Raw genomic sequence first — 55,186 nt, 5'->3', positions numbered from 1 at the left:
TCGCGGAACCGTTCCAGAGAGGTGCCGACCGCACGCGCGGCGAGGATCACGGCGGTGTCGGCCTGGGCCTCGCCATCGTGCAGCGCATCGCCCAGGCGCATGACGGATCCCTCGTGCTCACCGCCCGGCACGGCGGGGGTCTGAACGTGACGGTGTGGCTGCGGCATCCGTTCCCCCGGCCCCTCGCCTGAGGCGGCGGTCGGTCGTCTGGAGGGCCGGGTCCTGCCCGGAGGTCCGGTTCCTGTGCCGTCTGCAGGACCGAGGCACGGATGCAGGACCAGAAACCGTGTTCTGACCCCGCATCCGTGCCCTGATCCTGCAGACGGGATGCCTGGAGGGGCGGGACCAGACGGGATGCCTGGAGGGGCGGGACCGCTCAGGATGCCGGGTCAGGCGACCTGGTCGCCCCGCAGTGCGGCGAGCTCGCGTCCGTACGTGCGCGCCGACTCCTCGGCGTTCTCCTTGAGCTCGCGGGCCGTGTCTGCGAAGGCGTCGAGAGCGGGGTTCACGCCGACCAAGGTGAACGGACGCTCGACGATGCGCAGGTCGAGGCCCCAGACGTCCTCGAGCACGCGGCGCAGCCATCCGGTGGAGTGGTCCCAGCCCTCCTTGGGCGTTCCGGGGGCGTAGTTGCCGCCGAGCACGGTGACGAGGGTCGCCGGCTTGCCGCGCAATGCGGTGCCCTGCGGGTCGATGCGGGCGTCGGTGTAGGCCAGGTCGAACCAGGTCTTGAAGTGCTGCGAGACGCCGTAGTTGTAGAGCGGCACGGCGAAGAGCAGCGCGTCGGCGCCGATCAGCTCGTCGGCGAACGTGGTGGCGAGGGCGCGCGCTGCGCGCTGAGCGTCGGTGCGCTCGGCGTCGTCGACGAATCCGCCGGTCACGGCATCCGCCCATGCCGTCGCGGGCACGGGGTCGGCGGCGAGGTCGCGGCGGGTGACCGTGGAGTCCGGGTGCGAGGCGGTCCACTCGGCTTCGACGAGGTCGGCGAGCGAACGGCTGGCGGACGACGCGGGCAGGATGCTGGCATCCAGGCGGAACAGGGACATGAGAAGTGCCTTTCGTTTTTCGTAGTCACTCTGTTTTTCTTAGCGACTGGCGTTAACGTAGCACAGGTATGATGGGCGCATGGCCGAGATCGACGAAGAGCGTCACGTCTGCGACGCCGCCGTCACACTGGCCTTCAGTGTGCTCGGCAAACGCTGGAACGGCATGATCGTCTCGTCGCTCGGCGGCGGTCCGTCGACGTTCGTCGCGCTGCGCCGCGGGGTGTCAGGCATCAGCGACACCGTGCTCTCCGACCGGCTGGCAGAGCTCGCCGAGGCCGGGCTCGTGGCCCGCGCGGTCGACGCCGGTCCGCCTGTCACGGTCTCGTACTCACTGACCGACAGCGGACGTGGGCTGCTGCCCATCCTCGATCAGCTCGGCACCTGGGCGTCCGAGAACCTCGAGATCCGCGCGCACTGACCGTCGCGCGCGGCCCAGGGTGGCGACCAGCACACCGTTCGCAGGACCGAAGCACGGACGCAGGACCAGATTCCCCGTCCCCTCCTGCAGACGGGATCTCACCCTGCAGACGGCACAGGTCCGGCGGTGCAGTCACGGCAGCCCGCAGCTCAGAGGCCGCCGACTCACCAGGGGCTGGGCTCGTAGTCCTTCAGGAACACGCCGTGAATGTCTTCGCCGGCCTCGCCGCGCACGATCGGGTCGTACACGCGGGCCGCTCCGTCGACGAGGTCGAGTGGGGCGTGGAAGCCCTCCTCGGCCAGGCGCACCTTGGTGAAGTGGGGGCGCTCGTCGGTGATCCAACCGGTGTCGACGGCGGTCATGAGGATGCCGTCGGTCTCGAGCATCTCGCCGGCGCTCGTGCGCGTCAGCATGTTCAGCGCCGCCTTGGCCATGTTCGTGTGCGGGTGACCGGGGCCCTTGTACCGGCGCGAGAACTGCCCCTCCATCGCCGAGACGTTGACCACGTACTTGCGGTTCGCCGACGAGGCCGCCATCGAGGCGCGCAGGCGACTGATCAACAGGAACGGCGCCGTCGTGTTGGCCAGCTGCACCTCGAGCATCTCGAGCGGATCGACCTGATCGATGGACTGCACCCAGCTGTTCGTGCGGTTGACGTCGGGCACGAGTCCGCCGGCGTCGATGGCGGTGCCGTCGGCGTGCTTCTCGAGCGACGACGATCCGGGGGCCATCGCGAGGCGTGCGAGGTCTTCGGCCGTCAGCGCCTGGCCGCCCTGCTCGGCGACGGTGCCGCCGAGCGCCGCGACGGACAGCAGCGGATGCGCATCGACCGAAGCCTGCAGCGCCTGCGGATGCGGATCGGCGGTGTGTCCGAACGTCTCCATCTCGGGCAGCGGTCCGTCGGGAAGCGGCTGCAGCTCGGCATCCGCCAGGAGAGAGTATGACCCCGGTGAGCGGCGCACGGTCTGCGCGGCGTTGTTGATCAGGATGTCGAGCGGCCCCTGAGCCGCGACCGAGTCGGCGAGCCCGATGACCTGAGCGGGGTCGCGGAGGTCGATGCCGACCACGCGCAGGCGGTGCAGCCAGTCGGCCGAGTCCGGCAGCGCCGAGAACCGACGAACCGCATCGCGGGGGAATCGTGTGGTGATCGTCGTGTGCGCGCCGTCGCGCAGCAGTCGCAGGGCGATGTGCATGCCGATCTTCGCGCGGCCGCCGGTGAGAAGCGCGCGCTTGCCGGTCAGATCGGTGCGGGCGTTTCGCTTGCCGTGACTGAAGCGGGCGCAGTCCGGGCAGAGCTGGTGATAGAACGCATCGACCACCGTGTAGGGCTGCTTGCAGATGTAGCAGTTGCGCGGCTTGAGCAGCTCGCCGGCGATCGGGGCGTCGACGACGCTGGTCGCGAGGTCGTGCCCGCGGGTCTCGTCGTCGATGCGGTCGGGAGCGCCGGTCGCCGTGCGGGCGACGACCGCCTTGTCGGCGTCGGCGATCGCGTCGCGGATCTCCTTGCGACGCACGCGCTTGACCGCCTTGAACATCGCCGCCGTCGCATGACGCACGGCCACGAAGTCGGGGTGCTCGTTGTCGATCTGGTGCAGCTCCGACAGGACTCGCAGGGTGGTGGCGAGATCCTCGGGGTCGATACCGGCACCCAGGTCGGAGGCGGCGTCGGGTGCATCGGTCATTGTGCCGATTTTACGCGACTTCTCGGGGTGTCTTCCTGGGAGCGCGGGCGGGGCGCCGGGGCTCGACCTCCACAACTCCGGAGACGCGCGCACCACCGGGTTCGCGCTCCCCGGAACGGCGCACAACGGGGAACGAGAGCCACGTGGATCTCCGGAGTTGTGGAGCGGTACCTCGCGCCGGTCAGTGGCCGGCGGCGCCGACCACGACGAACTCGCCGGGCACGACGTCGAGCGTCGCCTCGGCCGCGACCTCGCCGGTGTGCAGATCGACGGCGACGATGCGGTTCTCTGCCGGCTCGGTCACGTAGGCGACGTCGCCGACCACGCGGAGTCCCGGGTGCGGCTGCTGCCATTCGTCGGGGCTCTCCCACGGCTCGATGACATCCCACGAGTCGACCACCGCGCCGGTCTCGTCGAGCACGTTCAGGGTGCCGTCGGATGCGAGCACGATGATGTTGTCGTGCCCGTCGCGGCCGACTCCGCGCCACGTGTACTCGACGCCCTCCGGGAGGTCGACCACCGACAGGCTCTGCGCGTCGGTGTCGACGAGCGCGAGCTGCGACAGCAGGTAGCCCTCCTGGTCGGGGTCGGACTTGTAGTCCAGGGCGGCGATCGCACTCGTCTCGGTCACGTACGCGTTGCCCGAGCGACCGAAGTCGTCAGGCGCCTCGAGCTTGGTGAACGCTCCGTCGGCGAACACCAGCACGCCGTCTTCGCAGCCGAACACGATGGTCTCGCCCTTGAGCGCGCCTTCGCCGTGCACCCCGGGGCACTGCTCGTTGCGTGCGAGCTCGCCGCCGTCCTCCGCGAGCAGGCGGGCGCCGCTGCGCGACTCCGACGTGCCGATGGTCGACAGCAGCGTGCCGTCGGACAGCTCGATCGCGACTCCGTGATGAGCGGCCTCCGATGCGACCGTCCGCGAGTCCGGCAGCGTGCCGGTGCCGACGGCATCCGTGTCGAAGAGCGTCACGTCTCCGGTGCCGTCGTCGAACAGAGCGGTGCGCCCGGCATGCGGGGTGGCGTGGCCCGGGGTGACGGCGTCGAAGATCTCGCCGGTGAACTCCACCGTGTCCGAGGCGAGGCCGGTGTCGAGCACGTGGAATCCGTCGGCCGCGGTGACGAAGACGTGTCCGTCATGGTCGCCGGCCGGGTTGACGCGCAGGAAGCCGTTCAGCTCGGCGGAGTCGACGGTCTCGAGGGTCTCGCCGTCGAGCACGGTGATGCCGCCGTCATAGGCGATGGCGACTCTGGTGTCGCCTTCGTGGTCCGACGACGACTCGGGCTTTCCGGATGCCGAGGGCGCGGCGGTCGCGCATCCGGCGAGTGCGACCACGGCGAGCGTGGCGATCGCGCCGGCCGCGAGGCGGCTGCGGGCGGGTCGATGCATGGGTGTCTCCTTCTTCTGGGGGGTGCGCGGGTGCGCGTGACGACGGATGCCGTCGATGAGTCCGGTGTCAGCCGACGAGCTGGAGGTACTGCGGATCGAGGCCGTCGAAAGTGCGGGTGACGGTGCCGTCGCCGTGGTCGATCTCGTGCACCGCGCCTGTGGCCGGGTCGGAGACGTACGCGTGATCGGCGTCGATGACGAGGTGCACGAGGTCGCGCAGGGCAGGGTCCGCGACGGATGCGGCGAGCAGGGCGCTCGTGCGCACGAGTTCCGAGCCGTCGGCGGCCAGCACCCGCACGGTGCCGTCCGCCGCGATCACGACGGTGCGGCTGTCGTCGTCGCCGATGGCCGCGGCGCGCAGCAGCGGGGTGTCCGTGGCGAACAGCATCCATTCGCGGGCCCGGGAGTCGAGCAGCCAGGCACCTCTGTCGCCGGCGACGCCTGCGAGATCCGGTCGGTCCGCGCGTCCGGCGAGAACCGGTGCCGCGACGGCGCCCGCGGGGTAGGGGATCGACTCGGCGACGAGCGCACCGCCGACTTCGCGGGTCACGAGCACGGCACCGGCGTCGCACGCGAAGACGGCGCCGACACGGGTGAGGTCGACGTCGGTCGCGTTCGTGCAGGGCACGGTGATGCCGGTCGCGGTGCCTTCCGCGTCGAGGATCTCGATCGTCTCGTCGGTGGCGGCGAGGAGGTGCCCGGAGAACGGGATGACGGGTCCGGCCGGGTCGACGGGGAGTGTGAGGTGAGGCGCGTCGTCGAGATCGGCGAGCTTCTCGTGGTCGATGAGGGTGACGTCGCTGCCGAAGCGGATGGCGGTCGCACTGTCACCGACTCGGATGTCTGCCTCGCCGCTTCCCTCGACCGTGCCGAGCAGCCCGGGTTCTCCGAGGAAGGAGTGCGAATGGTCGCCGTGCGGCACCGTCCAGCGGCCGGAGTCGATCACGTCGACGACCGTGCGGTCTCCCTCGACATGGATCACGTGGGCGAAGCGGCCGACGCCGAGCACGGCATCCGCATCCGCGTCCCCCTCTGCGAGCGTCGAGCGTTCTTCGGTCTCGAGGTCGAGCAGGGTCAGCTCGCCGTCCGCGTCGGCGACGACGAGCGCGAGAGCCGGCGATGCGACCTCGGCCGCTCCCCCGCCGTCGACCCCGTCGTTCGGCGGAATGCTCGCGCTCGATGCAGGAGCCGGGGCATCGGATGCTGCGCACGAGGTCACCGTCAGGGTGGCCGCGAGCAATGACACGAACAGGAGAGTGCGGCCGGCGCGGGGAGAGGAGGTCACAGGAGCCCACTTTATTGATAACGATTCTCAGTATCAAGTCGGGGCCATTTCCCGTCATGTCGTGTCGTTCCGACACCGTTCGTGTGCGCCGGCTCGGCGGCACATGCTTCCCTCGGCCAGAGGCCCGGAATCCGGCCGATGCAGGCGCATCCGGCCGACCGAGGCGCACGTGGGGCGACTCCGCACGGCCCCGCCTGCCCTCGCCCGAACGTCGGACCCCCGGCGTAGGGTCTGAACATGAGCAGCCACACCGAGATCCCCGGAGTCGTCCCGTCCTACCTGCTCGCGCGCCTGGCCGAGTCGGGCCGCTACCCCCGTGCGGCCGCCGCCGCACGGCAGACGCTGACGGCGGGCAGACCGCCGTTCCGTGCGCGCATCGATCTGTCGATCGACGAGAACGGAGACCTGGTCGCCGAGCTGTCGGACGCGCCGAACCGCACGATCAGCGACGCCGGCAACACCCAGAACCTCCCCGGGGCGATCGTCCGCGCCGAAGACGACGAGCCGGTGGCCGACACGTCGGTCAACGAGGCGTTCGACGGACTCGGGGCGACGTTCGAGATGCTGCTCTCCGCCTTCGGGCGCAACTCGCTCAACGACGCCGGCGCCCCTCTCGACGCCACCGTGCACTACGGCATCGACTACGACAACGCCTTCTGGGACGGCGAGCGCATGGTGTTCGGCGATGGCGACGGCGAGGTGTTCGTCGGCTTCACCTCATCGACCACCGTGATCGGCCACGAACTCGCGCACGGTGTGGTGCAGTACACCGCGAACCTCGAGTACCAGGGTCAGCCCGGCGCGCTGAACGAGTCGATCGCCGATGTCTTCGGCGCGCTCACCGAGCAGTACCTCCTCGGGCAGACCGCCGCAGATGCCACCTGGCTCATCGGGGCGGAGATCTTCACGGATGCCGTGCAGGGCAGTGCACTGCGGTCGATGATCGCCCCGGGCACGGCCTACGACGACGACGAGCTCGGCAAAGACCCGCAGCCCGATCACATGAGCGGATTCGTGCGCACGACAGAAGACAACGGCGGCGTGCACATCAACTCGGGCATCCCCAACCGGGCCTTCGCCCTCTTCGCGATCGACCTCGGCGGCAACGCCTGGGAGACCGCCGGAACGGTCTGGTACCGCGCGCTCACCGGCGGCCTGTCGAGCACTGCGAGTTTCACGGAGTTCGCCGACGCGACCCTCGCCGCGGCATCCGCCATCGACGACGCGACTGCCGCAGCCGCTCGACGTGCGTGGGCGACCGTGGGAGTCTATGAGGATGAGCGAGTCCCCAGAGTCGAGTGACGCGCCGGTCGTCATCGCGGTGGTGCGGACGGGCGGCATCGCCGGCATCCGTCGCAAGTGGCGGGTGGAACCAGACCCGACCGAGACGCACCACTGGATCGCGATGATCGACAGCTGCCCGTGGGATGCCGACAGCGATGCCGATTCTGGCGCAGACCGCTTCGTGTGGCTGATCCGCGTGCGCACACCGTCGGAGGAACGCGAACGCGAGCTCCCCGACTCCGCACTCGACGGGCCGTGGCGAGAACTCGTCGATGCGGTGCGCGAGGCCGCGGCCTGACCGAACGATCCACAGACGACGAGAGGCACAACCCCGTGACGACCGAAGAGGCCGCCCGACTGCTGCAGCTGGCCCGAGACGCCTACGACCGCGGTGACGCGCTGCTGCACCTCAACGTCGAGGTCAGCCGACTCACCGGCGAGGCCTCGACCTGGGGATCTGCGCAGAACGGATTCATGAGCGATGACAGCATCGGCTATTTCCTGAGCGAGGTCGAACGCGTGGGCTGGCGGCTCGATCACACGGGGTACACGTTCGTCGAGTCCGGGGCGACCACCTCGGCGCGCATGCTCAGCACCGGCACCGGCGTCGTCAATCACGGCGCTGTCGAGGGGTACTTCACTTTCCGCCGCCGCCAGCCGGCTGAGGCCTGACCCGATCAATCCGGTGTGAATCCGACCGCCCCTTCGCGAGGCGGGTCGAGAATGGGACCCATGGGACTTTTCCAGCAGCGCGCCGATGACGAAGAGAATCAGTGGACTCTGCCCTCCGAGCCGCTCGAGCGGTCGGAGACCGAGGTGCTCGACGCCGCGCCGGCGGTCGACCCGCTGGCCATCGGACTCGGCCTCGGTGCCGGCGCATCGATCAGCTCCGTCGCCTTCCCCGTCGCCCCGCCCGCTCCCGCGGCGTTCTCGATCGAAGATCGCGAGCCCGAAGACCGCGAGCCCGAAGACCGCGAGCCCGAAGGCTGACCCGCCTTCTCAGTCCGCGAGCTGCGGGGCACCCAGGTCGACTCGCGTCCGGGGAAGTGCCTCGGGATGCTCACGCTGCAGCCAGCCGATCATCTTCTCCCGTACCTCGCAGCGCAGTGTCCACTGATCGCCCGAGTCCTTGGCCGACATCACCAGGCGCACCGTGACGTAACCGCCCTGTGCCTCCGTCACCGCGGAGTCGTAGGAACGGCCGTCCCAGGCGGGTGACGCCTCGACGATGCGCTGGAACTCCTGCCGCAGCTCATCCATCGGCACTCGCCAGTCGAGATCGAGGTAGACCGTGCCGAGGATCTTGTCGGAACGTCGCGTCCAGGTCTCGATCGGTGTCGTCGTGAAGTAGCTGCACGGAATGACCAGGCGGCGCTCGTCCCAGATGTAGACGACCACGTAAGACAGGTTGATCTCGCCGACCCGCCCCCATTCGCCTTCGACGACGACCACGTCGCCGACTCGGATCGCATCGGTGAAAGCGACCTGCACCCCTGCGATGAGGTTGCCGAGGATCGACTGCGCAGCGAGTCCGGCGATGATGCTGACGATGCCGGCCGAGGCCAGCAGGCTCGTGCCGACGGCCCTCATCTCGGGGAAGCTGAAGAGCACGGCGCCCAGAGACAGCACGGCGATCGTGACCAGAACGAGCCGGTGGATGACGAGCAGCTGCGTGCGACGGCGGCGGGCTTCCGGACCGACGAGCAGCGTCTCCTCTCTGGCCATCAATCGCTCGAAGCCGAATGAGATCGATGCGCCGAGCAACCACGAGCCGGTGAGGATCGTGGCGATCAGGAACAGCCGGGACACCACCGGCCACCATTCCTGTGTCGCCGGCTCTGAGATCGCACCCGCGATCCAGATCGCGACCACAGCGGTCGTCGCGATCATCGCGTTGCGCACGCGTCTGGCGAGATCGCGCACCCATGGCACACGACGGCTGATCAGCGAGGCGGCGAGCGCCAGCACCGCGAGTGCGGCGGCAGAGATCACCGTGAGGATGGCGATCGACGCGGCGGTGCCGACCCAGGAATCCCAGGAGAAGTCGGTAGGCATCGATCCACACTATGTCCCGCGGCGGGCGGAGGCGAACGCACGTAGCCGCGCAAGGAGTGTCGCCGCGCGCGGCTACGGTTGAGGAATGACGATCACCGCCGCCGCAGACGGCTCCGCCCTGGGCAACCCCGGCCCGAACGGCTGGGCCTGGTACATCGACGACGCCAACTGGGCCGCGGGCGGCTCCCCGCACGGCACGAACAACCAGGGTGAGCTGCGGGCCGTGCTCGAACTGCTGCAGGCGACGGCCGGCATCTCCGAGAAGCTGATGATCGAGTGCGACAGCCGCTACGTGATCGATTCGGTGACCAAGTGGATGCCGGGATGGAAGCGCAAGGGCTGGCGCAAGTCGGACGGCGGGCCCGTGCTCAACCGCGACCTGCTCGAGGGCATCGACGAGGCGATCCGCGGGCGCGACGTCGAGTTCTCGTGGGTCAAGGGCCACGCCGGCCACCCCCTGAACGAGGCGGCCGACGAGCGCGCGAACGCCGCGGCGAAGGCCTACCAGGCACAGCAGGAGCCGCGCCGCGGGCCCGGGTTCACCATGGCGACGGATGCCGGGGCCGCTGCCGCAGCATCCGCCCCGATCGCCGCCGCAGCGACACGCGGCGAGCAGGATGCTGCGGCATCCCCCGCCGTCGCGACGTCTCTCGCCGAACCCCTGTGGGCCGAGCCATCCGACCTGCTCGACAGCCTCTATGCCCCCGTCGACGATCCGATCGAGGTGCGACTCGCGCTGTCGAGCGACGAGCACGCCCGCCTGCGCGATCGCGCCGAGGCACAGGGCGTCACGCTCGAAGAGGCGCTCCGCCGCCTGATCTGACGGCCCTCACCCCTGAGGCCCCCGCGTACACTCGCACCATGGCGAAGAATGTCGCACGCACCATCGGCCGGGTCTTCCTGGGTTCCTCGCTCGTCTTCGCGGGCGTCTCGCATCTGACGTTCGCGCGCGAGGAGTTCCAGGCGCAGGTGCCGGAGTGGGTGCCCATCGACCCGGACGTGACCGTGCTCGCCTCCGGTGTCGTCGAGATCGGACTCGGCACCGCGCTGCTCGTCGCGCGCAAGCATCGCGGACTGGTCGGCGTGATCACCGCACTGTTCTTCGTCGCGGTCTTCCCCGGCAACATCGCGCAGTGGACGCATCACCGCGACGGCTTCGGCCTCGACACCGACATGAAGCGATTCGTGCGCCTGTTCTTCCAGCCCGTGCTGATCGCCCTGGCCATCTGGTCGACGCGCCGCCCGCGCCGCGACGCGGCCGGCTCCGCTCCCGCCGCTCCATAACTCCGAAGCTCTGCACCGGAACGGCGGAAGACCGGCCGTTCCCCGAGGGATGCGACCGGCCTTCCGGAGTCGTGGAGCTCAGACCGCGAGCAGCTCCCGCTCGAGGCGGGCGTACGAGGTCTCCATGCCGTCGGCCATGCCGGTGGCGAGGATCATGTCGCGCGTCTCCTTGTCGGGGTACTCGATGTAGAGCGTGATGAGCGTCGCCCCGTCCTCTTCGTAGAGGTTCAGGTCGTTCAGCGTCTCGACCGGCATCCCGATCATCCGCTCGGTCTGCACCGACCGCCGCGGTGCGTCGATCAGCAGCGCCTCGCCCTCGAATCCGAACGGCTGCCCGTCGGTGTCGCCCACGGGCGCCCACGAGTTGCGGTACGTCTGACCGACCTCGGTGGCGACGACGCACTCGGTCATCTCCCACCCGTCGGGTCCGAGCAGCCACTGCTTCATGAGCTCGGGGTCGTTGTGCGCACGCCAGACCAGTTCGCGCGGTCCCTCGACGAGACGCGTGATGCGCACGTGGGTGTCGTCGAGCAGCTCGACCTGCGTGCCCTTGCCCTGCGCGTAGTCGCGCAGATCCTGCAGCACGGCGTCGAGCTGGCTCATCGCCAGCTTCAGACCCTCGATCTGGCCCATCTCGACGACCTGCTCGATCGCCTCGACCGAGTCGAAGTGACTGGTCGTGACCATGCGGGTGCCGTCGGCGGTGGACTCGAACGCGAACGACATCCGCTGCGCGGGGAAGCCGTCGAGAGGATTGCCCTCATCGTCGACGAACGAGTCGAGCACCTCGAAGCTGTGCGGGGCATCGATCGAGAGGAACTCCCACGACCCCGACGACTTCTCGCCGCGCGGCCCGCTCATCGAATACTGCGCACGTCCGCCGACCGTGTGGTCCCAGGCGGTGAAGGTGGCCGGCCATCCGGGAGGGCCCCAGAAGCGCTCGAGCTGGCGCGGGTCGCTGTATGCGGCCCAGACCCGCTCGATCGGCGCCGCGAAATCGGCGACGACGGTCATGGTGAGGTTGTCGGCATCGGTGGTGACATCCGTGACGGGCATGTCAGTCTCCTTCTTCGGTTCGTGGAACATCGGTGGTGTCGGTCGTATCGGTGCGGGATGCCGGCGTCTCGGCCAGCAGCTCGTCGAGCCGGGCGATGCGCGACCGCCACAGCTCTTCGTATCGGGCGAGGAGCGCCCTGGCGCGGGCGATCATCTCGGGGTTCGCGCGGACGAGCCGCTCGCGTCCCTCGGCGCGCTTGACGATGAGATTCGCCGCTTCGAGCACGGCCACGTGCTTCTGCACCGCGGCGAACGACATCTCGTATTCGGAGGCGAGGGTCGAGACGGACTGCTCCCGCTCGATCGTCCGACGCAGGATGTCGCGTCGGGTCGACGTCGCCAATGCGTGGAACACACGGTCGACCTCCGCTTCGCTCAGTTCTCTTTGTGCAACCATTTGGTTGTACGTTAGACCCGGGTGAGAGCGGATGTCAAGAGTTCTGCCGCAACAGCCACCGCTCACGCCTCGAGCGGATACTGGAAGAGACGGCCTCGAGCGCCCACGCCTCCGCACCGCGCGGCAGACCGCTCGGGCGCCAGGAAGAAGAAGCACATGAAAGCTCTCCGTTACGTCGAGATCGGCAAGCCCCCTGTCGTCGTCGACATCCCGATTCCTCAGCCCGGCCCCGGTCAGGTTCTGCTCAAGATCACTGCGGGCGGCGTCTGCCATTCCGACGACTACGTCATGGGCCTTCCTGAGAAGGACTACCTCGAGCAGAGCTATCCGCTGCCCCTGACGCTCGGCCATGAGGGCGCAGGCATCGTGCACGAGATCGGAGAGGGCGTCGACTCGACGCTGAAGGTCGGCGACGCCGTGGCGGTCTACGGTCCGTGGGGCTGTGGCCGCTGCCACAACTGCTCACAGGGCATGGAGAACTACTGCACCAACGCCGCGGCTGAGGGCATCCGCCCTCCCGGCCTCGGCAGCCAGGGTTCGATGGCCGAGTACATGATCGTCGATGATGCCCGCCACCTCGTGCCGCTCGGCGACCTCGACCCCGTGCAGAACGTCTCGCTGACCGACGCCGGCCTCACCCCGTACCACGCGATCAAGCGCTCACTCCCCAAGCTCGGCGCCGGCACCTTCGCCGTCGTCATCGGCACCGGCGGGCTCGGCCATGTCGGCATCCAGATCCTGAAGGCGATCTCGGGCGCCACCGTCATCGCCCTCGACGTGAACGACACGAAGCTCGAGCTCGCCACCGAAGTGGGCGCAGACCACGTCCTGATCAGCGATGCATCCGCCGCCGACAAGATCCGCGAGATCACCGGCGGTCTGGGCGCCAACGCCGTGTTCGACTTCGTGGGCGCGAACCCGACGATGGCCCTGGCGCAGAGTGTCGCCGCACTCGATTCGGACGTGACGATCGTCGGCATCGGCGGCGGAACCATGTCGCTCGGCTTCGGCGCGATCGCCTACGACGCCGCCGTGCGAATCCCCTACTGGGGATCGCGCTCGGAACTGATCGAGGTGCTCGATCTCGCGCGCGCGGGAAAGATCCACGTGCAGACCGAGACGTACTCGCTCGACGACGGCCCGAAGGCGTACGAGGATCTCGCCTCGAACAGCATCCGCGGCCGCGCAGTCATCGTCCCGTAGACGGCGCTTTCGCACAGCGGCCGCTCCGTCTCACAGGCGGGGCGGCCGCTGCTGTCTGCACCGCCGATCGAGCACCGTCACCGCGCTGAAGCGCCGGTGAGATCTCGGTGTTCGCGGGATCACCGAGGCGATCCCGCGTCAGGCCCGCTCGAGCACACCCCGCACACTCGCCTCGGGCGACAGGTCGATGCGCCGGAGCAGCTGCGCGTTGAGCGCGACGACGATCGTCGAGAGCGACATCAGCACCGCTCCGACCGACATCGGCAGGACGAATCCCACGGGTGCCAGGATGCCGGCGGCGAGCGGCACCGACAGCAGGTTGTATCCGGCCGCCCACCACAGGTTCTGCCGCATCTTGCGGTATGCGGCGCGGGAGAGCTCGATGACCGAGATCACCGACCGCGGGTCGGAGCTCGCGAGGATCACCCCGGCCGAGGCGATGGCGACATCGGTCCCGGCGCCGATCGCGATGCCGACGTCGGCCTGAGCGAGCGCGGGGGCGTCGTTGACGCCGTCGCCGACCATCGCGACCTTCTTGCCCTCTGCCTGCAGCTCCTTCACCTTGGCTGACTTGTCTTCGGGACGCACCCCCGCGAACACCCGGTCGATGCCGAGCCGGGCTGCGACGGAATCGGCCACGGCCTGGGCGTCGCCGGTGATCATGACGACCTCGACGCCGAGGCGGTGAAGCGCGTCGACCGCCTGCTGAGACTCCGGTCGCACCTCGTCGGCGAGCTTCAGCCCGCCGGCCACCTGTCCGTCGACGGTCACGTGCAGGATGATGGCGCCCTCGTCTCGCCACCCGTCTGCGGCGGAGATCTCTCGGCCGCCCACCTCGTCAAGGAGCTTCGGCCCGCCCACGCGCACCTCTCTGCCGTCGACCGTGGCGGTCACGCCCACGGCAGGCGACGAGGTGAACCCGGAGGCCTTCGAGAGCGTCAGCCCTCTCTCCTCCGCCGCGCGCACGATCGCGCGAGCGAGCGGATGCTCACTGTCGGCCTCAGCCGAGGCGGCGAGCGCCAGCAGACGATCGGCGTCGATGTCACCGGTCGGCTCGACGGCGGTCACGGTCGGCGCGCCCTTCGTCAACGTGCCCGTCTTGTCGAACAGCACGGCGTCGACGGTGCGCATGCTCTCGAGCGCGAGGCGATCCTTGACGAGCACCCCGCCCCGGGCTGCGCGCTCGGTCGCGATCGACACGACCAGCGGGATCGCGAGGCCGAGCGCGTGCGGGCAGGCGATGACGAGCACGGTGATGCTGCGCACGACCGCGGCATCCGGATCCCCGACGAGAGTCCACACCAGCGCGGTCAGAGCGGCCGACAGCAGCGCGAACCAGAACAGCAGGGCGGCTGCGCGGTCGGCGATGCGCTGCGCCCGCGACGAGGAGTTCTGTGCATCGGTCACCAGCCGCTGGATGCCGGCGAGCGCGGTGTCATCCCCGGTCGCGGTGATCTCGACCCGCAGACCCGAGTCGGTCGCGACCGTCCCCGCGGTCACGGTGTCACCGGTCGCTCGGGTGACCGGGCGGGACTCGCCCGTCACCATGGACTCGTCCATGGCGGCTGTGCCGTCGATGATGCGACCATCCGCCGGAACGCTCGCCCCGGGACGGATGACGACCACGTCGCCGACGACGAGATCGGCGGGTGCGACCGTGACGATCTCGTCTCCCTCGACCCGTTCGGCCTCGTCGGGCAACAGCGCCGCGAGGGAGTCGAGCGCCGACGTCGTCTGCGCGAGGGACCTCATCTCGATCCAGTGGCCCAGCAGCATGATGACGATGAGCAGTGCGAGCTCCCACCAGAACTCGAGCTCGTGATGGAGGATGCCGAGCGTCGCGCCCCATGAGGCGAAGAACGCGACCGTGATCGCGAGGGCGATCAGCAGCATCATCCCGGGCTTGCGGGCCTTCAGCTCGCTGATCGCCCCGGTGAGGAACGGCCATCCGCCCCAGACATACATGACGGTGCCGAGCACGGGCGAGATGAACCGGGCCCCTCCGGCGACGTCGTAGCCGAAGATCATCGCGAACATCGGCGAGAACGCCACCACCGGCACGGCGAGCAGGAGATTGACCCAGAACAGGCGACGGAACTGACCGACGTGGTCACCGTGCCCGCCATGCCCGCCGTGCCCACCATGTCCACCGTGCCCGCCGTGGTCCGCGTGCTCGCCGTGGTCCGCGTGCTCGCCGTGGTCCGCGTGCTCGCCGTGAGCCCCGTTCGCGTCCCGAGCGTGATCGTCGTGCGAGACCTGCCGGCCTCCCCCGGGGGTTCCGTGCGCGTCGTGTGCAGTCATGGGTCCCGTCCTCCCGTATCGGGTGTCGTTCTCAGTGTGTCTCGGCGGTCGCCGAGAGCCTAGGGGTCACCGCGTCGCGATGCTGCGGAACCCGCGCAGACGCAGGCTGTTGCCCACGACGAAGACGCTCGACAGCGCCATCGCCGCACCGGCCAGCATCGGGTTGAGCATTCCCAGCGCCGCGACCGGGATGGCCGCCACGTTGTAGGCGAAGGCCCAGAACAGGTTGGTCTTGATGGTCGAGAGCGTCGCCCGCGAGAGCCGGATCGCGTCGACCGCGCTGCGCAGATCACCGCGCACCAGGGTGATGTCGGACGCCTCGATCGCGACATCCGCTCCGGTGCCCATGGCCAGGCCGAGGTCGGCCTGGGCGAGTGCGGGTGCGTCGTTGACGCCGTCGCCGATCATCGCGACCGTCTTCCCCTCACCCTGCAGGCGGGTGATGACCGCGACCTTGTCTGCCGGGAGGACTTCGGCGATGACCTCGTCGATGCCGACCTCCGCGGCGATCCGCCGGGCGACGGCCTCGTTGTCGCCGGTGAGCAGGATGGGCGTCAGCCCGATCGCCCTGAACCGGGCGATCGCCTCGGCACTGCTCGGCTTCACGGTGTCGGCGACGACCAGGATGCCGCGAGCCAGGCCGTCCCATCCGACCGCGACGACCGTCTTGCCCTCGCCCTCGGAGCGGGCCTTCGTGGCGGCGAGCTCGGGGCTCAGCGCCTGCGCCCACTCGGCGAGGAGCGAATCCCGGCCGACGATGACGGTGTGGCCGTCGACGACGCCCTGCACGCCCTTGCCCTCGATGTTCGCGAAGTCCTCTGGTGCGGGCAGTGCGCCGATCTCCTGGGTCGCGCCCTTGGCGATCGCCTGCGCGATCGGGTGCTCGGAGGCATCCTCCAGCGCACCGGCAAGCCGCAGGAGATTCGAACGGTCGGTGGCCGGCTCGACGAACACGTCGACGAGCGTCATCCTGCCGGTGGTGACGGTTCCCGTCTTGTCGAGCACCACGGTGTCGACCGTGCGAGTGGACTCCAGGACCTCCGGCCCCTTGATGAGCACTCCCATCTGCGCACCGCGGCCCGTGCCGACGAGCAGCGCGGTGGGCGTCGCGAGGCCGAGCGCGCAGGGGCACGCGATCACGAGCACGGCGACCGCCGCGGTGAACGCCGCCGTCATGGGGAACCCAGCGCCGAGCCAGCCGCCCAGCGTGACGACGGCGATCACGATCACGATCGGCACGAAGACACCCGAGATGCGGTCGGCGAGGCGCTGCACCTCCGCCTTCCCCGTCTGGGCGTCCTCGACGAGCTGGGCCATCTGCGCCAGCTGCGTGTCGGAACCGATTCGGGTGGCGCGAACCACGAGCCGCCCACCGACGTTCGTCGTGGCGCCCGTGACGGCGTCGCCCTCGGCGACCTCGACCGGCACGGCCTCGCCCGTGAGCATCGACGCGTCGACGGCCGACGTGCCCGACACCACGATGCCGTCGGTCGCGATCTTCTCGCCGGGCCGCACGACGAATTCGTCTCCCACCTGCAGGTCCTCGACCGGGATCTTGGTCTCGACCCCACCGCGCAGCACGGCGACGTCCTTCGCGCCGAGCTCGAGCAGCGCACGCAGCGCCGCGCCGGCCTGCTTCTTCGACCGCTTCTCGAAATAGCGCCCGGCGAGGATGAACATCGTGACACCGGCACCCACCTCGAGGTAGATGTTCGCCGCTCCATCGGACGGAGCGAGCGCGAACTCGAAGGGGTGGGTCATGCCCGGCGTGCCGGCCGTGCCGAAGAACAGCGCGTACAACGACCAGAGGAAGGCGGCCGATGTGCCCAGGGAGATGAGCGTGTCCATCGTCGCGGTGCCGTGGCGGAGGTTCATCCAGGCCGCCCGGTGGAACGGCCAGGCCGCCCAGAGGATCACGGGAGCGGCCAGCGCCAGCGACGCCCACTGCCAGTACGTGAACTGCAGCGCGGGGATCATCGCCATGGCGATCACCGGCACGGTCAGCACGACCGCACCGATCAGGCGAGTGCGCAGCGAGCGAAGCTCCGGGTCCTCGGCGTCGAGATCTCCGGCGTCACGCACCACCCCCTTCGGGGCAGGCAGCGACGCCGAGTAGCCGGTCCTCTCGACCTCGGCGATCAGCGCGGCCGGGTCGTACCCCTCGGGAACGGTGACCTTCGCCTTCTCGGTCGCGTAGTTGACGGTCGCCACGACGCCCTCGAGCCTGTTCAGCTTCTTCTCGATCCGCATCGCGCAGGACGCGCAGGTCATCCCGCCGATCTCCAGCTCGAGACCTGTCCCCGTGGTCGGGGGTGCTGACGTGGTCATGTTCGTTCCTTCTGTGCGATGTCGTTGTGGGTCGCAGCGGGCAGCCGCGGTGGGGGCGATGAGCGACGGTCAGTGCGCGTCGTCGTGCGAGTCGCCGTCGGATTCGGGCGCGCCGTCAGCCGGAGCGGCATCGAGCACGAACGCGGCGGTGTGCACGGCGCCGTCGACCTGGAAGTCCAGGTACAGCAGGTAGCGCCCGGCAGTCGGAGCCTCGGCGGCGAACGCGATCTCCGGCCCCGACGTCTCGCCCGGTTCGGGTTCAGCGCCCGCGGCGTGCACGTGCAGGTAGGCGAGGTCTCCGTCCCGGAGTGCCACGAGATGCCCGAACGCCCCGAGATACGGCTGCAGAGCGGTGACCGGCTGGCCGTCGCGAGTCACGGTGAACGTCAGCTCGCTCGCCGCCCCGGCCTCGAGAGCCCCGTCGACCGAGACCGTATAGCCGGCGACCTCGGCGACCTGTGTCGGCTGCGGCTCGACGGGTGCGAACTCGCCCCCCACCTCGACGGTGCGCGAGAGAGTGAGCGACGGCGCATCGGCGCCTGCCGGCGTGAAGTCCGCGAAGACGCGGTATGCGCCGGCATCCGTCCACTCCCACGGCAGCGACCAGGTGCCGGTCGACTCATCGAGCACCGGATGCACGTGGCGGTACTGGCTTCCGTCGGAGCGCACGACGATCAGGTGCAGCTGCTTCTCGTGCGCGGTGGCATACGCCGTCACCGGAATGCCGTCTGCGTCGTCGATCCGGAACGCCAGCTCACCGGGTTCTCCCGTCGATGTCGGGGCCTCGACCGGCGACATCGTGTAGCCGTCGAGCCCGAGGGAGAGCCCCTTCAGGTCGTCCGCCGGAGCACTCTCGCCCTCGCCGGAACCGGCGGCACTCGCATCGTGAGTGTCGTGTTCGTCCATCTCCGCACCCTTCGTCCAGTCACTCACGGCACTCGCGGGGACGATGACGCCGGCGAGGCCGAAGGCCGCGCCGAACGCCACCACCAGGCCGGCCCCGAAGAGGCCGAGCCGTGCGCCGGAGTTCATGACGTCCGCACCGCCGAATAGCCCGCCTCGGCGACGGCTGCGAGGATCCGCGTCTCGTCGATGGGGGCGGATCCGGTGACGACGAGCGTGCCGTTCTGAGCGCTCACCTGAACGTCTTCGACGCCGGGAACTCCGGAGACCTCTTCACGGACCGACATCTCGCAGTGGCCGCACGTCATGCCCGTCACCTGGAACTCGTTCTTCGTCATCATGTCTCCTTGTCTTCGTTCTAGTACCCCAGGGGGGTATTAGACACAAGCGTATACCCTCTCCGGGTATTCCACGATGGGCGCACGAAAATCGCACCGCACGAACCGGCCGTGCGGTGCGTGCGGTGCGTGGGAGTGCGGGCGCGTCAGCGCGAGGAGATCGCCAGCTCACTCAGGCGCGGCGGGTTCGCGCCGCGCCGGGACACGGTGACGGCCGCGCCCGCGAGCGCGGCCTCGGTCACGCGTTCGAACCGCGTCAGATCGCGGGCGTCGGGATGGAACGCGTCGGCGGCGAGCGCCGGCGCCAGCCCGCCGGACACCACGCCGTGGATGAGGCCCGACATGAAGGAATCGCCCGCACCGATCGTGTCGACCACCTGGACCCGCGGCGCCTCTCTCTCGACCGGCCCCGCTCCTCCCTCGATGAGCGAGACGCACCCGTCACCTCCCCGGGTGACGACGGCGAGCCGCGCACCCAGCGCGATCACCCGCGCGAGCACGTCATCGATCGGGCATCCGGGATACAGCCACTCGGCATCCTCATCGCTGAGCTTCACGATGTGCGACGCCGCCATGATCGCCTCGACACGCTCGGTCGCGGCCGCGCGCGGCCCGAGAAGCTCGCCCCGGATGTTGGGATCGTAGGTGCGCAGAATGCCGTCGGGCACCGCGTCGATCATCGCGCGGACGACATCCGCTCCGGGGTCGAGCACCGCGCCGAGCGAGCCGACATGCACCACGTCGACGCCGGCGGCCTCTGCGATCGCGACCTCCGCTGACACATCCCACTCGATGTCGAAGTCGTAGGCCGCAGCCCCGTCGGCCCCGATCACGGCGACGGCGCGGGACGTGCGCTCCCCTGCTCTCATGCTCGTCGGCACGACGGCGACCCCCTCCCGGGCGAGGTGCTCGCCCAGCATCCGTCCGTGCGGGTCGTCACCGATCCGCGTGAGCAGTCTCGTCGCGAGCCCGAGACGAGAGAGCCCCACCGCCACGTTCATCGGCGATCCGCCGGGGTGGGGCACACCGCCGACGACGTCGACGAGCGCCTCCCCCACGACGAGGCACCGTGCAGTCGTCAGCACGTCAGCTCGGCGACGGCGGCACGGGCGTCGAGGAGCGCTCCCCCCGAGGCCTCCAGCACGCATGAGCGATGCGCAGCGGCAGGGATCAGCGCCGTGAGCACCCGAACGCCGTCCTCCGCGAAGAGCTCGAGAGACGACACCCTGTCGTTCAGCCGATCGATCCAGATCTCCCAGTCGATCTCGTCCGGGCGAGTGGCGGGCATCGACATCGACCCGCCGACCCCGGCGGGAGGGATCAGCTCGGGGCGGACGACGTCGATGCGCCCGCTCGCGCGGTCCTGACGGATCACGACCCCACCCGCATCCACGCCCTCGAGGCGCAGTTCGACTCCTCGCGCGTCTCCGAACGCCGCCGAGACCCTGATCCGCGCGGCATCCGGCAGCTGCTCGGACACCGTGGTCGGGCCCGTCATCGCGCCGAGCTCGGTGAACTCGACGGGTGCGGCGTCGACCGCCGGCGCCTGGCGCAGACGCACCACGCCACTGCGGTCGCGGGTGAGCGAGAGCCGTCGAGGGAGAGTCATCGCGGTGCGGTACTCGGACGAGTCGTCCTGGGGGATGCGGCCGGCGTACTCCCAGTTGTCCATCCACGCGATCAGCGTCCGCTCGCTCTCGGCGAGGCCGTCGAAGGTGACACCGGCGTAGCAGTCCGGGCCGAAGTCGATCCAGCCGTACGCCTCGAGCTCGTCTCGTGATTGACTGCGGTCGACCATCAGCCGCCGCGAGGGAGTCGGATGCGGTGCGCTCGCGCGGAACGTCGTGCCGTCGAACTCCCCCACGACGTAGTGGGTTCCCGATCCCCCCGCGATGCCCCCGGGGTTGAGGCTGATGAGCAGCACCCACCGCGAGTCGGTCTCATCGCCGTCGACGGCGAGCCGGAACATGTCGGGGCACTCCCAGACCCCGCCGACGGGTCCCGCGGGGCCGTACGACGAGAGATACGTCCAGGTCGTGAGATCGTCGGACCGGTGGAACAGCACCTGCCGGTCGTGGGCTTCGACCGCGACCATGACCCAGTACCCGCCGTCGGCGTCGTCGTAGCGGAACACCTTGGGGTCGCGGAAGTCGCTGGTGCCACGGTCGAGCACCGGGTTGCCCTCGTACTTCGTCCAGACGTATCCGCCGTCGGTGCTGTACGCGAGGGCCTGGGCCTGATGCCCTGCAGCGGCCGCCGTGTAGAGGGCGACCAGGGCCGGCTCCTCGGCGGTGCCGAATCCCGAGGTGTTGCCGTGATCGACCACGACGGAGCCGGAGTAGATCTGCGCCGCGTCGTCCGAGAGGATGGCCGGCTCGTGCTCGGTCCACCGCGCGAGATCCGTGCTCGTCGCATGCCCCCAGCTCACGTTCGAGTGCGAGATCCCGTGCGGGTTGCACTGGAAGTACAGGTGGTGGATGCCGTCGTGGAAGACGAGTCCGTTCGGATCGTTCATCCAGTTGTTCCGCGGTGCGAAGTGCGTGCGCGGGCTCGTGGTGCGGACCGGAGGAGAGTCAGTGGGGGTCACCGGGGTAGTCGTCTTTCTCTGTGATGGGGGGCGTGCGTCACTTGCCGACGCCGGCTGTGAGTCCCTCGCGCAGCGGCTTCTGCCCGAAGAAGAACACCAGGAGTGCGGGGATCATCGAGAGGATCACTCCGGCGAGCACCGTCGACACGCTGCCCGTGCCGAGGTTGCCCTGCAACGTGACCAGACCGAGCGGCAATGTGAAGTTCTGCTCGCTGATCGTCATGATCAGCGGACGGAAGAACTCGTTCCAGTGGTAGTTGAAGGCGAGGATGCCGACGATCGCGAGACCCGGGGTCGCGAGCGGCAGGTAGACGCCGAAGAACGTGCGCCAGGGGCCCGCTCCGTCGAGCTGGGCGGCCTCTCCCAGCTCGGTCGGGATGCCCATGAAGTACTGCCGCATCAGGAAAGTGCCGAATGCCGTCGGGAGCGCGGGGACGATGAGCGCGAGCAGCGTGTCGGCGAGGCCCATGCCCCTCACGAGCATGAACACGGGGACGATCGTCACCTGCAGCGGCACCATCATCGTCGCGAGGATCAGGGCGAACAGCAGCTTCTTGCTGCGGAACTCGAACTTCGCGAACACATACCCGGCCATCGCGGCCGAGAGCATCTGACCGGCGGCGACCAGCACCACCACCAGGGCGCTGTTCCATGCGTAGAGCCAGATCGGGATCTTGGCGAAGACGTCGGCGAACGCATCGAACCCGACGCTGACCTCCTGGGTCACGGGGTCGGTCGGCGAGAGCGCCGTGATCAGGGTCCAGACGACGGGACCGATGGTCAGCAGGGCGGCGAGCCCGAGAAGGGCGAACTTTCCGCCGGTGCCGAGGGTGTAGAGCCAGGAACGCTTCGAAGACACTGTCGTGGTCATGATGGGCCTCACCCGTAGAAGACGAATCGGCGGCTCAGCCGGAACTGGATGGCCGTGACGAGCATGATGAGAAGGGTCAGCACGATGCCGATGGCCGATGCGCCGCCGAAGTCGAGCTGTCGGAACGCGGACTCGTAGATCACCATCACCGCGGTGCGGGTCTCGTCGCCGGGACCGCCTCGGGTCAGCACCCACGGCTGGTCGAAGATCTGCAGCGCGTTGATGATCGCCATCACCGATGCGACGAGCAGGGTCGGGCTCACCAGCGGCAGCGTGATCATGCGGAACTGAGTCCACCCGGCCGCGCCGTCGAGGGAGGACGCCTCGTAGACCTCACTCGGGATCGCCGCGAGACCTCCGATGAAGAGCAGGAACGTGAACCCGAAGTTCTGCCACACGTAGACCAGCAGCACCACGACCTTGGCACCGAGGCCGGTCGTCAACCAGCCGACGTCCGCGATGCCGATCAGGTTGAGCGTCTGATTGACGAGCCCGAACTCCTGATTGAACAGGTACGCCATGATCAGCGAGACGGATGCCGCCGACAGGATCAGCGGGAAGAACAGCGCCGACCGGAAGAACGTGCGCAGCCAGTTCGGCATCCTGGACTGGACCAGCACCGCCAGCACCAGAGCCACCGACAGCTGCAGGATGACGGCGACGACGACGAAGCCGATGGTGTTCAGGAACGAGACGCTCACGGTCGGGTTCGCGGCGAGGTCGACGAAGTTGTCGAATCCGACGAACACCGGATCGGAGATGATGTCCCAGCGGAAGAACGCCAGGACGAACGATCCGATGATCGGCACGAAGTTGAACAGGCCGAGCCCGATCAGCGTCGGCGCGAGGAAGACCCAGGTGAAGACGCGCCCCGATCGGGCGACCGTGCCGGTCTCCCGACGCAGCTTCGTGGGCACCGTGACGGTGCGGGTGCTGCTCTCGGACATCAGTTGCCCCCCAACGCGAGCTCGAGATCTCGCTGCATGGTCTCGAGTCCTCGGCGGACGCCGGACGGACCGTTCGTGATGGTCGACACCACGTTCTTCAGCAGGGCGGATTCGACGGCGGCCTGCTGGGGCGGTGCCGGCATCGGACCCGTGTCGGGGAACTTGTCGAGCGTGTCGTAGAAGACGTCCCAGTGCGCCGGCCCGACTCCCGCGCCGTAGAGCTTGGCGTTGAGTGAGCGACGGGGGAGCGACGAGTCGGGTTTCGAGTGCGCGATCGTCATGCCCTCGACCGAGACACAGTACTTGAGCCACTCCCACGCCTCGTCCTTGCGCGGCGAGGTCTCCATGATCGCGTAGCCGCCCGCGCCGAACTGGTGCCGCTGCCCCGCCATCCTCGGGAAGTAGGTGACGTCGTAGGCGTCGTTCGCGACGCCGGCCTCCTCGAGGCCGCGCACCCAGAAGCCGCCGGCCGGGGTCATCCCGACGGAGCCGGTGGAGAACAGGGAGACCAGCTCGTTGCCGCCGCCCTGCGCCGGGTTCGCCGCGAGCCCTTCCGAGACCATGCGCTCGAGCACCGAGAAGCTCTCGACCGCATGCTCGTTGAGCGCGTCGGCCTGCTTCCACACGTAGCCTCCGCTGCGGGCCGGCTGATCCGGATAGAAGCGGTCCCAGAGCCAGCCACCGCCGGTCGCCTTCTCCTCATGCAGGAAGCTGGTGTTGTTCACATACAGCCAGGGCACCACTCCGCCCCACAGCCGGTTGTTCCAGAAGTACGGCAGGAACTGCCCCGAGGCGCTCTTCTTCATCGCGCGGGCGGTGCCGAGGAAGTCCTCCAGCGTCCAGTTGTCGGCGGGACGCTCCAGCCCCGCGCGCTCCATGGCCGTCGTGCTGTAGAACACGTTGGCGGCGTTGAAGTTGTCGGGCATCTGGAAGAGGCTGCCCTGATACATGAACGCCTCGATGAGGGTGGGGTTCACGTCATCGAAGTACTCCTGCATCTCGGACGCGTCACGACGCACGAAGTCGTCGAGCGGGTGCGCGAGGCGCGAGGCGAAGAGCTGCGCCCCCTCGGTCGCGACGGTGACGACATCGGGTGGCGTGCCCGCGGCGATCATCGTGAGGATCTTCGCGAAGTACTCGCTCCAGTCCTGACCCTGGATGGCGACGATGCGCACCTCGACGCCGGGGTGCTTGCGCTGGAAGCCGTCGATCAGCGACTGACGAGCCAGCGCATCCTGCGCGGTGCCGAAGAGGGCGACCGTCAGAGTGTCCTTGCCGCGCCCGGGGATGTCCGATCCGGTGAGCCTCGGCCACGAGACGACGGTGCCGACGATGCCCAGTCCGATCGCGCCGAACAGAGCCCTGCGAGTGAGATCAACCACGATGTTCTCTCCTGTGTGATGACTTCGCGGCACGGATCGAGAGTCCCGGGCTGCGATGCTAAATTGATTCAGCATCGCCGAGAGTAGCATCGTCGAATCGCGGTCGCAATGATTTTGCTAAATCAATTCAACACGGGTGGTTTCGGGGCTCGGCATCCACTGCCTATGCTGGATCGCAGCGACTGGAGGACGCCGATGCCGAAGAGAGTGGATCGCAGACCGACGCTCGCCGACGTCGCGGCGCTCTCGGGCATGTCGAAGGCCTCGGTGAGCATGATCCTCAACGATCGACCGGGGTCGCGACTCTCCGTCGACGCGGCGCGACGGGTCAAGGCCGCCGCCGAGGAGCTGGGCTATCGCCCGAATCCCGCGGCTCAGAGCCTGCGCCTGGGCAAGACGAAGACGCTGGGTTTCATCTCCGACCAGATCACCGTCACCCGCTACGCCTCCGAGATGATCCGCGGCCTGCTGTCGGCGGCGAAGGAGCACGGCCACACCGTCCTCATCGCCGAGACCGAGGGCGACGACGCGACCATCGCCGACGAGATCCAGGCGATGATCGACCGCCGGGTCGACGGCATCCTGATCGGCCTCCTCGGCGCCCGCATGATCGAGGTGCCCGAGACGCCCGCAGACGTCCCCGTCGTGATCGTCAACGGCATGTCGACGACGGGTCACCCCTCGGTCCTGCCCGATGAGCGCGTCGCGGGCCACGCGATGGCGCGCCTGCTCACCGATGCCGGGCATCGCCGTGTCGGCGTGATCGGCAACAATCCCCGTGCGGTCTCGTCCCCCGTGTACTCGGTGACCATCGGCTCGCGATTCGACGGCATCCGCGCCGCGTTCGCCGAGGCGGGCGTCGATCCGCTCATCATCGACGTCCCCGAGTGGAACCCCGACATCGGATACACGCGGACCCTGCAGATGCTCGACGCGCACCCCGACCTCACGGCGATCCTGGCGGGCAACGACGGCGTGGCGTTCGGCACGTACCAGGCGATCGCCGAGCGAGGGCTGAGGGTGCCGGACGACATCTCGGTCGCCTCCTTCGACGACGAGGAGCTCGCCAGCTTCCAGCGCCCGGGGCTCACGACCGCCCGGCTCCCGTACGACGTGATGGGTCGCACAGCGGTCGAGATGCTGCTCGGCGAGCGGCCGCTCGACGCCGTGCTGATCCCCATGCCGGTCATCGAGCGGGCGTCGATCCGCCGTGTGAGCTGACGCGCAGCGGTAACCTCGTTCCATGCCCCCCGCGACGCCGAGTGTCCCCTCGTCGAGCAGCATGGGCCGAGGACTCGATGTGCTCTCCTCCGTCGCGACTCTCACCCGCGACCTCCGACCGGCCACGGTCAGCGTCATCGCGGATTCTCTCGGTCGCGAGCGCTCGCAGGTGTCGCGCACGCTGGCGAGCCTGGAACGCTCGGGCCTCGTGACCAGAGCGGCGGACCGTTCATTCGCCCTCGCGTGGGGATGGTACGCCGCCGCCCAGGAGCTGAGTGCACAGCGGCTGCGCACGCACGGCCTGGTGGTGCTCGAGGACCTGTCGTCGCACCTCGGCGAAGCCGCCTTCCTCAGTGTGCTGCAGGGCGACACGACGCTCACCATGCTCGAGAGCCTTCCCGCGGACTCACGCATGATCGGGTCGTGGATCGGACGCGCCTACCCCGCCTATTGCAGCGACGCAGGCCGTGCCACATTGTGGGACGCGCCGGCCGACGAGATCCGCGCGGTGTTCCGCGCCACCGAGTTCTCACCTCAGGGGCCGAACACCCCCACCTCGATCGACGACTTCCTCGCACGGCTCGACGACGATCGGCGCCGAGGGTTCGCGATCGTCGACCAGGAGGCCGAGCCTGGTCTCTACTCCGTCGCCGCTCCTGTGTGGGACCACCGCGGCGAGGTCGTCGCCGCGGTCCAGGTGATCGGCACGCGCGACGTGATGGCGGAGCGCACGGCGACGTGCGGCGAGGCGTGCGCCCGCGCTGCCGCCGAGCTCTCCCGAGAACTCGGCGCCCCTTCAGCCGTTCTCGCGTGAGGGCTGATCCGCGCCCGCTGCGGCGCTGAGCTCGCCGGCGAACTGCATGAGCAGGGCCCGCGTATCCCGCGTGATCCCGTTCGGCCGATGCCTGCCGCGCACAGCCAGGGAGGCGATGACCTCACCCCTGCTGCGGATGGGGAGAGCGAACTCGTCGATGCCCTCGTCGTATTCCTCCGCCGCCGCGATGAGCGAGTCCGCGCGGTCCCGCTCGAGCAGCGCCCACACGTCGCGCGTCGAACGAGCGGCCGTCGGTCCACCGACCCCGACGAACTGGACGTCCTCGAGCAGCGCCTCGAGCTGCTCGAGCGTGTGATCCCAGAGCAGCGCTCGACCCGCGCCGGTGCACCAGATCGGCGTGACGAGCCCCTCACGGATGGAGCGATCGAACCCGTCGGCCGACCTCTCGCAGCGCAGCAGCACACCGCGCGCGCCGTCGGCGATCGTGATCAGGGCGTTGACACCGCGCTGCGAGGCGAGCGCCCGCAGAGCGGCTCGCGAGGCCCGCAGCCACGTCGTGTTGAGCACGGCGGCGGTGCCGAAGAACTCGGGCCCCGCCGAGAACAGCGCATCGTCGTCTCGACTGAGGAACTGTCGCGCACGCAGCTCCTGTGTGAGCCTCGACACACGACTGCGCTCGATCCCGGTGTGCTCCGCAAGACGCGACGCGTTGAGACCCGGCCGCGCGCGGCGCTCCTGCGAGACGGCGGCGTCGAGGAGCTTCAGTCCCTGCACCAGAGACGAGGAAGCCACCACCGGTCCTCCTTCGCTGCGGGTCGAGATCACCGCAATCCTATCCGTCGCCGACCACGCGACGACGAGGGAGAAGGCGTCCCCACGCGACGTAGAGGTCGGCGGCGATGTGACCGTGGGCGCCCTCGACATCAGCCGAAGCGATCGTCTGGTCACCCTGACGGCCGAACAGCACGGCCTCGTCGCCGGCCACTGCGTCGTCTATTCGGGTGACGTCGACGAGAAAGCTGTTCATGGCGATCCGATCGACGATCGGTGCACGTCTCCCCCGCACGAGCACCTCGCCGGTGCCGCTGAGGCTGCGATGGATTCCGTCGGCATACCCCAGGGGGATCACGGCCAGACGCGCATCGTGGTCGAGACGGTGCCAGCGTTCGTACCCGACGGTGCTTCCGCGACGGTAGGGGTTGATCGCTGCGATCCGGGACGCGACCCGCATGGCCGGTCGCAACACGCCGCCCACGGCATCGGTGTCCCCGTACAACCCGGCTCCGATGCGCACGAGATCGAACCGGGATGCGGGCACCCTGAGCGCCGCGAACGTGGTCGCGCAGTGACGCACGATCCGATCACCCGCACCCGCCCGCACGCACACCGCGCGCGTCTCCGCGTCGAAGCGGGATGCACCCTCGACCACGTCGGCGATGTCTTCGCAGGGAAAGTGGGAGCACAGGCCGACGACGTCCAGGTTCGGGTCTGCGAGAACGCCGGTCACGGCATCCATCCCCGTGGCCTCGCCGAGGTCGATGCCGTCGCGACCGAGCCCGGTCGAGTTCAGCGAGAGATGGACGCGCATCCTGACCCCCTGCGCTGCCGCGACGGCTCCCACGATTCCCGCGTGCGCGGCACCGCCGATCCACTCCTCCACGCCGAAGCGGATGCCGTCGCCGATCTCGTCGCGTCCGCCGGGGCGCACTCGCATCAGTCGCCCCGTGAAGCCCGCCCGCCGCACGGCGGCCGCGTCGTCGTTGGACGCGACGCCGACGATCGTGACCCCCTGCGCGGCGAGCACCGGAGCGACGATGTCGATCCCGTGTCCGTAGGCGTCGGCCTTCACGACCGCGCAGAACTCGACGTTCTCGCCGAGTTCTGCGCGGATCGTGCGGACGTTGTGGGCGATGGCGCTCTCATCGATCTCCACCCACCCGGCCGCGGACACGGGGGTCGTCACGCCTCGACGGATTCAGCCTCGTGATCCTGCACGACATCTCGCGCGCCCTTGCGACCGTGACGCCACCAGAAGTACAGGTAGCACGCCCCGACGAACGGGATGCCGAAGTAGAGCGCGGCGACCTGATTCGGGTCGAATGCGATCGCGATGATCGAGATGAGCAGCAGCGAGAAGGCGACGATGGGCAGCGCCGGGTAGAGCGGCGTGCGGTAGGCGAGATCCTGCACGCGTCCCCCCTCGCGGAGGAACCTGCGCCGGTGGAAGAACTGCGAGGCGACGATCGACATCCACACCGCGACCACGGCGAATCCGGCGATCGACACCAGCACCAGGTACACCGTGCCCGCCGCGACCACGCTCGTGAGCAGTGAGACGAGGCCGATCAGAATGCTGACGCTCAGCGCGATGAGCGGCACACCACGCCGGGTGAGGCGGGTGAACGCCTTCGGCGCGTGGCCCTCCTCGGCGAGCGAGAACAGCATCCGTGCGCACGAGAAGAGTCCGCTGTTGCCGGCGGAGAGGAGCGCGGTGATGATGACGAAGTTCATGATGTCTGCGGCGTACGGGACTCCGACGTACTGGAAGACGTCGACGAACGGGCTGCTGGTGACGCTGGCCTGGTCGTACGGCAGGATCGCGGCGATGACCGCGATCGCCCCGACGAAGAGCACAACGAGTCGCAGCACCGTCGAGCGCAGGGCACGAGGGATGTTCTTCGCCGGATCCTTGGTCTCGCCCGCGGCGACACCGATGAGCTCCGAGCCGCTGAACGCGTAGAAGACGGCGAGGGCGGTGACGATCACGCCACTGAACCCGTTCGGGAACAGGCCGCCGGGAGTCTCAAAGTTGCTGAAGAGGAGTGCGGGCGGGTGCTCGGGCGAGAGGGGCGTGAACCCGAAGATCGCCGCCCCGCCGAGCACGATCAGGCCGACGATCGCCACGACCTTGACCAGCGAGAACCAGAACTCCGCCTCGCCGAACACACGTGCCGAGATCGCGTTGAGCAGGAACAGCACTGCGGCGAAGATCAGGCACCACACCCACACCGGCACCCCGGGGAACCAGCGCTGCATGAGGATGCCGGATGCCGTGAACTCGGACCCGAGCGCGACGACCCAGCACAGCCAGTAGAGCCAGGCCGTGGTGAAGCCGGTCGCTGGGCCGATCGACCGGGAGGCATAGATGTGGAAGGCACCCGAGACCGGATAGGCGACTGCGAGCTCGCCCAGGCACGCCATGACGAGGTAGACGACGAACGCCCCGATCAGGTACGCGATGATCGCGCCGAGGGGGCCCGCCTGCGAGATGGTGTAGCCGGAGCTGAGGAACAGCCCGGAACCGATCACACCGCCGAGCGCGATCATGATCAGGTGCCGGGCATCCATGGTGCGCTGCAGCCGACGCAGCGGCACCTGAGTGGCCGTCGTGTTCGGCAGGACGTTGGGGAGGGGCTTCTCGCCGGGAAGAGGCGTCATCGGAACTCTCAATCGGGTTGTATGTGCATCATATTCACATCTATGTGCCAATGACGCATCTTGTTGATGATCTGCGGGGACACTATCCGCTGCGTCATCGGGTGCGCAAGAGCACGACCATGGATTGCCGCCTGCAGCCGCCACCGCCGACATTCCGCGCGGGAAGCTGCCGATCCGTCACCTCACGCTGCCGTTCTGACAGGCGCGTACGGACACCACCGGCGCTGAGGATGGAGCCATGTCAGCACGGCGACGCCGGCGACAGCCCACGTAGAGAAGGAGAACTCCCGTGACTCACCACGACCTCGCCCTCATCGGCTTCGGAGGCGTCAACCGCGCCCTCGCCGAGATCATCCGCGACCGCGGTACGGAGCTCGCGTCCGACCTCGGCTTCACCCTGCGGGTCGTCGCGATCACGGATCTGCGGTTCGGCTCCCTCATGCAGAGCGACGGCATCGACCTCGCTGCGGTGCTCGCGATGACAGGGGATGACTCGTTCGCCGGTATGCCCGGCGGCGACGTCGACCCTCGCAACGACCACGTCATCCGCACCACGACAGCGGGCATCATCGTCGAGGCGACCTACACGAACCCGATCGACGGCGAACCCGCGATCTCGCATGTCCGTGCTGCCCTTGAGAGCGGCAAGAGCGTCACGACCACCAACAAGGGACCCGTCGCGCTCGCAAGTGCCGAGCTCAACCGGCTCGCCGAGCAGAACGGGGCCCGATTCGAGTACGAGGGCTCGGTGATGAGCGGCACGCCCGTGCTGCGGCTGGCGCAGCAGACGCTCAAGGGGCTCCGCATCAGCCGCATCCAGGGGATCCTCAACGGCACGAGCAACTTCGTGCTCGGGCAGATGGAGTCGGGCAAGTCGCTCGACGATGCCGTGGCGGAGGCTCAGGCGCTCGGTTACGCCGAGGCCGACCCCACCGCCGACATCGAAGGGTCGGACGTCCAGCTGAAGGTCGTGATCCTCGCCAATGAGCTGCTCGGCGCCGAGATCACGACGGCCGATGTCTCGCGCGTCGGCATCAGCGGGATCACCGCGACCGATGTCGTCGCGGCAGCGGCGGCCGGCGAGCACTGGAAGCTCCTCGGAACGATCTCGCGCGACGAGTCCGGCGCCGTGACGGCATCCGTCCAGCCCCTCTCGCTGGCCGCCGACCACCCTCTCGCGGGTATCTCGGGAGCGACCAACGCGATCGCGTTCACGACCGATCTGCTCGGCACCGTCACGATGTCGGGCCCCGGTGCCGGACGCCTCGAGACGGCCTACGCTCTGCTGTCGGACATCATCGCGATCGATGCGCAGCAGGCGTCGCTCGTAGGAGCGGCGTGATGAGCGCGCCCTCCGTCGAAGCTCCCGTGGCGCACGCGTCACTTCTCGAAGTGCTCGATCCCTACAACGGAGAGGTGATCGCCCGACTCCCCCAGCACTCGGTCGACGACGTCGACGAGATCATGTCGCGGGCGCGGCTCGGTGCCACGCTCTCGCGCGATCTGTCGAGGTTCGCGCGGCATCGGATCCTGGAGCGTGCCGCGCGGATCCTCGAAGGCCGCGCCGAAGAGGCTGCCACGCTCATCGTGCGCGAGGCAGGCAAGACGATCACTCAGGCGCGCAAAGAGGTGCAGCGCGCGGTGACCACGATCTCGCTCTCGGCGGAGACCTCCCGCGCCTTCGACGGCGAGGTCATCCCCTTCGATGCCTACGAGGGCTCCGCGAATCGTCGTGGCTGGTACACGCGGGAGCCGCTCGGGGTGATCCTCGCGATCACGCCGTACAACGACGCCCTCAACCTCGTCGCGCACAAGATCGGACCGGCGATCGCCGGTGGCAACGCCGTGATCCTCAAGCCGTCGCAGTTCACCCCGCTGACCGCGCGGTTCCTCGTCGAGGTGCTGCTGGAGGCAGGACTCCCCGATGAGATCATCACCGTCGTGCACGGAGACCGTCATGTGGCGCAGGCGCTCGTCGCCGTGCGCGACATCCGGATGGTGTCGTTCACCGGGGGATTCGCGACGGGCGAGGCGATCGCCCGCGCCGCGGGCCTCAAGAAGCTGGCGATGGAACTCGGCGGCAACGCCCCCGTGCTGGTGTTCGCGGATGCCGACATCTCGGCCGCCGTCGAGGCCTGCGTATCCGGCGCGTTCTGGGCGGCGGGGCAGAACTGCGTCGGCGCCCAGCGCATTCTCATCGAGCGCTCCGTGTATGCCGAGTTCCGTGACCGATTCGCGGCCCGCACTTCGACGTTGCGCGCAGGCGACCCGGTGAACCAGTCGACAGATGTCGGCCCGATGATCTCGGTGGCCGCGGCGACGAACGCGGAGCGTGTGGTCGACGACGCCGTGCGGTCGGGGGCACGCGTGCTCGCCGGACACCGCCGGGAGGGCTCGGTGTACTGGCCGACCGCTCTCGAGAACGTCTCTGCCCATTGCGAAGCGTGGAGCAAGGAGGCCTTCGCCCCCATCGTGGTCTTGACGCCGTTCGACACCGAAGACGAGGCGGTGGCGGAGGCGAACAGCATCGACTACGCGCTGCATGCCGCGGCATTCACCTCCGACATCACCCGCGCGCTGCGAGTCGCCGAAGCGCTCGACGCCGGCGGCGTGATGATCAACGACTCCTCCGACTACCGCATCGACAGCATGCCGTTCGGTGGATCGAAGTACGGGAGCATGGGGCGCGAAGGCGTGCGCTTCGCGTACGAGGAGATGACCCAGCCGAAGGTCACCTGCATCACCACCTGAGATCTCCTCGCAGAGGGGGAGGGGTCCGCGGGGGATGCCCTGCCCCTCTGCGAGGTCATGACCGATCGACCACCCGGGTCAACGACACCGCCGTCACGGTGTTCGCGACTCCGGGCAGCGCGGCGAGGATCTCCCAGATCTCGCCGATGCGATCCATCGACTCCGCCTCCAGCGTCACCAGCAGGTCGAAGTCGCCCGAGAGCACATCACACCGACGCACTTCGGGAATCTGCGCGATCTGCGAGACGACACCGCCGCCGCGCATTCGATCACTGCGGTAGACGAGCACGATGGCCGAGACCGGCGAACCGCCGGCGCGTCCGGGGACGACGCTGTAGCCGCCGATCACGCCCTGCCGCTCCATCCGCTCGATGCGCTGCTTGACCGCGTTGCGCGACAGATGCACCCGAGAGGCGAGAGTGACCAAGGGGATGCGGGCGTCGTCGGTGAGCGCCGTGAGAATCTGGCGATCGATCTGATCGAGATGAAGCCGCTCCATCGGGACCTCCTGGTTCAGTCCGCAAAGTGTGCAGTATTGGCAATTGCGTGTGTCTATTATGCACCTTAGGGTGGAAGATGGCACTGGAAGACGGTGCAGAACGAAGGAGTCACGATGAGCGCTCGACCCGACCGCAAGGATCTGCACACGCTGTCCGACCTGAGCTTGGCCGTGCACGGGGGCAATCAGCTCGATTCGACCCTGGCGCTGCGCACTCCCCTCGTGATGGCCAACTCGTACCAGCTGCCCGACGACCCGAGCGAGATCAGCTGGTCGGCGACTGCGCCGGGGCTCTACACCCGCAACACGGGAGTCAATCAGGCCGCACTCGAGCAGAAGCTCGCCGCGCTCGATGGAGCCGAGGACGCGGTCGCCCTCGCTTCCGGAGTCGCCGCCCTGCACGCGGTGTTCTTCACTCATGTGCGCGCCGGCGACCACGTCGTCGTGAGCGACGTGGTCTATGAGGCCACGTGGCGCCTGTGGACAGAGCTGCTGCCCCAGCGCTACGGGCTCGACGCCAGCTTCGTCGACATCAGCGACCTCGACGCGGTGCGGGCGGCCATGCGCCCCGAGACGCGTCTCGTGTGCATCGAGGCCATCGCGAATCCGACCACCAAGGTCGCCGATGTGAGCGCGGTCGCCGAGATCGCCCACTCCGCCGGCGCCATCCTCATGGTCGACTCGACGTTCTCGCCGCCGCCGTTCTACCGACCGATCCACGACGGCGCCGACCTGGTGGTGCACTCCCTCACCAAGTACCTCAACGGCCACGGCGACGCCATGGGGGGCTCGGTCTCCGGCCGGCGCGATCTCATCCAGGCGATCAAAGCCGACGCCATGGTCGACGTCGGCGGCATCATCTCGCCCTTCAACGCGTGGCAGATCCAGCGCGGCACCGTCACCCTGCCGCTGCGCCTGCGCCAGCACTTCTCGTCGGCGCTGCAGATCGCGCAGATGCTCGACGCCGACACGCGGGTCGAGTACATCTACTACCCGGGTCTCGAATCGCATCCGGACCACGCCCTCGCCGTGCGGCAGTTCGGCGGACGCGGCTTCGGAGGCATGATGGCCTTCGCCGTCACGGGCTCCCCCGACGTGCAGAACCGCTTCGTCGCGAACCTGCGACTCATCACCTCCGGGTTCTCACTCGGCCACGACGACTCGCTCATCGTGCACACGGGCACCGAGGGCGGCCGTGTCGCCACCTATCCGGCACCCTTCCGAGAGTTCGGACACCTGCGTCTGTCCGTCGGCCTCGAAGATGCCGACGACCTCCTCGCCGACCTCTCCGCCGCTCTCGATCTCACCTTCGGCAGCGCTTCGCGGTAGACAGCGCATGCGACGGCACGGATCCATTCACGTGCATCCATCTCCCTGAGACAGGCGTAGGCTGGAGACCTAGGACGGACCGTCCGAGAAGATCTCCCGGCACCGTGACCGTCCGGAAGAGGAGTCACTCGTGGCTCAGTACGACGTCTCGAACCGCTCGGCGATCGTGACGGGAGCAGGCAGCGGAATCGGACGCTCGACCGCTCTGCTGCTCGCCCAGAACGGCGCCTCCGTCGTGGTCAACGACCTGAACGCGGACAACGCGAACGCGGTCGTCGAGGAGATCCGCGCCGCCGGCGGCATCGCCGAGGCATCCGTCGGAGACGCGACGGACACCGACTGGATCGCCAGCTCGGTCGAGCTCGCGAACACGCTCGCCCCGCTGCGCATCGGCGTGAACAACGCCGGCATCGGCGGCGCATCCGCTCCTACCGCCGAGTACGACGACGCCGCGTGGGACAAGGTCATCTCGATCAACCTCAACGCCGTGTTCCGCAACATGAAGGCGCAGATCCCCTCGATCCTCGCGAACGGCGGCGGCTCCGTCGTCAACATCGCGTCGATCCTCGGCAGCGTCGGCTTCGCGAACTCCCCCGCCTACGTCGCCGCCAAGCACGCCGTCGTGGGCATGACCAAGTCGGCCGCCCTCGAGTACTCCGCCCAGGGCGTGCGCGTGAACTCGGTCGGCCCCGGCTTCATCGACACCCCCCTGCTCGCCACCATGGGCGACGAGGCCAAGGCGTTCCTCGTGAGCAAGCACCCGATCGGTCGCCTCGGCCAGCCCGACGAGGTCGCGAACCTCATCGCCTTCCTCGCCAGCGACGCCGCCAGCTTCATCACCGGCAGCTACCACCTCGTCGACGGCGGCTACACCGCCCCCTGAGGCTCGGTCGCCACGCGCCGCTGTCCGCGCCGCGCCGTTTGCAGGACGAAAACACGGATGCAGGGCGAGATCGACCATCTCGCCCTGCATCCGCGCTTCTGTCCTGCATCCGGCACCGACCTACCCGTCGGCACCGGATCAGGTACCCCGACGCCCCTCCGTCACCCGAGACGGTCCAACCGCAGGGTCGCCGTGGCGCTGTGCGCGGCCATGCCCTCGGAGTCCGAGATCACTCTCACGGCCCTCCGTGGCCGACCCGAACTGCTACTCCCGAACCTTGCGCTTCTCGAGCACGCCGGCGAGAAGCACCGCGACCAGAGCTGCAGCCGGGGCCACGATCAACCCGGCCCGCAGGCTCTCGGTGTCGGCGATGAAGCCGACGATCGGCGGTGACAGCAGGAAGCCGAGCCGCAGCAGCCACGACACGACCGTGAGCCCCACTCCCGGTCGCAGGCCGGGCAGTTCGTCCGCCGCATGCATGGCGGCCGGGATGAGCGTCGCGATGCCGAAGCCGACGGGGGCGAATCCGGCGATGGTTCCCGGCACGCTCGGGAAGATGAGCGCGAGTGTCATGCCCGCTGCGGCGATCAGTCCTCCGACGCGGGCCACCGCGCGCTGCCCGAACCGGTCGGTCATGCCGTCGCCCAGCATCCGGCCGATGAACTGTGCGCCGACGAGCGCGATGAATCCGAGCGGCGCGATGGCGGCCGCGGCGCCGAGCGATTCACTCAGATAGAGAGTCGCCCACGAGTTGCCGGCGTCTTCGGCCACGGCACCGGCCATCGCGATGAGCGTGAGCGCGATGATGATCATCACGGTGCGAGGGCTGACTCCGCGGCGCACGGCGCTGCCCAGCTCGACCGGCTCGGCCGTCGCCTCCGCATCCGCCTCCTCATCGCGTCCAGGCAGGCAGAACCAGAGCGCGGTGAAGGCGACGGCCGCGAACACCGCGGTCGAGATGCCGAGATGCACGCCGAGCGGCAGCTGCAGGGCGATCGCGGCCGCGGCCATGCCTCCGCCGAGAACCGCGCCGATCGACCAGATGGCGTGGAACGAGTTGATGATCGAGCGGCCGTATCGCCGCTGCACGCGCAGACCGTGCGCGTTCTGGGCGACGTCCGTGATCGCGTCGGATGCCCCGCCGAGCAGAAGGGCGACGGCGAAGAGGATGCCGGAGGGCGCCAGTGCGGCCGCGAGCAGGCCGAGCCCCGTGGCGATCGTGCCGAACACGGCGATCCGCGCCGAGCCGAATCGACGGATCAGCACGGCGGCGAGAAGACCCGCGGCGATCGCGCCGGCAGGGAAGGCCGCGATCGCGAGGCCGTACCCGGCGTTGTCGAGCCCCAGAGCAGCCTTGATCTCGGGGTAGCGGGGCAGGATGTTGGCGAACAGTGCGCCGTTCGTGAGGAACAGCGCCGAGACCGCGATGCGCGCTCGGCGCGACGCCTGGTCGACAGCCGGCCGTCGAATCGATTCGATCGAAGTCATAGCAACGACCGTACACGTCGAGGGACGCCGTCGAAAATCGCCTTCCGCGTCGCGTATGCCACCCGTGCGGCGATCGCGATCGACCTCAGTGGAGCTGCGGTTCGCCCTGTGCGATCTCTTCGGCGATCACGGATGCCGCAGCGACCGCTGCCTTGGCGGCATCCAGGTCGTCGAACTGGCCGATGAAGTCGGACTGCGCTCCGAAAGCCCGAAAGCCCTCACGCGGCGTCCCCGTGATCGATCCGAGGAACTGGCGCCGGTCATTGCCGACGTGGAAGCCGGGATCGACCTCGACCCACAGCCCTCGCGTCCGCGAGGCGCCTCGCACCCGCGCGCTCGTCGCCGCCTTCGCGGCATTTCTGATTCGTACGGACATGGCTCACGCAGTCATCGCGTGCAGCACACGCGACCCCGTGAGCGCCGGAGCGAACTCACCTCGGGTGAGGTCGAGCCCGCCGGCCGAGTTCGCCGCGTTCATCATCGAGACCACCAGCGAGCGGTCGATGCTCGGCTCCTCGTCCATGGCGAACCGGAGGGGGATGGAGGCGTGCACCCAGAGCGTCTCGATGGCGCCGTCGCCGATCGAGAGGGTCAGGGGGAAGGACTCGTTGCGCCGCAGCTTGGTCACGATCACCAGCCGCAGGTGGGTCAGCAGCTCGTCGTCGATCTCGATCGGTGCGGCGGTGCTTCCGTAGGTCAGGTAACCCATGTTCTCTCCCTCACGCTCAGACTGGCTTGAGAAATAGATTACTAGGTTACCTAGCTAAATCCCAGTCGGACGTCAGGGAAGGTCGCCGATCTCTTCCGTCAAGCGGTGCAGGAACCGTGAGATCGCATCGGTCTGCTCGGGCGTGAACTCGTCGGCGAGGGCGGCGATGCGCTGCGTGAGCTCGTCGCCGGGCGAGTGGAGATCGCGCAGAGAGGGTCGCAGAACCTTCGATCGCGCGTCAGCCGGATGCGGGGCGACGACGATCTGGCCGCGCTCCTGCAGACGGCGCAGCAGGCTCGTGATCGCGGCCGTGCTCACGTTCAGGTGCGCAGCGAGTCCTCCCGGGGTCGCGGGAGCATCCGCCGGCGCCTCCGTGATGTACCTCATGGCCTCACGATCGGTGTCATTGGGCGCGCGCAGCGCGGCGAGACGACGGCCCAGCTGCGCCTCGGCGCGACGGAGTTCGTCGACCCGAGCGACGAGATCGGTCGACGTCGTTCTGATGTCGGTCCTGCTGGCCATGTGTCACCCCCTGACCCCTCCATGCTACTCGAAAGACAGGTAACGAGGTGGCCTAGCGAATTCCAATGCCACCAGGGACTCTGATCGGGTGCGAAGATAGAACACGGGCAGGAAAGGGACGTCATGGTCGAGCGATTCACACTCGAGGATGCGGGGTACATCATGTACGCCGACATGCTCGATCGCCTGCGAGCGCGGTTCCCGTCGGTTCCCGCCTGGCGGCTCGACCAGATCGTGGCCGCCGAGCACGACGCCATCACGGGCGGACTGCTGCGGATCGTCCCTGCCGAGGTCGAAGCCGGCGCGATCGAGATGCTCGCGCGCGAGCATGGAGAGAACGAGGGATCCCTGAGCGATGACGGCGAGGTGGCGTGATGGAGCGCTCTGAAGAATTCGGCCGATCGGGGTACTGGTACCCCGACTCCGACAGCGCGAGCACGGTCGACGTGCTCAACATGCTCCGCCGCTACCGCTCGGCCGAGACCGCCATGCGAGCCCGCACCAGGGCGTCGATGGGCATGAACGAGACCGACCTGGTCGCGCTGCGATTCCTGCTGCGCGAGCAGCGGGCCGGCCGCATCGTGCGCCCGATCGACATCGCCCGCATGCTCGACATCTCCACGGCGTCGACGACGACCCTCATCGACCGCCTCGAGAAGGGCGGGCACGCGAAGCGCGAGCCGCACCCGACCGATCGCCGCGCCGGGGTCGTCGTGCCCACGGTCAGCAGCGACGACGAGGTGCGCGAGACCCTCGGCGCGATGCACCGGCGGATGCTGTCGCTCGTCGACGAGATGAGCGACCGCGAGCGTGGCATCGTGACGCGATTCCTCGCCGGCATGACCTCGGCCATCGAAGAGGCGTCGGATCTCGATCAGGAGCTGCGCGACGTCATCCGCTCGCACGAGGAGTCCGAGCCCTCCGGCGAGTGATCCCTCCGCCGCGGGTCAGGCCTTCTCGACCTGATCCTCGACCCGAGCGCCGGCCACTCCGTCGTCGTCCGCGGCGTTCTCGAGGCGTTCGGGGAACAGCTCGTCGAGGTCGAGGTCGGGGTTCTCCTCCTGCGTCTCGACCAGTTCCACGGCCTCCTCGATCGTCTGCACGCTCGGCATCGCACCCGGCAGAGGCCTGCGCGCCGACTCCTTGAGCACCACCACGGCGATGAAGCCGGCGATCGAGGTGCCGATCACGTAGAACGCCGGGGCCAGCGACGATCCGGTCATCTGCACGAGCGCCTCCATCACGACCGGAGCCGTGCCCGCGAACAGGGCGACGGCGAGGTTGTACGAGATGCCCATGCCGCCGTAGCGCGACGACGTCGGGAAGAGCGCGGGCAGAGACGAGGCGAGGTTGGCCACATAGAAGGTCACGGGGAAGGCGAGCAGCACCAGGCCGAGAAGCGTCGACCAGATCTCCCCGTGCATCATGAACAGGAACGACGGCACGGCGAGCACGATCGCCGAGATCGAGCCGATGAACAGCACCTTGCGGCGTCCGATGCGGTCGGAGAGCTTTCCGGTGAGCGGGATGCAGAGCGCCATCGCCACGAGCACGGGAAGGGTGAGCAGAGTGCCGTGCACCTCGTCGTAGCCCAGGGTTCCGGTGAGGTACGTGGGCATGTAGGAGGTGAGGGCGTAGCCCACGGTGTTGGCGGCAGCGACGAGCACGAAGGCCGTCAGCAGTTCGCGCCAGTATGCGCGGATCAGTGCGAGCACGCCCTTGGGCGCATCCGCCGACGCCTGTGCGTCGTCGGCCGCGCGCTTCGCCGAGTCCTGTGCCTCCTGGAATGCCGGGGTGTCCTCGATCTTCAGCCGGAAGTAGATCGCGATCAGTCCGAGCGGAAGCGCGACGAGGAACGGGATGCGCCAGGCGAAGCCCTGCATGACCTCGGCCGACAGCGTCAGCTGCAGGATCGAGACGAAGGCGGCGCCGATGGCGAAGCCCATGTACGAGCCGAGGTCGAGCAGGGAGGCATAGAAGCCGCGACGCCGGTCGGGCGCGTACTCGGTGATGAAGGTCGTGGCGCCCGCGTACTCGCCGCCGGTCGAGAAGCCCTGCGCGAGCTTGAGCACGATCAGCAGGATCGGCGCCCAGACGCCGATGACCGAGAAGTCGGGGAGCACGCCGATGAGGAATGTGGCCGCGGCCATCATGATCAGCGTGAAGGCCAGCACGCGCTGACGGCCGAGTCGATCGCCGAGCTGGCCGAGCACGATGCCGCCGAGCGGACGGGCGACGAAGGTCACCGCGAAGACGCCGAGCGAGAAGAGCGACTGCGCCCCGGCGGATGCGTCCGGCAGGAACGCCCGCCCGATGATCACCGCGAGATAGCCGTAGACGCCGATGTCGTACCACTCCATGAGATTGCCGACCACGGTGCCGGCGACCGCGCGGCGGAGCATCGGGCGGTCGACGACGGTGACGTCCTCGACCGTGAGCCGACGAGGCTCTGCCGCGGCGGGACGCAGCCGTCGCAGCAGGCGCTGCCACAGGTTCGGCGTGTCATTGTTCAGGCGGTCGGACATGCTGTCTCACTCTCTCTCGCGCCGCACGACCATCGCAGGTCGGGCCGCACAGAAGGCGGGGAGGTGGCTCGCGCCACCTCCCCGCCGTTGCTCACCGGTGTCAGTTGTTGAACGCGTCCTTCACGTTCTCTCCGGCCTTCTTGACGTCGGCCTTCGCCTGGTCGGCGCGGCCCTCCGCCTCGAGCTTCTCGTTGTCGGTCACCTTGCCGACGGCCTCCTTCGCCTTGCCGGCGAGGTCCTGAGCGGTGTTCTTGATCTTGTCATCGAGTCCCATGGGGGCTCCTCTCTCTTATCAGCGGTGGTCTGTGGTCGAGCGCCCGCGCCGTGCGGTCACAGGGGGATGTCGAGGGCGGATGCCGCCAGCGGCAGAGTGCCGGCGGCGATGACCGCGATGAGGCCGACGACTCCGGCGGACTTCCAGAACGGCGTGCGCGATGCGGGGAGCGGGCCGCTGCGGAGCCCGGTGGAGCGGCCGACAGCAGCACGTGCCGACAGCGGGGCGACGTCGACAGGACCGTTCGGCAGGATTCGCCGAGACCGGAGCTCACGACGGGTGGGGTACTGCGTGGCTGTCGACATGTGATCACCTTCCTCCGCCAAAAGATTACTAGATGAACTAGTCAATCGCCAGCCTAGTGAAATTTCCGGTCATCACGCCTACGCTCGACACATGACCGAGCTCACCCAGCCCACCGGGCACGAAGAGGCCCTGCGCGCCCTCCCCCGCGAAGACGGATCGGCGCCTCGCGCGCTGGTGCTCGGCGCCACGGGATACATCGGCGGGCGGCTGACGCCTCGTCTGCTGAACGCCGGATACCGGGTGCGCGCACTGGCCCGGGACGCCGCGCGCGCGGCATCCTTCCCATGGGGTGCCGACTGCGAGATCGTCGAGGGCTCGGCTGACGACGCGGACGCCGTGGCCGAGGCCATGCGCGATGTCGACGTGGTCTACTACCTGATCCACTCGATGACGGCGGGCAAGGGGTTCGAGGAGAGCGACGAACGAGCGGCCACCACGGTGGCGGATGCCGCGGCGAAGGCCGGCGTGCGCCGCATCGTGTATCTCGGCGGACTGCATCCCGACGATGTGAAGCTCTCGCCTCATCTGCGCTCCCGGGTGCGGGTGGGCGAGATCTTCCTCGAGTCGGGCGTTCCGACGCTCGTGCTGCAGGCCGGCGTCGTGATCGGCTCCGGTTCCGCATCGTTCGAGATGATCCGGCACCTGACCGATGTGCTGCCGTACATGCCGGCACCGAAATGGGTGCGCAACCGCATCCAGCCGATCGCGGTGCGCGACGTGCTGCACTACCTGCTGGGCGCCGCGCGCGTCGATGACAGCGTCAACCGCGCCGCCGACATCGGCGGACCCGACGTGCTGCGCTACGGCCAGATGATGAACGGCTATGCGCTCGAGGCGGGTCTGCGCCAGCGCGCGATCGCCGCCCTGCCGGTGCTCACTCCGGGACTCGCATCGCACTGGGTGAACCTGGTGACCCCGGTTCCGCGATCGATCGCGCGCCCGCTCGTCGCGTCGCTGCAGAACGAGTGCATCGTGAAGGACCGCGCGATCGATGACCTCATCCCCCGCCCGGACGGCGGGCTGACCCCGTACCGCACCGCCGTGTCGATGGCGCTGGGCCGTCTCGACGCCGACACCATCGAGACGAGCTGGCAGGATGCCGAGGTCTCGGGCGCCCCGAGCGACCCGCTGCCCAGCGACCCGGACTGGGCGGGACGCACCGTCTTCACCGACACCCGCAAGCTGAAGACGTCAGCCCCGGTCGACGGACTGTGGCGGGTGATCATCGGCATCGGCGGGTCGAACGGCTGGTATTCGTCGAAGTTCCTCTGGGCGGTGCGCGGCTGGATGGACCGGCTCGTCGGCGGAGTCGGGCTCCGCCGCGGACGCCGCAGCAAGGCCGAGGCGCGGGTCGGTGATGCGATCGACTTCTGGCGCGTCGAAGCCGTCGAGGAGCCCGGCCGCAAGACCGACTCGTCGCCCGCGAGCGGCGGACTGCTGCGGTTGCGCGCCGAGATGAAGGTGCCGGGCGAGGCCTGGCTCGAGCTGCGCGCACTGCCCGACGGCGACGGATCCCGCTACGAGCAGCGGGCGGTCTTCTTCCCCCGCGGGCTCGCGGGACGGCTGTACTGGCTGGCCGTGCTGCCGTTCCACGGCTTCATCTTCGCGGGCATGGCGGCGAAGATCACCGCCGCGGCATCCGTCCCCGGCGAGACGGTCGCGCCCGGTGTCGGCGAGGCGGGTGTCGGCGAGGCGGGTGCGGGTGAGGCGGCCCCGACTGAGACGGCCCCCGTCGCCTGAGCCTCTGGGCCCACGCGCGAGGTGTATGCGGGGCCACTTCGACACCGGGACTCACGTGCTGGGCCACTTTCGCAGCGGAAACGGTCGATTCGGATGCGCTACTGACCCCGCACCGGGCCGGGGGCGGCGCGGGCGGGGTAAACAATGCGACTGACGTCAGGAAGGACGCTCGGCGAGGCCCGCAGGGTCGCCCCCGTCATCCGACCCGGCGTCCGCAGCCGCACCCGCACTCGCATCGCCGGCCGCACTCGCGTCGCCGGTCGCACTCGCATCTCCGGCCGGACTCGCATCGCCGGCATCGGCGCCGGCATCCGCTGCGCCACCACCGGCATCCGGGATGATGTCGATCGCCTCGGTCGCGGTCGCGTAGACCTCGGCGAGGCTGTCGTCGACGTCGGCCTCATCGATCCAGGCGAGGTCGTCTTCGGAGTGGTCGTACTCGACAGGCACGAGCGCGAAGTCGTCGCCGTACTCCTCGAGTCCGGCCATGACGCTGTGGCGAACGGCCATGCGGGCATAGCGCTCGCGCAGGATCATGGGGTCGCGTCGCAGATCCTTCATGAACGCGACCATCATGAAGGCCATGATCACGGCGAACGGCAGCGCCGCGATGATCGTGACGTTCTGCAGCGACTTCAGGCCGCTGCCCTCTTCGCCGGTGACGAGCAGCACCGCCGCGATCACTCCGACCAGGACTCCCCAGACGACGGCGACCCAGCGCGACGGCTCGGGGCGGCCCTGCTGCGAGAGCGTGCCCATGACGAGCGAGGCCGAATCGGCGCCGGTGATGAAGAAGATCGAGATCAGCAGGATGAGCACGATGCTGGTGATCAGCGGGAACGGCAGGTTCTCGAGCACGCCGAAGAGCACCTCTTCGGGCGGGTCGACCGTGAGTCCCGCGCCGTTCATCTGCTGCTGGATCGCCGTGGTTCCGAAGATCGCGAACCAGATGAGTGAGATCGCGGCCGGAACCAGGATGACGACGGAGACGAACTGTCGCAGCGTGCGGCCCCGCGAGATCTTGGCGATGAACATGCCCACGAACGGCGACCAGGAGATCCACCATGCCCAGTAGAAGATCGTCCAGCTCGACAGGAACATCTGCGCCTCATCGCCCTGCGACGCCGACCGCGCGACCATCTCGGGCAGGTCGCCGAGGAACTGCACGGCGACCGAGGGGATGACGTTGAGGATCAGCAGCGTCGGTCCGACGAAGAAGACGAAGAATGCGAGCAGCAGCGCGACGACCGCGTTGATGTTCGACAGCGCGCGGATGCCCTTCGAGACGCCCGAGACCGCCGAGGCGATGAAGCAGGCGGTGAGCACGGCGATGGCCGCGATGAGCACGCCGTTGCCGAGTTCGCCGATGCCGCTGACGATCTCGACGCCGTGGCCGATCTGCAGGGCTCCCAGGCCGAGCGACGCGGCGGTGCCGAAGAGGGTGACGATGATCGAGAAGATGTCGATCGTGCGACCGAGGGGTCCGGTGGTGCGGCCCTCGCCGAGCAGCGGCGCGAAGATCGACGAGATCAGGGGCGTGCGGCCACGACGGAACGCGCCGTACGCGATCGCGCCGCCGACCAGCGCGTAGAAGGCCCACGCCTGCGGGCCCCAGTGGTAGAGCACCTGCGCCTGCGCCGTGTGCATGGCCTCGAGGGTGTTCGCCTCGACCGTTCCGGGCGGCGGGTTCTCGAAGAAGGTGAGCGGCTCGGCGGCGCCCCAGAAGACGAGACCGATGCCCATTCCGGCGGCGAAGAGCATCGAGATCCACGAGAACATCGAGAACTCGGGCTCTTCGTCGTCGCGGCCCAGGGGAATGCGTCCGTAGCGGCTGAAGCCGACGAAGAGCATGAAGACGAGGATGACGGTGGCGATCGTGGTGAAGAAGAAGCCGAAGTACTCGACGACCCACCCGAGCACGGTCGAGGTCGTGCCCGAGAGGTTGTCACCCGCGAACACGCCCCACGCGATGAACGCGAGGGTCAGCGCGACGGCGATGCCGAAGACGAGCGGATCGGTGCGGTAGGTGCGTCCGGTCTCTTCGACCGAGACGCCGGGCACGAGCGCCGGGTGCACGCCGCGCGGCGGAACCGCGGCGATGTCGCGCACGATCTTCTGCGCGGTCTCGGTGGCCTTCGCGGCCTGCCTGATCGCGGCGGTGGAGGTCTTCGGAGGGTCGTTCCTCGTGGGCGTCTTCTCGTCCGGAGTGTCCATGAGAACCCATTCTCCCATGCCGGCATTCTGCGACCTGGACGGAAAGGCCAGATGAACGGGTCGATCCGCGGCGCTCCGGGGCGCACACGCCGGGCGGATGCCGGATGCTCCGGGTTCTCCGGGCGCGTCAGCGGCGAGCACCAGGGCGCATCAGCGGGAGCACTCCGGGCGCATCAGCGCGAGCGACGACCGCCGAACACCGAGTGCAGCAGGGGCAGCGCCGAGACGCAGATGAGGGTGATGCCGAGCGGCGGCAGCGGCGTGACGAGCAGCGCGCCTCCGACGAGCATCGCGGCGAACAGCACGCCCGATCCGATGCGGCGGGCGATGCCCTCGAGCCGGTCGAGGCGGCGCTCGAGGGCCGAGGTGTCGAAGGTGACGTTGCCGTCGTCGACGCGGGTGATGATCGCGTCGATCCGCTTCGGCAGGCGGTAGGTGACGGCGGCGGTCTCCATGGCCTGCTGCGCCATGTCCTGCATGAGGTTGCCCGATTCGTCGCGCAGCAGGCGGCCGGCGTAGGGCTCGGCGGCGTCCCACACGTTGAACGACGGGTCGAGGCTCGAGCACATGCCCGAAGTCAGCGACACCGCACGGATGAGCAGCAGCATGTTCTCGGGCAGCTGGAGCGGGAGCGAGCGCACCATGTCGCCGAACTCGTCGGCGAAGTCGGTGAACTCCCGAGGGTCGACCTTGCTGAGCTCGGCGAAGCCCATGCCGCCGAAGCGGGCGAACAGCGCGCGGAGCGCCCGCTCGAGCTCGGCGGTGTCGGCGGAGGGCAGCAGCACGCCGATCTCCTGGGCCGCTGTGACCAGGCCTCGGCTGTCGCGACCGGCGACCGCGATCAGCAGGGTGCGCAGACCGTCGCGGAGGTTGTCGGGCACCTCGGCCATCATCCCGAAGTCGATGAAGGTGAGGCGGAAGTTGCGGCCGGTCGTCGAGTCGGCCTCGGGTGTCACGAAGATATTGCCCGGGTGCGGGTCGGCGTGCACGAAGCTGTGCGTGAACACCTGGTCGAACATGACCTCGGCGAACACGTCGGCGACCTCGGCCGGATCGATGCCGGCTGCCCGCAGAGCATCCGTGTCGTTGATCTTGATCGCGGTGACGTCCGAGAGGGTGAGCACGCGCCGGGTCGACCGCTCCCAGACGATCTCGGGGGCGCTGACGCGGGGGTCGCCGGCGAAGTTCTCGCGGAAGCGCTCGGCGCTGGCGGCCTCGTGCAGGTAGTCGATCTCCTCGAGGCTGGTCTGGGCGAACTCCTCGACGAGGCCGGGCGCGTCGACCCGTTCGGCGACCAGTCGCACGCGCATCGCCCAGCGGGCGACGCGGCGGAGTGCCGCGAGGTCGACCGCGACGATCTCGTCGATGCCGGGGCGCTGCACCTTGACGACGACGTCGCCGAGACCGGTGTCGACGGCATCCTGTGCGGAGAGGCGGGCCCGGTGCGCCTGGCCGAGGGATGCCGCAGCCACCGGCGTCTCATCGAACCAGGCGTAGGCCTCCGCGAGCGGACGGCCGAGTTCGGCCTCGGCGGCCGCGCGGATGTCGGCGAACGGCACGGCCGGGACCTCGTCCTGCAGTCCCTCGAGCTCCTTCGTGATCTCGGGCGGCAGCACGTCGAGGCGCGACGACATGAACTGCCCGACCTTGATCATGAGGCCGCCGAGTTCGACCGCGAGCACGTGGAACCGCTTCGCGAAGCGCTGCATGCGCGGCGCCCGGGTGCGCTCGGCGATCGAGCTCATGCCGAAGCGCGGCAGCACGAGCTCGAACCACCAGACCTTGAGGAACTCGCGCGCCGCGAACGACAGGATGCGGCGGTACCGGGCACGGTGGGCGCCCTGCGCCGCAGCATCCGTCATGTGTCGTCCCTGTGTCGTGTGCGATCAGTCCTGAGCGAGGATCGAGTACAGCCTACGGCGGGCCTCGTCGAGGATCTCGACCGCCTGCTGCACCTGCTCGGTGCTGCCGCTGCGACCGACGGCCGCGGCTGCCGCCGCGAGGTCGACGCCCGCCTTGGGCAGTGCGCTGTAGCGGGGGTTGTCGTGCGAGCCCTCGCTCTTCGACTGCGACTCCCACGGAGCGGGGGTCTCGGTGTGCTCGGCGGCGACGGCGCGGCCGAGCTCGGTGAGCGAGTAGGTCTTGCGACCGTTCTGCTCCTGAGCCTCGATCAGGCCCTCGTCTGCCAGCAGCTGCAGGGTGGGGTAGACCGAGCCTGCGCTCGGCTTCCATGATCCGCCGCTGCGATCGGCGATCTCGTTGATGATCTGGTAGCCGTGCATCGGCTTCTCGGTGAGCAGCGACAGCACCGCAGTGCGGACGTCGCCCTTCGCCATGCGCGAGCCGCCGCTGGGGCGCTGCTCGAAGGACTTGCGGAGCTGCTCCATGGCATCGAAGATCGCGGATGCGGGTCCGCCCTGGCCCGAGCCGAAGCCGGATCCGCCGAACGGGTTCGAGGGGAATGCGTTGTTCATGATGACCTCCCGGAAGTGGTGAGCGATAGTCAACGATATATCGTTAAGGCTGAGTGTGGGGTGGGAGTCTCGGCCCGGAAGGTGAACTTCGGCGGATGTGTCGATCGGCCTGCTGCTCGATCGTCATCTCTCTGTACGCTGACCGTCGAACAGTGAGGAAGAGACATGCGCTACACACTGCTGTTGCACTACGAAGAGCTCGATGCCGAGACTCTGGGCGCCGAGGCGCTCGCAGAGGGACAGGCCGCATTCGCGAGCTACGCCGCCACCCTGCAGTCGGCAGGGGTGCTCGTCTCGGCCGAGGTTCTGCAGCCGTCGGCCGTCAGCACCACCGTTCGCGTGCGCGATGACGCGCTGCAGGTGCAGGACGGCCCGTTCGCCGACACGAAAGAGCAGCTCGGCGGCACGGTCGTCATCGACGTGCCCGACCTGGATGCCGCGATCGGATTCGCCCGCCAGGCCCCGCCGGCGTTCTGGGGTGCGGTCGAGATCCGCCCGGGTGCCGTGTTCACGGTCGACGGCGTCTGGACTCCGAACCGATGATCCCCGAGGGGGTCCGGGCCGCTGCAGAGAGTGCGGCGCGGACCTCCTACGGCCGGCTGGTCGCGCTGCTCGCGGCGCGGTCCGGCGACCTCGCGCTCGCCGAGGACTCCCTGTCGGGAGCGTTCGAAGAGGCGCTGCGGCGCTGGCCGGATGCCGGAGTGCCCGACAACCCGGAAGGGTGGTTGATGACCGTGGCGAGGAACAGGCTGCGCGATATGTGGAAGTCGGCCGCGGCGACGGCATCCGCTCCCCTCGCCGAGGAGAGCGCTCGCGTCGATCCGCTCGCCGACCACGATCCGCTCGCGATCGGCGACAAGCGACTCGAACTGCTGTTCGTGTGCGCGCATCCGGCGATCGACCCGGCCGTGCGCGCGCCGCTCATGCTCCAGACCGTGCTCGGATTCGAGGCGGCCGAGGTCGCGCGCGCGTTCGCCGTTCCGGCGACGGCGATGGCACAGCGCCTGGTGCGGGCGAAGCGACGCATCAGAGATGCCCGCATCCCGTTCGCGATTCCGGACCGCCGCTCGATGCCCGAACGATTGCCCGCTGTGCTGGAGGCGGTCTACGGATGCGCCGCGCTCACCTGGCGCGGCGATGCCGGGTCGATGGCGGGCGAGGCGCAGTACCTGGCCGTCACTCTGGCGGGGCTTCTCGAGGACGAGCCCGAGGCGTGGGGGCTGGCCGCCCTCACGACGCTGACTCTCGCGCGGCGCTCTCGCGAGTTCACCCCCCTCGACGAGCAGGATCCTCAGACCTGGGATGCGGCGCTGATCGCCGAGGGCGAGGCGTACCTGCGGCGAGCGCGGCCGACCGGTGCGCCGGGACGATTCCAGCTCGAGGCGGCGATCCAGGCGGTGCACTGCGATCGGCTGCGCACGGGGGCGACCGATTGGGACTCGCTGCGGACGCTGTACGCCGCGCTTCTCGCGGTCGCTCCGACCCTCGGTGCCCGGGTCGCGGCCGCCGTCGTCACCGCGCGCATCGACGGAGCCGAGGCGGGCCTCGCCGCACTTCCGGCCCATGCAGAGGGATTCCAGCCGTACTGGGCGGCTCGGGCGGGGCTGCTCGCCGAGGCCGGACAGGATGCCGGTGAGGCCTACGCGCGGGCGATCGCGCTCGCCGACGACGACGGCGTCATCGGCTTCCTCCGCGGCCGCGCGGCGGCCCACGCACGATCCCACTGACACGCACAGCACGCACACGGAGCACGCACTGCACGCACACGGCGCTGAAAGCAAGCCCCGTGCGCTCCATAGCCGACGATGTTTGACTGCCGTCGATGTCGTCTTCCCCTGCCGTTTCCCCACCGTCCACTTCGATCAGAGTGAGCGTCGTCGTTCCCGTGTTCCGTCCGGGAGCGGCATTCGACGAGCTCATCGCGTCTCTCGATCGGCAGACGCTCGATCACGGCCGGTTCGAGGTGCTGCTCTGCGACGACGGCTCCGGCGAGGAGACGGCGGCTCGACTGGTCGAGATCGCGCGTGATCGTCCCTACGTGCGCGTCGCGTATCTGCCGCATTCGGGGTGGCCGGGAACGCCGCGCAACCACGGGATCGACGATGCGCGCGGCACGTACATCCAGTTCGTCGATCAGGACGACTGGCTCTACGACGGCGCCCTCGAGGCGCTCTGCGACTACGCCGACGAGCATGCATCCGATGTCGTGGTCGGCAGGGAGGTCGGCATCGGCCGGCGGCTTCCGAGTCGCATCTTCCGCCGCGACATCCCCCGTGCGCGCCTCGGCGAGGATCCGCTGCTGGAGATGCTGACGCCGCACAAGATGTTCCGCACCTCGTTCCTGCGCGAGAAGCGCATCCGATTCCCCGACGGCAAGGTGCGCCTCGAAGACCATCTGTTCGTGATGAGGGCGTACTTCGAGGCGTCGACGATCTCGATCCTCGCCAGCCGCCCCTGCTACGCGTGGGTCAAGCACGCGGGCAGTGCCAGTTCGTCGCGGATCGAACCCGAGACGTACTTCCCGCATCTCGAGGCCGTGCTCGATCTCGTCGAGCGGTACACCGAACCGGGGCGACTGCGCGACCGGCTGCTGCGGCACTGGTTCCGCGGCAAGATCCTCAAGCGGGTGTCGGGCAAGAAGTACGCCGGGTACCCCGAGGAGTATCGCCAGCGCCTGCTCGACGTCGTCATCCCGCTCGCGCGACGGCGCTTCGGACCCGGCGTCGACGGGGGGCTGGCCTTTCCGAACCGCATCCGGGCCGCACTGCTGCGAGCCGATCGACGCGCCGACCTGCTGACGTTCGCGCGGTTCGAGGCCGAGCTCACCTGCCGGGCGGTGGTGATGTCGGCACGGTGGTCGCGGGGCGGCGGACTGTATCTCACCGTCGATGTCTCGATCACCCGCGACGGGCAGGACGCACTCGAGTTCGAGCCGGGCACGGGCGTCATGACGTCACTGCCGATCGCGATGGACGGCCTTCCGACCGGTCTTCTCGAAGCCAAGCGGGAGATGTCCAACGATCACGTCGAGCTGGTGTGGCGCGACAAGGCCGCGGCGATCGAGCGTCGTGTGGCGAACCTGCACCCGCGCAGCCTCGACTCCCTCCGCATCGCGATCGACCCGCTGAAGGTGTTCCGACCCGACGACGAGTCGCGCGGGGCGAAGCTCTTCGTGACCGTGCGACGGGCGGGGTGGACCTTCGACGTCCCCCTCCGAGCGGATGCTGCGACGCTCGCCGCCGCGGGACGCTCTCCCCTGCTCGCCGGGCGCACGTGCACGCCGGTCGCGGGACGCGGCGGCGCCGTCGAGCTGCGCAGGCAGTACCCCGGCGGCCGGCTCAAGGACCTGGCCGGCCGCGCTGTGCGACGGGTGCGGAGCGGCTCGCGCACGAAGTGACGAGGGTCAGCGCGGCAGCGTGAGCACCTCGGCCCCGGTCTCGGTGATGGCGATGGTGTGTTCGGTGTGGGCTGTGCGGCATCCGGTCGCACTGCGCAGCGTCCAGCCGTCGTCGTCGATGACCAGCCGGTCGGTGTCGGCCATCACCCACGGTTCCAGTGCGAGCAGCAGGCCGGGGCGCAGTCTGTAGCCGCGGCCGGGGCGTCCGTCGTTCGCGACGTGCGGATCCTGGTGCATCGTCGAACCGATGCCGTGGCCGCCGAACTCGAGATTGATCGGGTAGCCCGCGTCGCCGAGCACCGTGCCGATCGCGTGGGAGAGGTCGCCGATGCGCGCGCCGGGTCGGGCTGCGGCGATCGCGGCGGCCAGCGCACGCTCGGTCGCGTCGATCATGTCGAGGTCGGCGGATGCGGCACCGTCGCCGACCACGAAGCTGATGGCGGCATCCGCTGAGATCCCCCGGAGCGTGACGGCGAGGTCGAGAGTGAGAAGGTCGCCGTCGAGGAGGGCGTAGTCGTGCGGCATCCCGTGCAGCACCGCATCGTTCACGGCAGTGCAGACGTAGTGGCCGAAGGGCCCGCGGCCGAAGGAGGGGGCGTAATCGACGTAGCAGGACTGCGCACCGGCATCCTCGATCATCTGCTTCGTCCAGCGGTCGAGGTCGAGCAGGTTCACCCCGACCGCCGCTCGCTCCTTGAGGGACTGGAGGATGCCGCCGACGAGGGCGCCCGCGTCTCGTGCACGAGCCAGTTCGTCGCGGTTCAGGATCTCGATCATGGGGTTCTCCACAGCTCGCCGTCGGTCATTCCAATAACTATCCCGGTAATACTATCCCGGTATTACAATGGGCACATGATGGTTCGGATGCCCCTGACTCCCGCCGAGGTCGAGCGGGGCGAGCGCCTCGGCGCGCTGCTGCGGCGAGCGCGCGGTGAGCGATCGATGCTGAGCGTCGCCCTCGACGCGGGGGTCTCGCCCGAGACCCTGCGCAAGATCGAGTCGGGTCGCGTGGCGACCCCCGCCTTCTCGACCATCGCCGCGATCGCCGGCGTGCTCCACCTCTCGCTGGACTCGGTGTGGTCCGAGATCGAGCCGGCGGTGCATGCGGTCGGTCGCACGCAGGTCGCATCCTGAGATGGCGCATGCGCTGATCACGGGCAGCTCGCGCGGCATCGGCCGCGCAGTGGCGCAGGCCTTCGCCCGACGGGGCGACCGGGTCGTCGTGCACTACGGCCGTGATCGCGCGTCCGCGGAAGAGACCCTCGCCTCGCTCGAAGGCTCGGACCATGCGATCGTGGGCGGCGACCTCGGGGATCCGACGGAGGCGCAGCGCGTGGTCGAGGAGGGCATCACAGCCCTGGGTTCACTCGACATCCTGGTGAACAATGCAGCCGTGGCCCCGAGCGCGGCGAACGAGCATCGCGTCGACTCGACGACGTATGCCGAGTGGCAGCGCGCCTGGTCTGTCATGGCCTCGGTGAACCTGCTCGGCGCCTCGAACGTCACGATGCTCGTCGCTCAGCACATGATCGAGCGGGGCAGCGGCGGATCGATCGTCAACGTCGGGTCACGCGGCGCGTTCCGCGGAGAGGCCGACCACCCCGCGTACGCCGCGACCAAGGCAGGACTGCACGCGTTCGGGCAATCGATGGCGCTGGTGCTCGCACCCCACGGCATCTCTGTGACCTCGGTCGCTCCGGGAATGGTGGCGACAGACCGGCAGACGGCGAAGCTCGAAGGAGAGCAGGGCGACAGCATCCGCGGTCAGAGTCCGTTCGGCCGGGTGGGCACGCCCGAAGAGGTGGCGGATGCCGTCGCCTATCTCACCTCGCCCACCGCGGTGTGGGCATCGGGCACGGTGCTCGACCTGAACGGCGCGTCGTACTTCCGCTGAGGCGGTGGGCTCTCGCCTGGGCGGTTGCGGGTCAGGAACGCAGCACGGACTCCAGCAGGCCGGGGAACAGCTCGTCGAGCTCTGCGCGTCGCAGCGTCAGCATCCGTCGCCGGCCGTTGGGCTCGTTGCGGATCACGCCCGCTTCGCGCAGCACCTTCATGAAATGCGACTTGGTGGACTTCGGCAGGTTCGGGTCGGTCGCGTGGCATTCCGCCATGTCGAGCGGGCCGTCGGCGAGCTGTCGCGCGATCGCCAGACGCTCGGGGTCGCTGAGGGCGAAGAGCACATCGGTGAGCTGGATCTCGGATCGCTCGGGGTGCGGGAGTTCGCCTGGCATGGTTCGAGAATAGTTGAACAATCGGGGAATCGCGAGTACGCTCCGATAGTTCGATGAATCTCGAACCGATACCGCGGGAGCACTCATGACCACCACGTCACCGATCGACACGACCGCGACGGCACCTCGGATCCGTCGCCCGCGCTTCGGCTTCGCGCTGGCCGTCGTGACGCAGATCGCGATGATGATGGGCGCGAGCGCGCCGTCGCCGTTCTACCCCGTGCTCGCCGCAGAGATCGGATTCGACGCGATCGTCATCAGCGCCGTCTTCGCCGTCTACGCGGTCGCCCTGCTGCTCGCGCTGCTCACCGCAGGCTCGCTCTCCGACCATGTCGGGCGGCGACCGGTCGCGATCGGCGGTCTCCTGGTGCTCGCCGCGAGCATGGTGCTGTTCTGGCATGCCGATACGGTCGCCACGCTCATGCTCGCCCGCATCCTGCAGGGTGCGGCGAGTGGCGTGCTCATCGCAGCCCTCTCGGCCGCCGCGCTCGACCTCGCCCCCGGTGGCCGTTCGAGGGTCGCCGCATTGTGGAACGCGCTCAGCCCCGGAATCGGCCTCGCCCTCGGCGCGCTCGTCTCGGGCATCGCGCTGGACGTGACCGGACAGCCGCTGCTCGACGTGTTCGCACCCCTGACCGCCGTGTACATCGTGCTCGCCGGGCTCTTCTTCCTGGCACCCGAGACCGCTCCGCTGCGGCCGGGAGCACTCGCGTCGCTGAGCTTCCGGCTGTCGGTGCCGGCCGGCATCCGCTCGGATTTCTGGCGCGGAGCCCCCGCGATCATCGCCGGCTGGGCGACGGGTGGACTCTTCCTCTCACTCGGCGCGAACATCGTGCGCACCCAGCTCGGCGGTGAGGCGCACGTCTGGCAGGGACTCGCGGTCGCGATGCTGGCCGGCGTCGGCGCGGTCACCGCATTCCTCTTCCGCAACCGGCGCCCGCGCACCTCGGTGATCTTCGGCACCGCGGCCCTCGCCGTCGGCACTGCACTGTCGCTCTGGGCGCTCGCGACCGGGTCGCTTCCGTTCTACCTCGCCGCGACCGCCGTGACCGGCATGGGATTCGGCACCGCCTTCTCGGGAGTCGTCGCCTCACTCGCACCCCGCATCCCCCCGACCGACCGCGCCGACACGTTCGCCGTGATCTACCTGCTCGCCTACCTCGCCTTCGGCGTGCCCGCAGTCGTCGCAGGGATGCTCGTCGGAGTCTTCGGACTCGGCGCAGTGTGCGTCGGGTACGGCGTCGCGGTCATCGCGCTCGCGCTCATCGCACTGGTGCTGCGGGTGCGTCGGGCGGAGTAGCTGCTCTCTGTGGGGTGGAGGTCTCTCGCGCCGAAGGAGGTCTCTCGCTGCGGAGGAGATCTCTCGCGCCGAAGGAGATCTCTCGCGCCGAAGGGCGGATGCCGCCGACACCTCCTTCGGTAGACGCGATCTCCTTCCGAGCGCGCGCTGCCCCGGGATCCACCCCCAGTACGAAGGAGATCTCTCGCCCCGAAGGAGGGATGCCGCCGACACCTCCTTCGGTAGACGCGATCTCCTTCCGAGCGCGCGCTGCCCTCCCGCATCCACCCCCAGTACGAAGGAGATCTCTCGCCCCGAAGGAGGGATGCCGCCGACACCTCCTTCGGTAGACGCGATCTCCTTCCGAGCGCGCGCTG

56 protein-coding genes (1 of these 56 running past the window's edge) are annotated in these 55,186 nt (G+C 69.0%); 24 read left to right on the top strand and 32 right to left on the bottom strand.

Features of this window, described 5'->3' with window-relative positions; all coding sequences use genetic code 11:
• Positions 1-191 carry the 3' end of a HAMP domain-containing sensor histidine kinase gene (locus AB0P11_RS01655; RefSeq protein ID WP_363519215.1) on the top strand. It extends 886 nt beyond the left edge of the window, so the window shows 191 of its 1,077 coding nt (coding positions 887-1,077); the start codon falls outside the window, past its left edge; its stop codon occupies positions 189-191.
• A 198-nt stretch (positions 192-389) separates the two neighbouring features.
• Here the strand turns inward: AB0P11_RS01655 and AB0P11_RS01650 are convergent, their stop codons facing one another.
• Positions 390-1,046, bottom strand: a complete 657-nt coding sequence (locus AB0P11_RS01650) for an NAD(P)H-dependent oxidoreductase (RefSeq protein ID WP_056276298.1) — start codon at positions 1,044-1,046, stop codon at positions 390-392.
• 79 nt (positions 1,047-1,125) lie between these two features.
• On the opposite strand from AB0P11_RS01650, the gene AB0P11_RS01645 reads away from it, so the two are divergent.
• Positions 1,126-1,464, top strand: a complete 339-nt coding sequence (locus AB0P11_RS01645; RefSeq protein ID WP_053098511.1) for a helix-turn-helix domain-containing protein — start codon at positions 1,126-1,128, stop codon at positions 1,462-1,464.
• A gap of 164 nt (positions 1,465-1,628) precedes the next feature.
• Here the strand turns inward: AB0P11_RS01645 and AB0P11_RS01640 are convergent, their stop codons facing one another.
• From AB0P11_RS01640 to AB0P11_RS01630, 3 genes are all read right to left on the bottom strand, one after another.
• On the bottom strand, positions 1,629-3,146 hold the full coding sequence (locus AB0P11_RS01640; protein WP_053098510.1) for an SDR family NAD(P)-dependent oxidoreductase: 1,518 nt from the start codon (positions 3,144-3,146) through the stop codon (positions 1,629-1,631).
• A 181-nt stretch (positions 3,147-3,327) separates the two neighbouring features.
• Positions 3,328-4,533: a hypothetical protein gene (locus tag AB0P11_RS01635; RefSeq protein ID WP_363519210.1), complete on the bottom strand. Its 1,206-nt coding sequence runs from the start codon at positions 4,531-4,533 to the stop codon at positions 3,328-3,330.
• 67 nt (positions 4,534-4,600) lie between these two features.
• The gene (locus AB0P11_RS01630) at positions 4,601-5,818 is read right to left on the bottom strand and encodes a hypothetical protein (RefSeq protein ID WP_363519207.1); all 1,218 of its coding nucleotides are present in this window, start codon (positions 5,816-5,818) and stop codon (positions 4,601-4,603) included.
• 237 nt (positions 5,819-6,055) lie between these two features.
• Here AB0P11_RS01630 and AB0P11_RS01625 point away from each other — a divergent pair, with 237 nt between their 5' ends.
• Genes AB0P11_RS01625 through AB0P11_RS01610 form a run of 4 tightly spaced genes read left to right on the top strand, consistent with a single transcriptional unit; the run spans position 6,056 to position 8,092 of the window.
• Positions 6,056-7,120, top strand: coding sequence for a M4 family metallopeptidase (locus AB0P11_RS01625; protein ID WP_187248988.1), 1,065 nt, complete (start codon positions 6,056-6,058; stop codon positions 7,118-7,120).
• Positions 7,095-7,400, top strand: coding sequence for a protealysin inhibitor emfourin (locus AB0P11_RS01620; protein WP_053098506.1), 306 nt, complete (start codon positions 7,095-7,097; stop codon positions 7,398-7,400). The genes AB0P11_RS01625 and AB0P11_RS01620 overlap by 26 nt, the downstream gene beginning before the upstream one ends.
• Positions 7,401-7,435: 35 nt before the next feature.
• The gene (locus AB0P11_RS01615) at positions 7,436-7,774 is read left to right on the top strand and encodes a hypothetical protein (RefSeq protein ID WP_056276285.1); all 339 of its coding nucleotides are present in this window, start codon (positions 7,436-7,438) and stop codon (positions 7,772-7,774) included.
• A gap of 60 nt (positions 7,775-7,834) precedes the next feature.
• Positions 7,835-8,092, top strand: a complete 258-nt coding sequence (locus AB0P11_RS01610; RefSeq protein WP_285363741.1) for a hypothetical protein — start codon at positions 7,835-7,837, stop codon at positions 8,090-8,092.
• A 9-nt stretch (positions 8,093-8,101) separates the two neighbouring features.
• Here the strand turns inward: AB0P11_RS01610 and AB0P11_RS01605 are convergent, their stop codons facing one another.
• Entirely contained in the window at positions 8,102-9,157 is a 1,056-nt protein-coding gene (locus AB0P11_RS01605; protein WP_056276280.1) for a mechanosensitive ion channel family protein, read from the bottom strand.
• Positions 9,158-9,242: 85 nt separating this feature from the next.
• Here AB0P11_RS01605 and AB0P11_RS01600 point away from each other — a divergent pair, with 85 nt between their 5' ends.
• Both AB0P11_RS01600 and AB0P11_RS01595 read left to right on the top strand, forming a co-directional pair.
• Positions 9,243-9,980, top strand: a complete 738-nt coding sequence (locus AB0P11_RS01600) for a ribonuclease H (RefSeq protein ID WP_053098502.1) — start codon at positions 9,243-9,245, stop codon at positions 9,978-9,980.
• 38 nt (positions 9,981-10,018) lie between these two features.
• Positions 10,019-10,441, top strand: a complete 423-nt coding sequence (locus AB0P11_RS01595; protein ID WP_053098501.1) for a DoxX family membrane protein — start codon at positions 10,019-10,021, stop codon at positions 10,439-10,441.
• 78 nt (positions 10,442-10,519) lie between these two features.
• Here the strand turns inward: AB0P11_RS01595 and AB0P11_RS01590 are convergent, their stop codons facing one another.
• On the bottom strand, positions 10,520-11,497 hold the full coding sequence (locus tag AB0P11_RS01590; RefSeq protein ID WP_363519199.1) for an SRPBCC family protein: 978 nt from the start codon (positions 11,495-11,497) through the stop codon (positions 10,520-10,522).
• 1 nt (position 11,498) lies between these two features.
• Positions 11,499-11,894, bottom strand: a complete 396-nt coding sequence (locus AB0P11_RS01585; RefSeq protein ID WP_053098499.1) for a helix-turn-helix domain-containing protein — start codon at positions 11,892-11,894, stop codon at positions 11,499-11,501.
• A 156-nt stretch (positions 11,895-12,050) separates the two neighbouring features.
• Here AB0P11_RS01585 and AB0P11_RS01580 point away from each other — a divergent pair, with 156 nt between their 5' ends.
• Positions 12,051-13,097 carry an NAD(P)-dependent alcohol dehydrogenase gene (locus AB0P11_RS01580; protein ID WP_053098488.1) on the top strand — a complete coding sequence of 349 codons (1,047 nt, stop codon included), beginning with the start codon at positions 12,051-12,053 and terminating at the stop codon, positions 13,095-13,097.
• A 138-nt stretch (positions 13,098-13,235) separates the two neighbouring features.
• Here the strand turns inward: AB0P11_RS01580 and AB0P11_RS01575 are convergent, their stop codons facing one another.
• The 9 genes from AB0P11_RS01575 to AB0P11_RS01535 form a co-directional block, all read right to left on the bottom strand.
• A complete protein-coding gene (locus tag AB0P11_RS01575) occupies positions 13,236-15,398 on the bottom strand; it encodes a heavy metal translocating P-type ATPase (RefSeq protein WP_363519196.1) in 2,163 nt (720 codons plus the stop codon).
• Between the two features lie 66 nt (positions 15,399-15,464).
• Positions 15,465-17,726 carry a heavy metal translocating P-type ATPase gene (locus AB0P11_RS01570; protein WP_363519194.1) on the bottom strand — a complete coding sequence of 754 codons (2,262 nt, stop codon included), beginning with the start codon at positions 17,724-17,726 and terminating at the stop codon, positions 15,465-15,467.
• A gap of 69 nt (positions 17,727-17,795) precedes the next feature.
• Positions 17,796-18,758, bottom strand: coding sequence for a heavy-metal-associated domain-containing protein (locus AB0P11_RS01565; protein ID WP_363519191.1), 963 nt, complete (start codon positions 18,756-18,758; stop codon positions 17,796-17,798).
• Positions 18,755-18,967, bottom strand: a complete 213-nt coding sequence (locus AB0P11_RS01560) for a heavy-metal-associated domain-containing protein (RefSeq protein ID WP_187248995.1) — start codon at positions 18,965-18,967, stop codon at positions 18,755-18,757. Before AB0P11_RS01560 ends, AB0P11_RS01565 begins: the two co-directional genes overlap by 4 nt.
• Positions 18,968-19,113: 146 nt before the next feature.
• A complete protein-coding gene (locus AB0P11_RS01555; RefSeq protein WP_363519188.1) occupies positions 19,114-20,052 on the bottom strand; it encodes a carbohydrate kinase in 939 nt (312 codons plus the stop codon).
• Entirely contained in the window at positions 20,046-21,554 is a 1,509-nt protein-coding gene (locus tag AB0P11_RS01550; protein WP_285363732.1) for a glycoside hydrolase family 32 protein, read from the bottom strand. Before AB0P11_RS01550 ends, AB0P11_RS01555 begins: the two co-directional genes overlap by 7 nt.
• A 37-nt stretch (positions 21,555-21,591) precedes the next feature.
• Positions 21,592-22,425: a carbohydrate ABC transporter permease gene (locus AB0P11_RS01545; protein ID WP_056276257.1), complete on the bottom strand. Its 834-nt coding sequence runs from the start codon at positions 22,423-22,425 to the stop codon at positions 21,592-21,594.
• 8 nt (positions 22,426-22,433) lie between these two features.
• A complete protein-coding gene (locus tag AB0P11_RS01540; protein WP_201778482.1) occupies positions 22,434-23,372 on the bottom strand; it encodes a sugar ABC transporter permease in 939 nt (312 codons plus the stop codon).
• Positions 23,372-24,754 carry an extracellular solute-binding protein gene (locus AB0P11_RS01535; protein WP_363519184.1) on the bottom strand — a complete coding sequence of 461 codons (1,383 nt, stop codon included), beginning with the start codon at positions 24,752-24,754 and terminating at the stop codon, positions 23,372-23,374. Before AB0P11_RS01535 ends, AB0P11_RS01540 begins: the two co-directional genes overlap by 1 nt.
• A gap of 195 nt (positions 24,755-24,949) precedes the next feature.
• On the opposite strand from AB0P11_RS01535, the gene AB0P11_RS01530 reads away from it, so the two are divergent.
• Positions 24,950-25,975, top strand: a complete 1,026-nt coding sequence (locus AB0P11_RS01530) for a LacI family DNA-binding transcriptional regulator (RefSeq protein WP_285363731.1) — start codon at positions 24,950-24,952, stop codon at positions 25,973-25,975.
• Positions 25,976-25,997: 22 nt separating this feature from the next.
• A complete protein-coding gene (locus tag AB0P11_RS01525; RefSeq protein WP_363519181.1) occupies positions 25,998-26,789 on the top strand; it encodes an IclR family transcriptional regulator in 792 nt (263 codons plus the stop codon).
• Here AB0P11_RS01525 and AB0P11_RS01520 read toward each other — a convergent pair.
• From AB0P11_RS01520 to AB0P11_RS01510, 3 genes are read right to left on the bottom strand one after another with little or no spacing between them, the layout of a single operon-like run.
• Positions 26,772-27,542 (bottom strand): IclR family transcriptional regulator C-terminal domain-containing protein, encoded by a 771-nt coding sequence (locus tag AB0P11_RS01520; protein ID WP_363519178.1) that lies wholly within the window; start codon positions 27,540-27,542, stop codon positions 26,772-26,774. The genes AB0P11_RS01525 and AB0P11_RS01520 overlap by 18 nt on opposite strands.
• A 40-nt stretch (positions 27,543-27,582) precedes the next feature.
• Positions 27,583-28,713 carry an alanine racemase gene (alr, locus tag AB0P11_RS01515; protein WP_363519176.1) on the bottom strand — a complete coding sequence of 377 codons (1,131 nt, stop codon included), beginning with the start codon at positions 28,711-28,713 and terminating at the stop codon, positions 27,583-27,585.
• The gene (locus AB0P11_RS01510) at positions 28,710-30,188 is read right to left on the bottom strand and encodes an amino acid permease (protein WP_082297953.1); all 1,479 of its coding nucleotides are present in this window, start codon (positions 30,186-30,188) and stop codon (positions 28,710-28,712) included. Before AB0P11_RS01510 ends, alr begins: the two co-directional genes overlap by 4 nt.
• Positions 30,189-30,477: 289 nt before the next feature.
• Between AB0P11_RS01510 and AB0P11_RS01505 the strand changes: the two genes are divergently transcribed.
• Together AB0P11_RS01505 and AB0P11_RS01500 are read left to right on the top strand one after the other, a co-directional pair.
• A complete protein-coding gene (locus tag AB0P11_RS01505; protein WP_053098477.1) occupies positions 30,478-31,530 on the top strand; it encodes a homoserine dehydrogenase in 1,053 nt (350 codons plus the stop codon).
• On the top strand, positions 31,530-32,939 hold the full coding sequence (locus tag AB0P11_RS01500; RefSeq protein ID WP_363519172.1) for an aldehyde dehydrogenase family protein: 1,410 nt from the start codon (positions 31,530-31,532) through the stop codon (positions 32,937-32,939). The genes AB0P11_RS01505 and AB0P11_RS01500 overlap by 1 nt, the downstream gene beginning before the upstream one ends.
• Positions 32,940-32,994: 55 nt before the next feature.
• Here AB0P11_RS01500 and AB0P11_RS01495 read toward each other — a convergent pair whose 3' ends face one another.
• On the bottom strand, positions 32,995-33,438 hold the full coding sequence (locus tag AB0P11_RS01495; RefSeq protein ID WP_295103972.1) for an Lrp/AsnC family transcriptional regulator: 444 nt from the start codon (positions 33,436-33,438) through the stop codon (positions 32,995-32,997).
• Positions 33,439-33,552: 114 nt separating this feature from the next.
• On the opposite strand from AB0P11_RS01495, the gene AB0P11_RS01490 reads away from it, so the two are divergent.
• Together AB0P11_RS01490 and AB0P11_RS01485 are read left to right on the top strand one after the other, a co-directional pair.
• Positions 33,553-34,767 carry an aminotransferase class V-fold PLP-dependent enzyme gene (locus tag AB0P11_RS01490; protein WP_295103975.1) on the top strand — a complete coding sequence of 405 codons (1,215 nt, stop codon included), beginning with the start codon at positions 33,553-33,555 and terminating at the stop codon, positions 34,765-34,767.
• 130 nt (positions 34,768-34,897) lie between these two features.
• Entirely contained in the window at positions 34,898-35,650 is a 753-nt protein-coding gene (locus tag AB0P11_RS01485; RefSeq protein WP_053098474.1) for an SDR family NAD(P)-dependent oxidoreductase, read from the top strand.
• Positions 35,651-35,914: 264 nt separating this feature from the next.
• On the opposite strand, the gene AB0P11_RS01480 is transcribed toward AB0P11_RS01485, so the two are convergent.
• The 4 genes from AB0P11_RS01480 to AB0P11_RS01465 all read right to left on the bottom strand — a co-directional run bounded on the left by AB0P11_RS01480 (position 35,915) and on the right by AB0P11_RS01465 (position 38,369).
• Complete coding sequence (locus AB0P11_RS01480) at positions 35,915-37,138, bottom strand: MFS transporter (RefSeq protein WP_363519168.1); 1,224 nt, start codon at positions 37,136-37,138, stop codon at positions 35,915-35,917.
• An 85-nt stretch (positions 37,139-37,223) separates the two neighbouring features.
• Entirely contained in the window at positions 37,224-37,514 is a 291-nt protein-coding gene (locus tag AB0P11_RS01475) for a hypothetical protein (RefSeq protein ID WP_157557383.1), read from the bottom strand.
• A gap of 3 nt (positions 37,515-37,517) precedes the next feature.
• A complete protein-coding gene (locus AB0P11_RS01470) occupies positions 37,518-37,847 on the bottom strand; it encodes a hypothetical protein (RefSeq protein WP_363519164.1) in 330 nt (109 codons plus the stop codon).
• 72 nt (positions 37,848-37,919) lie between these two features.
• On the bottom strand, positions 37,920-38,369 hold the full coding sequence (locus tag AB0P11_RS01465; protein ID WP_056276197.1) for a MarR family transcriptional regulator: 450 nt from the start codon (positions 38,367-38,369) through the stop codon (positions 37,920-37,922).
• Positions 38,370-38,492: 123 nt separating this feature from the next.
• On the opposite strand from AB0P11_RS01465, the gene AB0P11_RS01460 reads away from it, so the two are divergent.
• Both AB0P11_RS01460 and AB0P11_RS01455 read left to right on the top strand, forming a co-directional pair.
• On the top strand, positions 38,493-38,744 hold the full coding sequence (locus AB0P11_RS01460; RefSeq protein ID WP_187249002.1) for a hypothetical protein: 252 nt from the start codon (positions 38,493-38,495) through the stop codon (positions 38,742-38,744).
• A complete protein-coding gene (locus AB0P11_RS01455; protein ID WP_053098456.1) occupies positions 38,744-39,301 on the top strand; it encodes a MarR family transcriptional regulator in 558 nt (185 codons plus the stop codon). The genes AB0P11_RS01460 and AB0P11_RS01455 overlap by 1 nt, the downstream gene beginning before the upstream one ends.
• A 15-nt stretch (positions 39,302-39,316) precedes the next feature.
• On the opposite strand, the gene AB0P11_RS01450 is transcribed toward AB0P11_RS01455, so the two are convergent.
• The 3 genes from AB0P11_RS01450 to AB0P11_RS01440 all read right to left on the bottom strand — a co-directional run bounded on the left by AB0P11_RS01450 (position 39,317) and on the right by AB0P11_RS01440 (position 41,473).
• Positions 39,317-40,894, bottom strand: a complete 1,578-nt coding sequence (locus tag AB0P11_RS01450) for an MFS transporter (protein WP_285363714.1) — start codon at positions 40,892-40,894, stop codon at positions 39,317-39,319.
• Between the two features lie 100 nt (positions 40,895-40,994).
• Positions 40,995-41,168: a CsbD family protein gene (locus AB0P11_RS01445; RefSeq protein ID WP_072590528.1), complete on the bottom strand. Its 174-nt coding sequence runs from the start codon at positions 41,166-41,168 to the stop codon at positions 40,995-40,997.
• 56 nt (positions 41,169-41,224) lie between these two features.
• Complete coding sequence (locus AB0P11_RS01440) at positions 41,225-41,473, bottom strand: hypothetical protein (RefSeq protein ID WP_056276194.1); 249 nt, start codon at positions 41,471-41,473, stop codon at positions 41,225-41,227.
• Positions 41,474-41,564: 91 nt separating this feature from the next.
• On the opposite strand from AB0P11_RS01440, the gene AB0P11_RS01435 reads away from it, so the two are divergent.
• Complete coding sequence (locus tag AB0P11_RS01435) at positions 41,565-43,214, top strand: SDR family oxidoreductase (RefSeq protein WP_363519157.1); 1,650 nt, start codon at positions 41,565-41,567, stop codon at positions 43,212-43,214.
• A 156-nt stretch (positions 43,215-43,370) separates the two neighbouring features.
• On the opposite strand, the gene AB0P11_RS01430 is transcribed toward AB0P11_RS01435, so the two are convergent.
• The 3 genes from AB0P11_RS01430 to AB0P11_RS01420 form a co-directional block, all read right to left on the bottom strand.
• Positions 43,371-45,446 carry a BCCT family transporter gene (locus AB0P11_RS01430; RefSeq protein ID WP_295104533.1) on the bottom strand — a complete coding sequence of 692 codons (2,076 nt, stop codon included), beginning with the start codon at positions 45,444-45,446 and terminating at the stop codon, positions 43,371-43,373.
• A 155-nt stretch (positions 45,447-45,601) separates the two neighbouring features.
• Positions 45,602-47,290, bottom strand: a complete 1,689-nt coding sequence (locus AB0P11_RS01425; RefSeq protein WP_363519153.1) for an AarF/ABC1/UbiB kinase family protein — start codon at positions 47,288-47,290, stop codon at positions 45,602-45,604.
• Between the two features lie 24 nt (positions 47,291-47,314).
• Positions 47,315-47,902 (bottom strand): PadR family transcriptional regulator, encoded by a 588-nt coding sequence (locus AB0P11_RS01420; protein WP_363519941.1) that lies wholly within the window; start codon positions 47,900-47,902, stop codon positions 47,315-47,317.
• 165 nt (positions 47,903-48,067) lie between these two features.
• On the opposite strand from AB0P11_RS01420, the gene AB0P11_RS01415 reads away from it, so the two are divergent.
• From AB0P11_RS01415 to AB0P11_RS01405, 3 genes are all read left to right on the top strand, one after another.
• Positions 48,068-48,445, top strand: a complete 378-nt coding sequence (locus AB0P11_RS01415; protein WP_053098451.1) for a YciI family protein — start codon at positions 48,068-48,070, stop codon at positions 48,443-48,445.
• Positions 48,442-49,629, top strand: coding sequence for a DUF6596 domain-containing protein (locus AB0P11_RS01410; RefSeq protein WP_363519150.1), 1,188 nt, complete (start codon positions 48,442-48,444; stop codon positions 49,627-49,629). The genes AB0P11_RS01415 and AB0P11_RS01410 overlap by 4 nt, the downstream gene beginning before the upstream one ends.
• Positions 49,630-49,769: 140 nt before the next feature.
• Entirely contained in the window at positions 49,770-51,299 is a 1,530-nt protein-coding gene (locus AB0P11_RS01405; protein ID WP_363519147.1) for a glycosyltransferase family A protein, read from the top strand.
• Between the two features lie 6 nt (positions 51,300-51,305).
• Here the strand turns inward: AB0P11_RS01405 and map are convergent, their stop codons facing one another.
• Positions 51,306-52,076, bottom strand: coding sequence for a type I methionyl aminopeptidase (gene map / locus AB0P11_RS01400; protein ID WP_363519144.1), 771 nt, complete (start codon positions 52,074-52,076; stop codon positions 51,306-51,308).
• Positions 52,077-52,154: 78 nt separating this feature from the next.
• On the opposite strand from map, the gene AB0P11_RS01395 reads away from it, so the two are divergent.
• Positions 52,155-52,433: a helix-turn-helix transcriptional regulator gene (locus tag AB0P11_RS01395; protein ID WP_053099347.1), complete on the top strand. Its 279-nt coding sequence runs from the start codon at positions 52,155-52,157 to the stop codon at positions 52,431-52,433.
• A gap of 1 nt (position 52,434) precedes the next feature.
• Complete coding sequence (locus AB0P11_RS01390) at positions 52,435-53,193, top strand: SDR family oxidoreductase (RefSeq protein ID WP_363519141.1); 759 nt, start codon at positions 52,435-52,437, stop codon at positions 53,191-53,193.
• 31 nt (positions 53,194-53,224) lie between these two features.
• On the opposite strand, the gene AB0P11_RS01385 is transcribed toward AB0P11_RS01390, so the two are convergent.
• On the bottom strand, positions 53,225-53,530 hold the full coding sequence (locus AB0P11_RS01385) for a helix-turn-helix transcriptional regulator (RefSeq protein ID WP_053098447.1): 306 nt from the start codon (positions 53,528-53,530) through the stop codon (positions 53,225-53,227).
• An 85-nt stretch (positions 53,531-53,615) separates the two neighbouring features.
• On the opposite strand from AB0P11_RS01385, the gene AB0P11_RS01380 reads away from it, so the two are divergent.
• A complete protein-coding gene (locus AB0P11_RS01380) occupies positions 53,616-54,830 on the top strand; it encodes an MFS transporter (RefSeq protein WP_363519138.1) in 1,215 nt (404 codons plus the stop codon).
• Positions 54,831-55,186: the final 356 nt, after the last annotated feature.

This window comes from Microbacterium sp. NPDC079176 (assembly GCF_040686675.1).
Lineage (GTDB): Bacteria > Actinomycetota > Actinomycetes > Actinomycetales > Microbacteriaceae > Microbacterium.
The sequence above is the reverse complement of the archived record's forward strand: the minus strand, read 5'-3'. Positions and strand labels throughout refer to the sequence as shown.

Excerpts from the sequence above, each read along its gene's own strand:
- AB0P11_RS01475 (WP_157557383.1), bottom strand. The coding sequence starts at position 37,514 with ATGTCCGTACGAATCAGAAATGCCGCGAAGGCGGCGACGAGCGCGCGG.
- AB0P11_RS01440 (WP_056276194.1), bottom strand. The coding sequence starts at position 41,473 with ATGTCGACAGCCACGCAGTACCCCACCCGTCGTGAGCTCCGGTCTCGG.
- AB0P11_RS01420 (WP_363519941.1), bottom strand. The coding sequence starts at position 47,902 with ATGAACAACGCATTCCCCTCGAACCCGTTCGGCGGATCCGGCTTCGGC.
- AB0P11_RS01565 (WP_363519191.1), bottom strand. The coding sequence starts at position 18,758 with ATGAACTCCGGCGCACGGCTCGGCCTCTTCGGGGCCGGCCTGGTGGTG.
- AB0P11_RS01430 (WP_295104533.1), bottom strand. The coding sequence starts at position 45,446 with ATGGGAGAATGGGTTCTCATGGACACTCCGGACGAGAAGACGCCCACG.
- AB0P11_RS01460 (WP_187249002.1), top strand. The coding sequence starts at position 38,493 with ATGGTCGAGCGATTCACACTCGAGGATGCGGGGTACATCATGTACGCC.
- AB0P11_RS01570 (WP_363519194.1), bottom strand. The coding sequence starts at position 17,726 with ATGACCACGTCAGCACCCCCGACCACGGGGACAGGTCTCGAGCTGGAG.
- AB0P11_RS01380 (WP_363519138.1), top strand. The coding sequence starts at position 53,616 with ATGACCACCACGTCACCGATCGACACGACCGCGACGGCACCTCGGATC.
- AB0P11_RS01470 (WP_363519164.1), bottom strand. The coding sequence starts at position 37,847 with ATGGGTTACCTGACCTACGGAAGCACCGCCGCACCGATCGAGATCGAC.
- AB0P11_RS01410 (WP_363519150.1), top strand. The coding sequence starts at position 48,442 with ATGATCCCCGAGGGGGTCCGGGCCGCTGCAGAGAGTGCGGCGCGGACC.
- AB0P11_RS01415 (WP_053098451.1), top strand. The coding sequence starts at position 48,068 with ATGCGCTACACACTGCTGTTGCACTACGAAGAGCTCGATGCCGAGACT.
- AB0P11_RS01620 (WP_053098506.1), top strand. The coding sequence starts at position 7,095 with ATGAGCGAGTCCCCAGAGTCGAGTGACGCGCCGGTCGTCATCGCGGTG.
- AB0P11_RS01605 (WP_056276280.1), bottom strand. The coding sequence starts at position 9,157 with ATGCCTACCGACTTCTCCTGGGATTCCTGGGTCGGCACCGCCGCGTCG.
- AB0P11_RS01580 (WP_053098488.1), top strand. The coding sequence starts at position 12,051 with ATGAAAGCTCTCCGTTACGTCGAGATCGGCAAGCCCCCTGTCGTCGTC.
- AB0P11_RS01635 (WP_363519210.1), bottom strand. The coding sequence starts at position 4,533 with ATGCATCGACCCGCCCGCAGCCGCCTCGCGGCCGGCGCGATCGCCACG.
- AB0P11_RS01390 (WP_363519141.1), top strand. The coding sequence starts at position 52,435 with ATGGCGCATGCGCTGATCACGGGCAGCTCGCGCGGCATCGGCCGCGCA.
- AB0P11_RS01445 (WP_072590528.1), bottom strand. The coding sequence starts at position 41,168 with ATGGGACTCGATGACAAGATCAAGAACACCGCTCAGGACCTCGCCGGC.
- AB0P11_RS01500 (WP_363519172.1), top strand. The coding sequence starts at position 31,530 with ATGAGCGCGCCCTCCGTCGAAGCTCCCGTGGCGCACGCGTCACTTCTC.
- AB0P11_RS01645 (WP_053098511.1), top strand. The coding sequence starts at position 1,126 with ATGGCCGAGATCGACGAAGAGCGTCACGTCTGCGACGCCGCCGTCACA.
- AB0P11_RS01385 (WP_053098447.1), bottom strand. The coding sequence starts at position 53,530 with ATGCCAGGCGAACTCCCGCACCCCGAGCGATCCGAGATCCAGCTCACC.
- AB0P11_RS01590 (WP_363519199.1), bottom strand. The coding sequence starts at position 11,497 with ATGCCCGTCACGGATGTCACCACCGATGCCGACAACCTCACCATGACC.
- AB0P11_RS01610 (WP_285363741.1), top strand. The coding sequence starts at position 7,835 with ATGGGACTTTTCCAGCAGCGCGCCGATGACGAAGAGAATCAGTGGACT.
- AB0P11_RS01495 (WP_295103972.1), bottom strand. The coding sequence starts at position 33,438 with ATGGAGCGGCTTCATCTCGATCAGATCGATCGCCAGATTCTCACGGCG.
- AB0P11_RS01435 (WP_363519157.1), top strand. The coding sequence starts at position 41,565 with ATGACCGAGCTCACCCAGCCCACCGGGCACGAAGAGGCCCTGCGCGCC.
- AB0P11_RS01650 (WP_056276298.1), bottom strand. The coding sequence starts at position 1,046 with ATGTCCCTGTTCCGCCTGGATGCCAGCATCCTGCCCGCGTCGTCCGCC.
- AB0P11_RS01595 (WP_053098501.1), top strand. The coding sequence starts at position 10,019 with ATGGCGAAGAATGTCGCACGCACCATCGGCCGGGTCTTCCTGGGTTCC.
- AB0P11_RS01425 (WP_363519153.1), bottom strand. The coding sequence starts at position 47,290 with ATGACGGATGCTGCGGCGCAGGGCGCCCACCGTGCCCGGTACCGCCGC.
- AB0P11_RS01480 (WP_363519168.1), bottom strand. The coding sequence starts at position 37,138 with ATGACTTCGATCGAATCGATTCGACGGCCGGCTGTCGACCAGGCGTCG.
- AB0P11_RS01490 (WP_295103975.1), top strand. The coding sequence starts at position 33,553 with ATGAGCGCTCGACCCGACCGCAAGGATCTGCACACGCTGTCCGACCTG.
- AB0P11_RS01525 (WP_363519181.1), top strand. The coding sequence starts at position 25,998 with ATGCCCCCCGCGACGCCGAGTGTCCCCTCGTCGAGCAGCATGGGCCGA.
- AB0P11_RS01540 (WP_201778482.1), bottom strand. The coding sequence starts at position 23,372 with ATGTCCGAGAGCAGCACCCGCACCGTCACGGTGCCCACGAAGCTGCGT.
- AB0P11_RS01510 (WP_082297953.1), bottom strand. The coding sequence starts at position 30,188 with ATGACGCCTCTTCCCGGCGAGAAGCCCCTCCCCAACGTCCTGCCGAAC.
- AB0P11_RS01640 (WP_053098510.1), bottom strand. The coding sequence starts at position 3,146 with ATGACCGATGCACCCGACGCCGCCTCCGACCTGGGTGCCGGTATCGAC.
- AB0P11_RS01600 (WP_053098502.1), top strand. The coding sequence starts at position 9,243 with ATGACGATCACCGCCGCCGCAGACGGCTCCGCCCTGGGCAACCCCGGC.
- AB0P11_RS01465 (WP_056276197.1), bottom strand. The coding sequence starts at position 38,369 with ATGGCCAGCAGGACCGACATCAGAACGACGTCGACCGATCTCGTCGCT.
- map (WP_363519144.1), bottom strand. The coding sequence starts at position 52,076 with ATGATCGAGATCCTGAACCGCGACGAACTGGCTCGTGCACGAGACGCG.
- AB0P11_RS01560 (WP_187248995.1), bottom strand. The coding sequence starts at position 18,967 with ATGACGAAGAACGAGTTCCAGGTGACGGGCATGACGTGCGGCCACTGC.
- AB0P11_RS01395 (WP_053099347.1), top strand. The coding sequence starts at position 52,155 with ATGGTTCGGATGCCCCTGACTCCCGCCGAGGTCGAGCGGGGCGAGCGC.
- AB0P11_RS01585 (WP_053098499.1), bottom strand. The coding sequence starts at position 11,894 with ATGGTTGCACAAAGAGAACTGAGCGAAGCGGAGGTCGACCGTGTGTTC.
- AB0P11_RS01530 (WP_285363731.1), top strand. The coding sequence starts at position 24,950 with ATGCCGAAGAGAGTGGATCGCAGACCGACGCTCGCCGACGTCGCGGCG.
- AB0P11_RS01575 (WP_363519196.1), bottom strand. The coding sequence starts at position 15,398 with ATGACTGCACACGACGCGCACGGAACCCCCGGGGGAGGCCGGCAGGTC.
- AB0P11_RS01455 (WP_053098456.1), top strand. The coding sequence starts at position 38,744 with ATGGAGCGCTCTGAAGAATTCGGCCGATCGGGGTACTGGTACCCCGAC.
- AB0P11_RS01450 (WP_285363714.1), bottom strand. The coding sequence starts at position 40,894 with ATGTCCGACCGCCTGAACAATGACACGCCGAACCTGTGGCAGCGCCTG.
- AB0P11_RS01625 (WP_187248988.1), top strand. The coding sequence starts at position 6,056 with ATGAGCAGCCACACCGAGATCCCCGGAGTCGTCCCGTCCTACCTGCTC.
- AB0P11_RS01545 (WP_056276257.1), bottom strand. The coding sequence starts at position 22,425 with ATGACCACGACAGTGTCTTCGAAGCGTTCCTGGCTCTACACCCTCGGC.